At 73.9% G+C, this 55946-nt stretch carries 52 protein-coding genes; 19 read left to right on the top strand and 33 right to left on the bottom strand.

The window, feature by feature from the left end:
• Window positions 1-1305: an FAD-binding protein gene (locus tag AB0J72_RS50620; RefSeq protein ID WP_363413642.1), complete on the bottom strand. Its 1305-nt coding sequence runs from the start codon at window positions 1303-1305 to the stop codon at window positions 1-3.
• Between the two features lie 56 nt (window positions 1306-1361).
• Between AB0J72_RS50620 and AB0J72_RS50615 the strand changes: the two genes are divergently transcribed.
• Window positions 1362-2288: a LysR family transcriptional regulator gene (locus AB0J72_RS50615; protein ID WP_363413639.1), complete on the top strand. Its 927-nt coding sequence runs from the start codon at window positions 1362-1364 to the stop codon at window positions 2286-2288.
• Between the two features lie 34 nt (window positions 2289-2322).
• Here AB0J72_RS50615 and AB0J72_RS50610 read toward each other — a convergent pair whose 3' ends face one another.
• On the bottom strand, window positions 2323-2931 hold the full coding sequence (locus AB0J72_RS50610) for a class I SAM-dependent methyltransferase (protein ID WP_363413636.1): 609 nt from the start codon (window positions 2929-2931) through the stop codon (window positions 2323-2325).
• 69 nt (window positions 2932-3000) lie between these two features.
• Between AB0J72_RS50610 and AB0J72_RS50605 the strand changes: the two genes are divergently transcribed.
• The 3 genes from AB0J72_RS50605 to AB0J72_RS50595 are packed head-to-tail and all read left to right on the top strand — an operon-like array spanning window position 3001 to window position 6192.
• Complete coding sequence (locus AB0J72_RS50605; RefSeq protein WP_363413633.1) at window positions 3001-4215, top strand: MFS transporter; 1215 nt, start codon at window positions 3001-3003, stop codon at window positions 4213-4215.
• Window positions 4216-4247: 32 nt separating this feature from the next.
• Window positions 4248-4721, top strand: coding sequence for an ArsR family transcriptional regulator (locus AB0J72_RS50600; protein WP_363413632.1), 474 nt, complete (start codon window positions 4248-4250; stop codon window positions 4719-4721).
• Between the two features lie 28 nt (window positions 4722-4749).
• Entirely contained in the window at window positions 4750-6192 is a 1443-nt protein-coding gene (locus AB0J72_RS50595) for a serine hydrolase domain-containing protein (RefSeq protein WP_363413630.1), read from the top strand.
• Window positions 6193-6249: 57 nt separating this feature from the next.
• Here the strand turns inward: AB0J72_RS50595 and AB0J72_RS50590 are convergent, their stop codons facing one another.
• Genes AB0J72_RS50590 through AB0J72_RS50555 form a run of 8 tightly spaced genes read right to left on the bottom strand, consistent with a single transcriptional unit; the run spans window position 6250 to window position 14559 of the window.
• Entirely contained in the window at window positions 6250-7665 is a 1416-nt protein-coding gene (locus tag AB0J72_RS50590; protein ID WP_363413627.1) for an RICIN domain-containing protein, read from the bottom strand.
• Window positions 7662-8522 (bottom strand): family 43 glycosylhydrolase, encoded by an 861-nt coding sequence (locus tag AB0J72_RS50585; RefSeq protein WP_363413624.1) that lies wholly within the window; start codon window positions 8520-8522, stop codon window positions 7662-7664. The genes AB0J72_RS50590 and AB0J72_RS50585 overlap by 4 nt, the downstream gene beginning before the upstream one ends.
• Before the next feature lie 2 nt (window positions 8523-8524).
• Window positions 8525-9916, bottom strand: coding sequence for a ricin-type beta-trefoil lectin domain protein (locus tag AB0J72_RS50580; RefSeq protein WP_363413621.1), 1392 nt, complete (start codon window positions 9914-9916; stop codon window positions 8525-8527).
• Window positions 9917-9976: 60 nt separating this feature from the next.
• On the bottom strand, window positions 9977-10573 hold the full coding sequence (locus AB0J72_RS50575; protein ID WP_363413618.1) for a hypothetical protein: 597 nt from the start codon (window positions 10571-10573) through the stop codon (window positions 9977-9979).
• Complete coding sequence (locus tag AB0J72_RS50570; protein ID WP_363413615.1) at window positions 10573-11379, bottom strand: carbohydrate ABC transporter permease; 807 nt, start codon at window positions 11377-11379, stop codon at window positions 10573-10575. The genes AB0J72_RS50575 and AB0J72_RS50570 overlap by 1 nt, the downstream gene beginning before the upstream one ends.
• Window positions 11376-12260 carry a sugar ABC transporter permease gene (locus AB0J72_RS50565; RefSeq protein WP_363413612.1) on the bottom strand — a complete coding sequence of 295 codons (885 nt, stop codon included), beginning with the start codon at window positions 12258-12260 and terminating at the stop codon, window positions 11376-11378. The genes AB0J72_RS50570 and AB0J72_RS50565 overlap by 4 nt, the downstream gene beginning before the upstream one ends.
• A gap of 2 nt (window positions 12261-12262) precedes the next feature.
• On the bottom strand, window positions 12263-13513 hold the full coding sequence (locus AB0J72_RS50560; protein ID WP_363413609.1) for an extracellular solute-binding protein: 1251 nt from the start codon (window positions 13511-13513) through the stop codon (window positions 12263-12265).
• A gap of 26 nt (window positions 13514-13539) precedes the next feature.
• A complete protein-coding gene (locus tag AB0J72_RS50555) occupies window positions 13540-14559 on the bottom strand; it encodes a hydroxyacid dehydrogenase (RefSeq protein ID WP_363413606.1) in 1020 nt (339 codons plus the stop codon).
• Between the two features lie 123 nt (window positions 14560-14682).
• Between AB0J72_RS50555 and AB0J72_RS50550 the strand changes: the two genes are divergently transcribed.
• A complete protein-coding gene (locus AB0J72_RS50550) occupies window positions 14683-15762 on the top strand; it encodes a substrate-binding domain-containing protein (protein WP_363413603.1) in 1080 nt (359 codons plus the stop codon).
• Here the strand turns inward: AB0J72_RS50550 and AB0J72_RS50545 are convergent.
• Genes AB0J72_RS50545 through AB0J72_RS50510 form a run of 8 tightly spaced genes read right to left on the bottom strand, consistent with a single transcriptional unit; the run spans window position 15725 to window position 25580 of the window.
• Window positions 15725-17566 carry a DUF2264 domain-containing protein gene (locus AB0J72_RS50545; protein WP_363413600.1) on the bottom strand — a complete coding sequence of 614 codons (1842 nt, stop codon included), beginning with the start codon at window positions 17564-17566 and terminating at the stop codon, window positions 15725-15727. The two genes, AB0J72_RS50550 and AB0J72_RS50545, sit on opposite strands and share 38 nt — an antisense overlap.
• Window positions 17566-19341 carry a heparinase II/III family protein gene (locus tag AB0J72_RS50540; RefSeq protein ID WP_363413598.1) on the bottom strand — a complete coding sequence of 592 codons (1776 nt, stop codon included), beginning with the start codon at window positions 19339-19341 and terminating at the stop codon, window positions 17566-17568. Before AB0J72_RS50540 ends, AB0J72_RS50545 begins: the two co-directional genes overlap by 1 nt.
• Window positions 19338-20084: a TIM barrel protein gene (locus AB0J72_RS50535; protein ID WP_363413595.1), complete on the bottom strand. Its 747-nt coding sequence runs from the start codon at window positions 20082-20084 to the stop codon at window positions 19338-19340. Before AB0J72_RS50535 ends, AB0J72_RS50540 begins: the two co-directional genes overlap by 4 nt.
• Window positions 20081-20464 carry a DeoR family transcriptional regulator gene (locus AB0J72_RS50530; RefSeq protein ID WP_363413592.1) on the bottom strand — a complete coding sequence of 128 codons (384 nt, stop codon included), beginning with the start codon at window positions 20462-20464 and terminating at the stop codon, window positions 20081-20083. Before AB0J72_RS50530 ends, AB0J72_RS50535 begins: the two co-directional genes overlap by 4 nt.
• Window positions 20465-20474: 10 nt before the next feature.
• A complete protein-coding gene (locus AB0J72_RS50525; protein WP_363413589.1) occupies window positions 20475-22463 on the bottom strand; it encodes a beta-galactosidase in 1989 nt (662 codons plus the stop codon).
• Window positions 22464-22473: 10 nt separating this feature from the next.
• Window positions 22474-23808: an extracellular solute-binding protein gene (locus tag AB0J72_RS50520; protein ID WP_363413587.1), complete on the bottom strand. Its 1335-nt coding sequence runs from the start codon at window positions 23806-23808 to the stop codon at window positions 22474-22476.
• Between the two features lie 30 nt (window positions 23809-23838).
• Entirely contained in the window at window positions 23839-24684 is an 846-nt protein-coding gene (locus tag AB0J72_RS50515) for a carbohydrate ABC transporter permease (RefSeq protein WP_363413584.1), read from the bottom strand.
• Entirely contained in the window at window positions 24681-25580 is a 900-nt protein-coding gene (locus AB0J72_RS50510; RefSeq protein ID WP_363413581.1) for a sugar ABC transporter permease, read from the bottom strand. Before AB0J72_RS50510 ends, AB0J72_RS50515 begins: the two co-directional genes overlap by 4 nt.
• A gap of 76 nt (window positions 25581-25656) precedes the next feature.
• On the opposite strand from AB0J72_RS50510, the gene AB0J72_RS50505 reads away from it, so the two are divergent.
• Window positions 25657-26739, top strand: coding sequence for a LacI family DNA-binding transcriptional regulator (locus tag AB0J72_RS50505; RefSeq protein WP_363413578.1), 1083 nt, complete (start codon window positions 25657-25659; stop codon window positions 26737-26739).
• Window positions 26740-26796: 57 nt separating this feature from the next.
• Window positions 26797-27690, top strand: a complete 894-nt coding sequence (locus AB0J72_RS50500; RefSeq protein ID WP_363413575.1) for a hypothetical protein — start codon at window positions 26797-26799, stop codon at window positions 27688-27690.
• 8 nt (window positions 27691-27698) lie between these two features.
• Here AB0J72_RS50500 and AB0J72_RS50495 read toward each other — a convergent pair whose 3' ends face one another.
• Complete coding sequence (locus AB0J72_RS50495; protein WP_344514372.1) at window positions 27699-28052, bottom strand: helix-turn-helix domain-containing protein; 354 nt, start codon at window positions 28050-28052, stop codon at window positions 27699-27701.
• 48 nt (window positions 28053-28100) lie between these two features.
• On the opposite strand from AB0J72_RS50495, the gene AB0J72_RS50490 reads away from it, so the two are divergent.
• Together AB0J72_RS50490 and AB0J72_RS50485 are read left to right on the top strand one after the other, a co-directional pair.
• Entirely contained in the window at window positions 28101-28766 is a 666-nt protein-coding gene (locus AB0J72_RS50490; RefSeq protein WP_363413572.1) for an NAD(P)H-binding protein, read from the top strand.
• Window positions 28767-28867: 101 nt separating this feature from the next.
• On the top strand, window positions 28868-30127 hold the full coding sequence (locus AB0J72_RS50485) for an alpha/beta hydrolase (RefSeq protein WP_363413569.1): 1260 nt from the start codon (window positions 28868-28870) through the stop codon (window positions 30125-30127).
• 667 nt (window positions 30128-30794) lie between these two features.
• Here the strand turns inward: AB0J72_RS50485 and AB0J72_RS50480 are convergent.
• Window positions 30795-31418, bottom strand: coding sequence for a TetR/AcrR family transcriptional regulator C-terminal ligand-binding domain-containing protein (locus AB0J72_RS50480; RefSeq protein WP_363413566.1), 624 nt, complete (start codon window positions 31416-31418; stop codon window positions 30795-30797).
• Window positions 31419-31504: 86 nt separating this feature from the next.
• Between AB0J72_RS50480 and AB0J72_RS50475 the strand changes: the two genes are divergently transcribed.
• The 3 genes from AB0J72_RS50475 to AB0J72_RS50465 are packed head-to-tail and all read left to right on the top strand — an operon-like array spanning window position 31505 to window position 36301.
• The gene (locus AB0J72_RS50475; protein ID WP_363413563.1) at window positions 31505-32539 is read left to right on the top strand and encodes an aldo/keto reductase; all 1035 of its coding nucleotides are present in this window, start codon (window positions 31505-31507) and stop codon (window positions 32537-32539) included.
• A 41-nt stretch (window positions 32540-32580) separates the two neighbouring features.
• On the top strand, window positions 32581-33537 hold the full coding sequence (locus AB0J72_RS50470) for a TIGR03885 family FMN-dependent LLM class oxidoreductase (protein WP_363413560.1): 957 nt from the start codon (window positions 32581-32583) through the stop codon (window positions 33535-33537).
• Window positions 33538-33577: 40 nt separating this feature from the next.
• A complete protein-coding gene (locus AB0J72_RS50465) occupies window positions 33578-36301 on the top strand; it encodes an ATP-binding protein (RefSeq protein WP_363413557.1) in 2724 nt (907 codons plus the stop codon).
• A gap of 10 nt (window positions 36302-36311) precedes the next feature.
• On the opposite strand, the gene AB0J72_RS50460 is transcribed toward AB0J72_RS50465, so the two are convergent.
• The 6 genes from AB0J72_RS50460 to AB0J72_RS50435 all read right to left on the bottom strand — a co-directional run bounded on the left by AB0J72_RS50460 (window position 36312) and on the right by AB0J72_RS50435 (window position 43378).
• A complete protein-coding gene (locus AB0J72_RS50460; RefSeq protein ID WP_363413554.1) occupies window positions 36312-37469 on the bottom strand; it encodes a HAMP domain-containing sensor histidine kinase in 1158 nt (385 codons plus the stop codon).
• Between the two features lie 43 nt (window positions 37470-37512).
• The gene (locus tag AB0J72_RS50455) at window positions 37513-39114 is read right to left on the bottom strand and encodes a CHASE3 domain-containing protein (RefSeq protein ID WP_363413551.1); all 1602 of its coding nucleotides are present in this window, start codon (window positions 39112-39114) and stop codon (window positions 37513-37515) included.
• Between the two features lie 37 nt (window positions 39115-39151).
• Window positions 39152-39979: a J domain-containing protein gene (locus tag AB0J72_RS50450; RefSeq protein ID WP_363413548.1), complete on the bottom strand. Its 828-nt coding sequence runs from the start codon at window positions 39977-39979 to the stop codon at window positions 39152-39154.
• Window positions 39972-40445 carry a nucleotide exchange factor GrpE gene (locus AB0J72_RS50445; RefSeq protein ID WP_363413546.1) on the bottom strand — a complete coding sequence of 158 codons (474 nt, stop codon included), beginning with the start codon at window positions 40443-40445 and terminating at the stop codon, window positions 39972-39974. The genes AB0J72_RS50450 and AB0J72_RS50445 overlap by 8 nt, the downstream gene beginning before the upstream one ends.
• 58 nt (window positions 40446-40503) lie before the next feature.
• Complete coding sequence (gene dnaK, locus AB0J72_RS50440; protein WP_363413543.1) at window positions 40504-42372, bottom strand: molecular chaperone DnaK; 1869 nt, start codon at window positions 42370-42372, stop codon at window positions 40504-40506.
• 70 nt (window positions 42373-42442) lie between these two features.
• Window positions 42443-43378: an acetamidase/formamidase family protein gene (locus tag AB0J72_RS50435; RefSeq protein ID WP_363413540.1), complete on the bottom strand. Its 936-nt coding sequence runs from the start codon at window positions 43376-43378 to the stop codon at window positions 42443-42445.
• 140 nt (window positions 43379-43518) lie between these two features.
• Between AB0J72_RS50435 and AB0J72_RS50430 the strand changes: the two genes are divergently transcribed.
• Window positions 43519-43848 carry an STAS domain-containing protein gene (locus AB0J72_RS50430; RefSeq protein WP_363413537.1) on the top strand — a complete coding sequence of 110 codons (330 nt, stop codon included), beginning with the start codon at window positions 43519-43521 and terminating at the stop codon, window positions 43846-43848.
• Window positions 43845-44216 (top strand): ATP-binding protein, encoded by a 372-nt coding sequence (locus AB0J72_RS50425; protein WP_363413534.1) that lies wholly within the window; start codon window positions 43845-43847, stop codon window positions 44214-44216. Before AB0J72_RS50430 ends, AB0J72_RS50425 begins: the two co-directional genes overlap by 4 nt.
• Before the next feature lie 44 nt (window positions 44217-44260).
• Here AB0J72_RS50425 and AB0J72_RS50420 read toward each other — a convergent pair whose 3' ends face one another.
• Window positions 44261-45811, bottom strand: a complete 1551-nt coding sequence (locus AB0J72_RS50420) for a SpoIIE family protein phosphatase (protein ID WP_363413531.1) — start codon at window positions 45809-45811, stop codon at window positions 44261-44263.
• Window positions 45812-45929: 118 nt separating this feature from the next.
• On the opposite strand from AB0J72_RS50420, the gene AB0J72_RS50415 reads away from it, so the two are divergent.
• The gene (locus AB0J72_RS50415) at window positions 45930-46877 is read left to right on the top strand and encodes a DUF1861 family protein (RefSeq protein ID WP_363413528.1); all 948 of its coding nucleotides are present in this window, start codon (window positions 45930-45932) and stop codon (window positions 46875-46877) included.
• 64 nt (window positions 46878-46941) lie between these two features.
• On the opposite strand, the gene AB0J72_RS50410 is transcribed toward AB0J72_RS50415, so the two are convergent.
• Genes AB0J72_RS50410 through AB0J72_RS50400 form a run of 3 tightly spaced genes read right to left on the bottom strand, consistent with a single transcriptional unit; the run spans window position 46942 to window position 49925 of the window.
• Window positions 46942-47553: a TetR family transcriptional regulator gene (locus AB0J72_RS50410; protein ID WP_363413525.1), complete on the bottom strand. Its 612-nt coding sequence runs from the start codon at window positions 47551-47553 to the stop codon at window positions 46942-46944.
• Window positions 47554-47574: 21 nt separating this feature from the next.
• Window positions 47575-48375, bottom strand: a complete 801-nt coding sequence (locus tag AB0J72_RS50405) for a fatty acid desaturase (protein ID WP_363413522.1) — start codon at window positions 48373-48375, stop codon at window positions 47575-47577.
• Window positions 48372-49925 (bottom strand): NAD(P)/FAD-dependent oxidoreductase, encoded by a 1554-nt coding sequence (locus AB0J72_RS50400; RefSeq protein ID WP_363413519.1) that lies wholly within the window; start codon window positions 49923-49925, stop codon window positions 48372-48374. Before AB0J72_RS50400 ends, AB0J72_RS50405 begins: the two co-directional genes overlap by 4 nt.
• Window positions 49926-50037: 112 nt before the next feature.
• On the opposite strand from AB0J72_RS50400, the gene AB0J72_RS50395 reads away from it, so the two are divergent.
• A complete protein-coding gene (locus AB0J72_RS50395) occupies window positions 50038-50802 on the top strand; it encodes a hypothetical protein (RefSeq protein ID WP_363413516.1) in 765 nt (254 codons plus the stop codon).
• Here the strand turns inward: AB0J72_RS50395 and AB0J72_RS50390 are convergent.
• Complete coding sequence (locus AB0J72_RS50390) at window positions 50793-51047, bottom strand: hypothetical protein (protein WP_363413513.1); 255 nt, start codon at window positions 51045-51047, stop codon at window positions 50793-50795. The two genes, AB0J72_RS50395 and AB0J72_RS50390, sit on opposite strands and share 10 nt — an antisense overlap.
• Window positions 51048-51161: 114 nt before the next feature.
• On the opposite strand from AB0J72_RS50390, the gene AB0J72_RS50385 reads away from it, so the two are divergent.
• Complete coding sequence (locus tag AB0J72_RS50385; protein WP_363413510.1) at window positions 51162-52358, top strand: trans-2-enoyl-CoA reductase family protein; 1197 nt, start codon at window positions 51162-51164, stop codon at window positions 52356-52358.
• A gap of 8 nt (window positions 52359-52366) precedes the next feature.
• Here AB0J72_RS50385 and AB0J72_RS50380 read toward each other — a convergent pair whose 3' ends face one another.
• Window positions 52367-52822, bottom strand: a complete 456-nt coding sequence (locus AB0J72_RS50380) for a DUF4345 domain-containing protein (RefSeq protein WP_363413507.1) — start codon at window positions 52820-52822, stop codon at window positions 52367-52369.
• Window positions 52819-53619, bottom strand: coding sequence for an NAD(P)H-binding protein (locus tag AB0J72_RS50375; RefSeq protein WP_363413504.1), 801 nt, complete (start codon window positions 53617-53619; stop codon window positions 52819-52821). The genes AB0J72_RS50380 and AB0J72_RS50375 overlap by 4 nt, the downstream gene beginning before the upstream one ends.
• 76 nt (window positions 53620-53695) lie before the next feature.
• Here AB0J72_RS50375 and AB0J72_RS50370 point away from each other — a divergent pair, with 76 nt between their 5' ends.
• Window positions 53696-54673: an AraC family transcriptional regulator gene (locus tag AB0J72_RS50370; protein ID WP_363413501.1), complete on the top strand. Its 978-nt coding sequence runs from the start codon at window positions 53696-53698 to the stop codon at window positions 54671-54673.
• A gap of 210 nt (window positions 54674-54883) precedes the next feature.
• Window positions 54884-55946 (top strand): serine/threonine-protein kinase (locus tag AB0J72_RS50365; RefSeq protein ID WP_363413498.1); only part of this gene is annotated, 1063 nt, incomplete at its 3' end.

Genomic DNA, 55946 nt, shown 5'->3' with positions numbered 1-55946 from the left:
TCACGCGACCGGGTAGTTGCTCCGCAGCACCCCGGCCGGGTCGCGGCGCCGCTTCACCTCGCGTAGCCGGGCGAGGACGCCGGGCGCGAACGCGTCCCCGACGGACTCGCCGCCGCCGAGCGCGGTCAGTGGCTTGCGACCGGCGACGGCCGGGCCGAGCGCGGCGACGATCTCGCGCTGCCGCTCCCGGATCGCCGCCGCGCGCTCCGGCGTGGCCGGGATCCCCAGCGTGTACAGCGAGTACGGCTCCGTCAGCGGGCCGAACGGGCTGTCCGACGGGCCGGCGAACGCGCCGCCGAGCTGCCGCACCTGGATGGCGAGCAGCGGGTCGACGGGCCGGTCCAGCAGCGCGCCGGCCAGGCCGTCGAGGTCGTGCAGCAGCGCGCTGAACGACAGGCCCGGCGACGGGTCGACCGGCTCGGCCGTGATCGAGCCGAGGTCGGCGACCGGCAGCACGGCGCGGCTGTCGCTCATCGGCGGGCCGGCCTCGGCGAACGGTTTGGTCAGGGCCGCGCCGGTCGCCGCGTCGCCGAGGTACGTGACGTCGACGGCGACGAGCGGCGGCCCGCCCGGGAACTGCATCAGCTCGAACCACAGGGTCAGCTCGCGGGGCGCCTCCCAGGCGACGGACCGGAACGCGGCGAGGACCCGCGGCGCCCGGTCCGCCGGCCACAGCATCCGGCCGCCGTACAGGACCGGGGCGGGGTGCAGGCGGAACTCGACGGCCGTGACGACCGCGAGGTCGCCGCCACCGCCGCGCAGCGCCCAGAAGAGCTCGGCGTCGCTGTCCGCGGTGACCTTCGCCGGTACACCGGCGGCATCGACGACGTCGAAGGATGTGACGCTGTCGGCGGCCCATCCGAACGCACGGCCGAACCAGCTCATCCCGCCGCCGAGCGTGTACCCGGTGACGCCGACGACCGGTGAGCTGCCGGCCAGGCCGGTGAGCCCGCGCGGGCCGGCGGCCGCCTGGACCGCGCCCCAGGTCGCGCCCGCGCCGACCCGTGCGGTGCGCGCCGCGGCGTCGACGTGGACCTCGTCGAGCCGGCCGGTCCGCAGCAGGATCGCGTCGCCGGTGTTGCCGGTGGCGCCGTGCCCGGTCGGCTGCGGCGCCACGGCCAGCCCCGCCGCCGCCGCGAACCGCACGACGGCGGCCACGTCCGCGGCGTGAGCGGCCTCGACGACGGCGGCGGCCGGCTGGTCGACCGCGAGGTTCCACGGACGGCGGGCGGCGTCGAACCCGTCGTCGCCGGGCAGCAGGACGCGGCCCTCGACGGCTGTACGCAGTGCGGTGAGCTTCGGCATGCGCTCCAGTCTCGGCCGGACCCGCACGATGATCAACGCACGTTTGTGGCACGATCATGAAGCGGGACTTCACGATCGGGGGCGGCATGCTGGAGCGGCACGAGCTGGACGCCTTCATCGTCCTCGCCGAGGAGCTGCACTTCGGACGGACCGCCGAACGGCTCGGCGTCTCGACGACCCGGGTCAGCCAGACGATCCGGAAGCTGGAGCGGCGGGTCGGGGTGCCGCTGTTCCACCGCACCAGCCGACGGGTGGAGCTGACCGACGCCGGGCGGCGGCTGCACGACGACGTCCAGCCCGCGTGGGCGCAGATCGGGGCGGCGGTGCGGCAGGCCGTCGCCGCCGGGCGGGGCATGACCGGCGAGCTCGTCGTGGGCTTCGTCGGCGCGGCCGCCGGACAGCTGGTCATCCGGGTCGCGGACGGGTTCCGGCGCCGGCACCCCGGCTGCGAGGTGCGGATCCGGGAGGCGCAGATCGCGGAGGTCGTCCCGTGGCTGCACGACGGGTCGGTGGACGTGGCGCTCACCGGGCTCCCCGTGGACGACCCGCTCCTGGACACCGGCCGCGCCCTGGTGCGGGAGGCGCGCATGCTCGCGGTGTCGTCGCAGCACCCGCTCGCCCGCCGCGACACCGTGTCCGTGGAGGACCTCGCCGGCGTGCCGATGCTCCAGCTGCCGCCGACCCTGCCCGCGTCGACCCTGCGCGACCGCAACCCCGGCAGCACCCCGGCGGGCCGCCCGATCCCGACCGGCCCGCCGGCCGCCACGTTCCAGGAGGCGCTGATGCTCGCCGGCTCCGGGCGGGGCGTCCTGCCGGTCGGCGCGCACGTGCGGCGCTACTACGTGCGCCCCGACGTCGCCTACGTGCCCTTCCGCGACGCGCCGCCGGTCGAGTGGGGCCTGGCCTGGCACCGCGACCGGGCCACCGCCAAGGTCCTGGCCTTCGCCCGCGCCGCCGACGACCTGACCACCCACGACCCGTGACCCGCGACGCAGCACTGCGGCGGACCGGCCGGCGCTACCCAGCCGGGCGCAGGACGGCGACGAGGAAGTCGGAGTCCGGCGTGAAGGGGCGGAGGTCCCAGGTGGCCAGCAGCAGGTCCGGGGCCAGGCCGGCGGCGTCGGCGTCGGCGAGGAAGTCCTCGAACCCGTAGCCGCGGCCGGCGCCGAAGCCGATGACGACCCGGCCGGCGCCCCGCAGGTGGGCCCGCATCCGGCGCAGGATCTCGCGGCGGGTGTCCCGCGCGACGAACGTCATCACGTTGCCGGCGCAGACGATGGCGTCGAAGCCGTCGGGGACCTCGCGGGCCGGCAGGTCGAGCTCCGACAGGTCGCCGACGAGCCAGGTCGCGGACGGGTAGGAGTCCCGGGCGGCCGCGATCAGCACCGGGTCGAGGTCGACGCCGATCACGTCGTGGCCCATCCGGGCGAGGTGGCCACCCACCCGGCCCTGGCCGCAGCCCGCGTCGAGGATCCGGGCGCAGCGGGGCAGCATCGCGTCGACGAGGCGAGCCTCGCCGACGAGGTCGGCACCCGCCTCGGCCATCGACCGGAACCGTTCGATGTAGCGCTGCGAGTGCTCCGGGTCGGCCTCGATGAGCTCCCGCCAGGCGTTGCGGTCCGACATCCGCTGTTCCTTTCACTTTCGAAAAACCGAACCGGCGATCCGGCGTCGATGGTTCGGCATGATGAGCCGGTGTCAGCGTCTCATCCGCGCGCCGTGGCGCCGATCGTGTTCGCCTACGCCACCTTCGTCCTCGCCGGCCTGAGCGCCGGGGTCGGCGGTGTGCTGCTGCCCGCGCAGCTGCTGGACTACCGCCTCGACAAGGCGACGATAGGCGTCACGTTCTTCGCGTTCTCGGCCGGGTTCCTGCTCGCCGGGGCGACCGCCGGGACGCTCATCCACCGGCTCGGGGCCAGGACGGCGCTGACCGCGGGCGGCGCCGCGTTCATCGCCGCGGGGCTCTGCACGGCGACCCGCCCGGCGTTCGCGGTGCTCGTCGGGGTGCAGGTCGTCGCCGGGTACGGCACCGGCGTCCTCGAGTCGGTGCTCAACGCGTACCTCGCCGCCCTGCCCGGCTCCACCACGCTGCTCAACTGGCTGCACGCGTTCTTCGGCGTCGGGGCGCTGATCGGCCCGCCCCTCGCCACCTGGATGCTGGGCTTCACCGCGTGGACCTCGGTGTGGCTGGTCCTCGCCCTGGCGTGCGTGCCGCTCGTCGCCGGCTTCCAGCTCACGCTGCGCGCCACCGCGGGCAGCGCCCCGGCCGGCGCTCCGACCGCCGTTCCAGACCCGCCGCCCGCCCGCGGTCTGGTCCGCGCGGCCGGCCGGCGGCCGGCGGTGCTGCTCGGTGCGGTGTTCCTCGCGGTGTACGTGGGGCTGGAGATCAGCGTCGGCAACTGGGGCTTCAGCTACCTCGTCGCCGAACGCGGCCACGGCGACCTCCTCGCCGGCTACACGGTCAGCGGCTACTGGCTCGGCCTGACCGCCGGCCGCTTCGTGCTCAGCCCGGCCGCGGCCCGTCTCGGCTGGACCGCGAACCGGCTCATGACCGCCTGCCTGATCGGCGTCACCCTGGCGGCGGCGCTGCTGTGGCTCGTGCCCGCGACGGCGGTGGCGGCCCTCGCGCTCCTCGGCTTCTGGCTCGGCCCCGTCTTCCCAACCACGATGGCGATCGCGCCCGCCCTCGCCCCGGGCGACCTCGCCCCCACCGCGATCGGCCTGCTCAACGGCGTGTCGGTGCTCGGCGGCGCGCTCTTCCCCTTCCTGGCCGGCGCCATCGCGGACCGGTCCGGGCTGTGGACCCTCGCCCCGTTCGCGCTCGCGCTGGCCGTCGCGGAGCTGCTCATCTGGTGGCCCACCGTCCGGCACATGACCACCGCCGCGCCCGTACAGCCGGGGCGGGTTTGAACGCTCCTACGTAATTACGTAGAATCGTCCTCATGGCGTCGCTGGAGGAGCGGGTGGCCGCGCTCGAGGCCCGAGTGTTCGGCGAGCCGTCCCAGGTGGACGGGTCGGCGTTCTGGGCGCTGGAGCGGCTGCGGGAGCTGGCGCCGGACGAGGGGGCGGTGCTCTTCACCGGCACCGTCGACCTGCCGACCGGCGAGCACTACGACTGGCAGCTCGGCACGCCGGTCGGGCAGCTGCTCGACGAGGACTGGCAGGAGTTCGCGGCGGCGCTGGCGGCGCTCGCGCATCCGATGCGGCTGCGGCTGCTGCGGGAGATCCTCGGCGGCGTGCGGGCGAGCACCGACCTCGCCGGCACCGAGGGCCTCGGCACCAGCGGCCAGCTCTACCACCACCTGCGCCAGCTGACCGCCGCGGGCTGGCTGCGGACCGCCGGCCGCGGGCACTACAGCGTGCCGCCGGAGCGGGTCGTGCCGCTGCTGACCATCCTGGCGGCCGCGCGCCGCTGAAGAAGTCTGTGCCGGAAGGAGCCGGACCATGCCGCACCGTGTCGTCGTGACCGTCGCGACCGCCCTGCTCACCGGGGCGCTCGCCGCGCTCCTGGCCACGCCCCGGCCACCGCACCCGGACCGGGGCACCACCGGGGACGCCGCCCTCGCCGCCGACCTCAGAGCGGCCGCCGGTGACCCCGACGGCTACCGCGGGCTCGCCGTCGCGCTGATCGGGCCGGGCGGGGTCCGGACGGCCGGCATCGGCGACCGCGGCGACGGGACGCCGGTCACCGCGGACACCCCGTTCGAGATCGGCTCCATCGTCAAGACGTTCACCGGCATGCTGCTCGCGGACTCCGGCGTCGGGCCGGACGAGCGGCTGCGGGCGCTCGTGCCGTCGATCGGCGGCCCCGCCGGCGACGTGACCGTCGCGGAGCTCGCCAGCCACCGGGCCGGCCTGCGCAGCGTGCCGATCGGGTCGGCGGGTCAGGCCGCCCGCCTGTGGTCCGCCAGGGTGAGCGGCGCCGACCCGTACCGGCGACAACACCGCGAATGGCTGCTGCACACCGCCGCGGGGCAGCGCCCCGGCGACACGGGCACCATGCACTACTCCAACTTCGGGGTCGCCGTCCTCGGCCAGGCGCTCGCCGAGCGGGCCGGCGTGCCGTATCAGGAGCTGCTGCGCAGCCGGCTGCTCGACCCGCTCGGGATGGCGGCGACGACGGTCAACCCCGACGGCACCGCGCTGCCGGCCGGGCGCGCGACCGGCGGGACCGCGGCCGGGCGGCGGGTGGATCCGTGGCGGGGCGAGGGCTGGGCGCCGGCCGGCATCGGCGTCTGGTCGACCGCCGCCGACCTCGCCCGGCTGGTGACCGCCGTGCAGGCCGGCACCGCGCCCGGCATCGACGCGCTGACCCCGCGGTTCGACACGGGCGAGGGCGGCGAGCGGGTCGGCTACGGGTGGTTCACCACCCGCTACGGCGGCACCGCACTGACGTGGCACAACGGGGGCACCGGCGGGTTCCGCTCGTTCCTGGCCGTGGACCGCGCCACCGGCCGCGGTGTCGTCGTGCTCGGCAACACCGACCGCGACGTCGACCCCGTCGGCCGGCGCCTGCTCGGCGTCACCCCGTCCGGTGCCACCGGCCCGGAGCGGACGCCGCTCGCGGTGCTGCTCGCCGTGGGCCTGAGCTTCCTCGGCGCGGCCGGCCTGCTCATCACGGCCAGAAGCCGCACCGACCGCGTCAGGCTCGCCACGTCGATGGTGTGGGCGGTGGTGATGCCGCTGCTCGCGTACCGGGCCGGCGACTGGCTCGCGGTCCCCGGCCTCGTGTGGGCGCTCGGCGTGGCCGCGACCGCCGCCGTGCTCTGTGTGGCCGTCCCCCGCTGGCGCGACCTGCCGCTCGTCGCGGGCCGCCCGTGGTGGCGCTGGACCGCCGCCGCCTTCTCCGGGGCCGCGGCGGTCGCCGCGGTGCTGCTGGTGATGTGACCTGACCGTGCCGCCGCGTTCCCAGCCGCGGCGGCACGGCTTCGGCCGGTGGAGCCCTTACGCCGCCACGCGTCGGGTCCACTGCTGGTTGGTGCCCGATCCGCAGGTCCACTGGATGCCGCCGGCGCCGTCGGCCGTCGAGGCGCCGTTGATGTCCAGGCACTTGCCGCTGTGCCGCGCGACGAACCGGACGTAGCCACCGCCCGCGTCCTGGACCTGCCACTGCTGGTTGGTGCCGCCGCCGCAGGTGTACTGCACGACGGTCGCACCGTCGGACGTCGAGGCGCTGGTGACGTCCAGGCACTTGCCGCTGTGCCGCGCGACGAGCCGCACGTAGCCGGTGCCCAGGTCCTGCACGGTGAAGCGCTGGTTCAGGCCGCTTCCGCAGATGTACTGGAGGGTCCGGGCGCTGTCCGCGGCGGAGCCGGAGGCCACGTCGAGGCACTTGCCGCTGTGCCGGGCGACCAGCTGCTCGGCGGGCCCGGCGGTGCCCTGCACCACCCCGGTCGCGGTGTCGATGCTGACCGCCGGGGACCAGCTCAGCGACAGGCTGGTGCTCGTCGGGAACTGCAGCGGCAGCCACACGTACTGCGAGTCGTTGACCCGCCCGCTCCACGCCCCGGCCCAGCGGTCGCCGAGGTACAGGTAGGACGTGGTCGTGCTGCCCTGCACCGGCAGGACGTACGCGGTCTGCGAGCCGAACGCCGTGTTGTCGCCGGCGTTCTGCAGCGCGGTCCACGTCCCCGCGACCGAGGTGGCGGTCGCGTACTTCTGCTGGTTCGGCGCCCAGCCGGTCGCGCCGGAGGTGAGCAGGAAGTAGACGCCGTTGCGCTTGAACATCGCGGGCGCCTCGCGCCACGAGCCCTGCCACAGCCGGTGCAGCAGGGTGCCGACGCCGAGGTAGTCGGCGGTCAGCCGGTACACGTGCAGGTCGGCGTTCTCGTTCGCCGCCGAGATCATGTACGCGGTGCCGTCGTCGTCGCGGAACAGGGTGATGTCCCGCGACATGTGCCCGAGCGGGCGGAAGCTGCCCCGGTACGTGTACGCACCGTCCACGGTGGACGAGGTGGCGACGGCGGCGCGGGCCTCCGAGTAGTCGGTGGCGCTCTCCTTGTGCATCCACATCACGAACTGCCCGGTCGAGCTGTTGTAGATCACCTTGGGGCGTTCGATGTTGGCCGACGCCAGCTCCGCGTGCGACGACTGGGTCAGCACGTTGTTGCGGAACTCCCAGGTCCGCAGGTCGGTGGACCGGTAGACGGAGACGCTGCGGAACGTGTTGTCGGCGTTGCGGTTCTCGCCGAACCAGTAGTAGTACTGGCCGACCTTGAGCACACCGCCGCCGTGCGCGTGCACGACGTTGCCGGCGGTGTCGCGGAACTGGCCGCCGCTGGCGACGGTCACGGTGGCGGCCCGCGCGGGCGTCGCCACGCACAGGAGCGCGAGCACGGCAAGAGCGAGGAGTCGTCTCATCGGGGGATCGCCGTCCCGTGCCGGCAGCCGGAGCAGCCGACGGCGCTGAGGCCGGTCCACGTGTCGATGTCGGTGCTGGTCGCCGTCCAGATGCCACCGTTGGTGTACTTGTCGACGTAGATCCGCCAGGAGCCGTTGTCCAGGCGCACCAGCGACGGGCCCTCGTAGCCGGAGCTCCACAGGTTGCCCTTGTTGACCCACCCTTCGGTGAGGTTCTTCGTGGTGGTCCAGTGCTCGATGTATTTCGTGGTCTCGTTCTTCGTGAACGCGTGCCACGTGCTGCCGGACTTCACGACGAACGTGTCGATGTGGTTGGTGCCGAGGCCCCACATCTGCGCCGGCCCGCTCCAGGACGTGAGCGCGGTGTTCTGCGCGGTGTACACGTACGGGCGGAAACAGGCCGAGCAGGTGGTGGCGGCGACGCTGGCGATGATCCGCACCGTGCTGCCCTCGACGTAGAACTCCGGTGCCCAGGTGAACTTCGTGTTGGCGATGCCGGAGTTGACGGTGGCGATGTTCGTCCACGTCGTGAGGTTGGTGCTGCTGGCGATGGCGAAGTACGTGGAGTTCGTGGTCCACGACTGGACGGTGTAGGCGATGTAGTACTTCCCGTTGTATTTCAGGATGCCCGGGTCGCGCAGGACGCCGGTCGGGCCGCGGAAGTTGGTGTCGGACAGCACGCTGTAGCTGGTGCCGCCGTTGGTGGACTGGTAGATCCACAGCTCCTCGTCGGCGGCGGCGTCGCCCTTGAACGTCGCGTAGACGAGCGTGGTGGCCGCGGCCGCGGGAGCCGGCGCCACCATGACCCCGGCCAGCAGCGCGATGCCGGCGGTAATCCACCGGATGATGGATTGCATCGTCAGCCTCCCAGGGTCCAGCGCTGGTTGGCGCCGTTGTTGCAGCTGTAGATGGTCACCTGGGTGCCGTCGGCGCTGTTGGACGCCGGGACGTCGAGGCAGGTGCCGGACTTGCCGTTGCGCAGCTGGTTGCCGACGAGGATCCACTGCTGGTTCGCCGCGCCGCTGCACGCGTACGTGATGATGCGAGTGCCGTCGGCGGTCGCCCCGCCGGTCGCGTCGGCGCAGCGGCCGCCGGACTTCAGCGCCCCGCCGTCGAGCGTCCAGCTCTGGCTCGCGCCGCCGGTGCAGGTGGCGATGACGACCTTCGGGCTGGCGGTGCCGTTGGCCACGGTGTCGAGGCACTTGCCGGCGAGCCCCTTGACGGTGCCGGTCCGCGCGGCGCTGACACCCCAGCTGGCCAGCAGCAGGTGCCGGCCGGAGGAGTTGGTGTTGAGCAGTGTCGTGTTCGGGTAGGTGCCGACGAGCGTCTCCATCGAGTAGGGGTCGCCGTTGCGCAGCCCGGGCCAGTAGACGGTGCCCATCGCGTTCTCCCGCGCGAAGTCCGACGACGCCTGCAGGTAGGTGACGAACGGGTTGGTGCTGCCGGCCGCGTGGTAGTTGGTGCCGTCGGTCATCGGCGCGCCCCACTCGTCGAGGATGGTGCGGCTCGCGTAGGCGCCGACCTCGTTGGCGAGCTGCGCCTTGAACTGGGCGTAGGTGGTGTTGCTGGAGAAGAACTTGTACAGGTGGACCGACAGCAGCGTGCCGGTGAAGCGGCCGTCGGCGCCGAGCTGCTTGACGTCCTGGTTGTAGCCGGTCCCCGACAGGATCACCCGCCCCCTGGGCACGGACGCGTAGTTGGCCAGCCAGGTGGCGCAGATGGCGCTCCAGTCGGTGAAGCTGTAGCCGTGCGGCTCGTTCATCGGCTCGAAGTAGACGCGGGCGTTGCCGGCGTACTTGCCGACCGCGGTCTGCCACATCGACCAGAACGCGGTCGCGTTGTCGACCTTGCCGTCGCGGGACGAGTCGCCTTCCCAGTAGCTGAGGATGACGTTCATCCCGCGCTCGGTGGCGGCGTCGATCGCGCCGGTGTACGAGTTCCACCAGGCGGTCCCGACGCTGGCGGCGTTGACGGGCAGCCGGACGGTGTTGGCGCCGAGGTCGGTGCGGAAGCCGTCGAGGATCCGGCCGGCCTTGGCCTTCGTGGTGGCGTAGCTGTCGGCGGTGGACAGTCCGCTGGGGACGACGGCGTCGTCGGTGAAGTTGTCCCGCGGGTCGGCCCAGTTGACGCCGTGGAAGCCCGAGGTCGCCGCGTGGCCGGTGGCGGCCGGCAGCACGGCGGCGACGGTGCTGGCGGCGAGGACGGCGGCGGTGAGGACCAGCCGGCGCCATCGTGGATGGGGTGCGGACATCGGCACTCCTTGTGGGGTGTGGGAGGGGTTGGCGGCCCCGCCCCTGACGGAATGGGTGCGTCAGGTCGTGAGCGCGACCCGACTGTTGTGCCAGGCGACGAGCAGGGCGCAGCCGGGCACGGTCGCGAGACCGGCCACGGGCGCCTGGTTGACGGCGGCCGCGGCGGCGGCCAGGACGGTGAGGCTGAGCAGGCTGAGCGGCCACCGCCGCACCGCGACCCACAGCGCCCCGCGGGCGCCGCCGGGATGGTGCAGCGGCAGCATCGCCAGCCAGAGGACCCCGGCGGCGAGCAGCAGCACGGCGAGGACGGCGAGCATCGGCACGAGCAGCGCGCCCGGGTCGGCGTCGTGCAGCGCGACGACGTCGGCGGCGAGCACGCCGAGCCCGGCGACGACCACCGACCAGCGCAGCGCGGCCCCGGCGAAGTGGCGGCGGTAGGACCGCACGAACGGGTCGCCGTGCAGGTGCGCGAACGCGGCCGCCAGGGACGGGCCGAGGCCGAGCGACAGCACGGCGAAGAACACCGGGGAGCGCCAGGGCCGGTCCACCACGGACAGCGCGAGCAGCAGCGGCAGGTTGGTGACGGCGATGCCCAGATTCACGACGAGGACCCGGGCGGTCCACGACCAGATCAGGTCCCAGGTGCGGGCGGACATCACTTCATCCCGGTGGTGGCGACGCCCTGCACGAAGTACCGCTGGCCGAGCAGGAACACGGCGAGGATCGGCAGGACGGAGATGACGGAGCCGGTCATGATCATGGCGTACTCCGAGTCGTAGACCCCGACGAACGAGCGCAGGCCGATCTGCACGGTCCACAGGTCGTTGCTCGTCAGGTAGATGAACGGGCCCATGTAGTCGTTCCAGGTGTTGACGAACGTGAGCAGCGCGAGGCTGGCGAGGGCCGGCTTGGACAGCGGCAGCGCGACCCGCGCCCAGATGCCGAACTCGGTGAGCCCGTCGAGCCGCGCCGCCTCGATCAGCTCGTCGGGGATGCTGAGGTAGAACTGCCGCATCAGGAAGACGCCGAACGCGCCGAACGCCTGCAGCAGGATCAGCGCCGTGCGGGTGTTCACCAGCCCGGCCTTCTCCATGAGGATGTACTGCGGCACCATGTACGCCTGCCACGGCACCGCGATGGTGGCGACGTAGGCGAGGAAGAGCGCGTCCCGGCCGGGCCAGCGCACCTTCGCGAAGCCGTAGGCGGCGAAGCTGCCGGTGAGCACCTGCAGGACGGTGATGCTGACCGCGAGGATCAGCGAGTTGCCCAGGTACGTGCCGAGCGGGATCTCCTGCCAGATCCGGGCGTAGTTGCCCCACTGGAGCTCCTCGGGGATCCACTGGATCGGCACGGTGAACACCTCGTTGTCGCGCTTCAGCGACGAGACGAGCATCCACAGGAACGGGATCAGCACGGCGGCGCCGAGGCCGGCCAGCAGGGCGTGGAGCGCGATCCGTCTCACCGCTCGCTCCTGCGCTGGAGCCGGAACTGCACGACGGTGACGGTCAGCACGACGACGAACAGCACCATCGCGATCGCCGAGGAGTAGCCGAAGCGGCCCTCGGTGATGCCTTCGCGGAAGATGAGCTGCGACAGCACCAGCGTGGAGCGGCCGGGCCCGCCCTCGGTCATGACCTGCACCAGGTCGAAGACCTTGAAGCTGGCGATGGTGAGCATGATGACCACGAAGAACGTGGTCGGGCGCAGCGCCGGCACCGTGATGTGGCGGAAGCGCTGCCACGGGCCGGCGCCGTCCATCTCGGCCGCCTCGTACAGGTACGCCGGGATCCCCTGCAGCCCGGCCAGGTAGATGATCATGTAGTAGCCCATGTCCCGCCAGACGCTGGTCAGGATCACCGCCGGCATCGCCCAGGTGGTCGACGTCGTCCAGCCCGGCGGGCCGTCGACGCCGACCGCCCGCAGCAGCTGGTTCACCGGCCCGAACTCGGGGCTGAACAGCATGTTCCAGACGACCGCCACGGCGACCAGCGACGTGATGTAGGGGAAGAAGAGCACGGTGCGGAAGAACCGCACCCCGCGCAGCTTCCGGTTGAGCAGGACCGCGAACCCGAGCGACGCGGCCAGGGTGAGCGGGATGTGGCCCGCCGCGTAGTACGTGGTGTTGGTCAGCGCGGTCCAGAACGTGTCGCTGCCGGCCATGCGGCGGAAGTTGTCCAGCCCGGCCCACTCGGGGTCGGAGTAGGAGTCCCACCGCATGAACGACAGCGCGAGGGCGATCACCACCGGCACCAGCGTGAGCGCGGCGAACCCGAGGAAGTTGGGCAGGATGAACGCCCAGCCGACGAGCGTCCGGCTGCGGCGCCTCGCGGCGTGGGTCGTCATGCTCAGTGGACCTCGGACTTGACCCGCTTGCCCATCTCGGCGATGCCGGCGCTCACCGTCTTGCTGCCGGTCATGATGAGCTGGTGCTCCTCGGTGAGGATCGCGTCGACGTCGGAGGACTTGTCGCTGACCGGCATCTCCAGCACCACCTTGTCGGGCTGGAACGCCTTCTTGGCGAGGGCGTCGCCCGGCATGCCGGCGACCGCGAAGTACGCGTCGGTGATGGCGGCGCTGTGGTAGGCCGGGGTGACGCCGATCTTCGCGATCGTGGCCGCGCCCTTCTCACCGGACGCCCACAGCACGAACCGCTTCGCCGCGTCCGCGTGCTTGGCCTTCTTGTTGACGGCGAACGCGGTCGGCGAGCCGAAGGTGGTCACCGTGCCGCCGCTCACCTGCGGCAGCGGCGCGATGCCCCAGTCCACATCGGACTTCTTGTCGGCCTTGGCCTGCAGCAGCGCCGCCGCGTACCAGGTGCCCATCGGCAGCATCGCGGCCTTGCCGGTGGAGAACATCGTGTTGTAGGAGACCTTCTGCGTGGAGGCGGTGCCCCACGGCAGGGTCGCCCCGGCTTTCTCCAGATCCAGCGCCATCGTGTACTGGGCGCTCATGAAGCCGTAGTCGCCGCCGAGCAGGTCGCCGCCGGTCTGCGCGGCCGCGACGGCCTGCACCACGGACCGCCACACGTGCTGGTAGGTGCCGTAGACCTTGTCGGCGCCGCTGCCGGTCGTGGACGCCTTCGCCAGCTGCGCGTAGTCCTGCCAGGTCAGCTTCGCCAGGTCGGCGTCCTTCACCAGCTTCTTGTTGTAGTACAGGACCCAGAAGTCCGAGCGGTAGGGCAGCGCGAAGTACTTCCCGTCGAGGTTGAACGGCTCCAGGCCCAGGTAGGCGCTCTTGTCGAGCTTGTTCGCCTCGTCGGTCAGCGGGGCGAGCTGGCCGCGGGTGCCGTAGCGGGCGTAGTCGGTGACGTTCTTCATCGTGATGACGTCGGTGGTGTCGCCGCCGGCCAGCATGGTCGTGACCTTCTTGGCGTAGTCGTCGGCGAGGATGTCGACCGGCTGCACGTCGATGTCCGGGTGCTCGGCCTCGAAGCCTTCGACGAGCGCCTTGAACTCCGGGGTGCTGGCGTAGTTCCACAGCGACACGGTCAGCACGGTCTTGCCGCCGGCCGTGCCGGGGTCGTCGCCGCTGCCGCAGCCGGTGAGCGTCAACGCGAGGGCGACTGCGGCGGCTATACCGAACCGGGAACGGTGCATGGCGGTCTCCTTGATGGGGGGTGTGGTCAGGCGTTGAGGGCGAACGCCTGCGGGGTGATCTCGGCGCGCAGCGGCTCGCCCGCGATCCAGCGGGCGAGCTCGTCGAGGGTGTGGTCGGTCAGGCGGAGGATCTCGGTGCCGAGCGAGCCGGCCAGGTGCGGGGTGATCAGGACGTTCGGCGTCGAACGGAGCGGGTCGCCGGGCGGCAGCGGCTCGGGCTCGGTGACGTCGAGGATCGCGAAGAGCCGCCCCGACCGGCACTCGGCGGCGAGGGCCGCGGAGTCGATGAGGCTGCCCCGCGCGGTGTTGACGACCGTGGCGTGGTCGGGCAGGAGCGCGAGCTCGGCCGCGCCGATCATGTGGTGGGTGCTGGGCAGCGCCGGCGCGTGCAGCGTCAGAGTCTCGCTGCGGGCCAGCAGCTCCGGCAGGTCGACCAGGACGCCGCCGGCCGCGGCGACCTCGGCCGGGTCGGCGTGCGGGTCGGCGACGAGGCACACCGTGGCGTCGAGCTGGTCGAGCAGGCCGACGACCCGCCGCCCGATCCGGGAGAAGCCGACGACGCCGACGGTGCGCCGGTAGTTGGACAGGTTGCCGTAGCCGCCGAGGTGGCTCCAGCCCCGGTAGGCCGCCTCGGGGTCGGCGGCGATGAACGGCACCTTCTTGCCGGCGAAGATGATCGCGGCGAGGGTGTATTCGGCGACCGGGATCGCGTTGGCGTCCGCGGCGCTCGTCATGCGGATGCCGCGCCGCCACACCTCGCTCGTGACGAGGGGCCGGACGCTGCCCGCGCCGTGGAACACCGCCCGCAGCGCCGGCGCGTCCCGCAGCCGCTCCGCGGTGAGTGCCGGGGCGCCCCACGACGTCAGCAGCACGTCGGCGCCGCGGAGGCGGTGGCGGGCGGCCGGCGAGTCGAGCTCGTGCAGGCACACCGGGCCACCGTCGGCGCCGAGGTCGGCGAGCGCGGCCAGGCGGGCGGTGCGTGCGTCGTCGAAGTGGGCCCGGAACGACTCCGGATTCATCACCACCAACGCCTTCGGCTTCGGCAACGCGGCTCCTGTTGTTTCCGTTGAAATTCGTGTAGGAACAGGGATAGCCGCGTTCGAACATGTCCGGAAGAGCGCGATCTCGTTTGATCCGAAACGAACAGAGTCGAACAACCAGGAGCGCGGATGTTCAACGTGCAGCGCCAGGAGCGGCTCATGGACGAGCTGCGCCGGCTCGGCGCGGTGCGGGTCAAGGACCTCGCGCCGGTGCTCGGCGTCAGCGAGCTGACCGTGCGCCGCGACATAGCCGCGCTCGCCGAGCGCAACCTGCTGACGAAGGTCCACGGCGGCGCCACCCTGCCGACCCAGCTGCTGCCCTCGCCACGCCGCCCGCGGCCGCCGAAGACCCGGTTCACGGTCGGCATGGTGGTGCCGTCGCTGGACTACTACTGGCCGCCGATCGTCACCGGCGCCCGCGCCGCCGCGGCCGCCCTGGGGGTGCACATCCAGCTGCGCGGCTCCAGCTACGACCCGGAGGAGGACCGCCGCCAGATCGGCCGGCTCGTCGACGCCCAGCAGGTGCAGGGCCTGCTGCTCGCCCCGAGCCTGGACGGCGGCGGGGTGGCGGAGATGGTCGACTGGATCAGCGGGCTGCCGGTGCCGACGATCCTCGTCGAGCGGCAGGCGCCGCGCTGGACGCCGACGCGCCGGCAGCTGGAGTGGGTCCGCAGCGACCACTCGCTCGGCCTGGAGATGGCGGTGCGGCACCTGCATCAGCACGGCCACCGCCGGATCGGCCTCGTGCTGTCGCGGGGGTCACCGACGTCGGCGCACCTCGCCGTCGGCTGGGGCCTCGCCTGCGCGGACCTCGGCATCCCCGACGACCTGGTGGTGCGGGAGTCGGTGGGCCTGGACGTGCCGGGCCACCGCGACATCATCGCCGGGATCATGCGCCGCTGCCGGGAGTCGGGCACGACGGCGCTGATCGTGCACGGCGACCCCGACGCGATCTCGATCGCGCAGTTCTGCATCGAGCTGGGTGTGTCCATTCCCGACGACCTCGCGCTGGTGTCCTACGACGATGAGGTGGCCCACCTGACCGAGCCGGCGATGACGGCGGTGCGGCCGCCGAAGGGGCACGTCGGCCGGGTCGCGGTCGAGCTGATGGTGGCCCGGCTGACGGAGCCGCGCCGGCCGGTGCAGCGTGTCCTCGTCACCCCGGAGCTGGTCATCCGGGACTCCTCCGTGCCACGGCAGGGAGGGTGACCGTCCCCGTGGAGCCGTCCGGCCAGTGGACCGTGACCGTCCCCGCGGCGGCGGTCACGGTCGGCAGCCCGCCGGACGGGGCCCGGCTGAGCCTCACCGCGACCGCGTAGACCCGCCCCGCGCGCGGGGGCTCGGCGGCCCGCAGCACCGGCACCCGCACCTCGTCGCCGAGCGGTGACGCGACAGTGCGCTCCGACAGCGCCGCGCCCTCGAACCCGTGCAGCGGCACGAGCAGCGACGTGAGCCCGCGGGTGATGGGCCAGCCGCTGAACTCGAGCACCGTGCCGGGGGCCAGATCCTCGTCGTCGACCTCATCGTCGATCCGGGCGACCCGCACCTCGACGGCGCCGCGGATCAGCGACGCCATCGTCATGTGCGGACCCCACGTGACGGTGCCGGTGCGGCCGGAGCCGTGGTCGGGTGCCGCCGTGTCGGGCGTGCCGACCCAGTGCAGCCGGGCGACGCTGACCGCGCCGTCCGTGGTGCACTCCACGGTCCGGAACCCGCTGCGGTGGCTGGGCTCGCCGTCGCGGACCACCGCGATCGCGTTGTCGTCGCCGGCCGGGAACGTCGCCGTGGAGTAGCCGAGCCGCGCGTACAGCGGCGCGTCGGTGCCGCCGTCGCCCTCCAGGGCGTGGTCGGTGCCGTGGTTGGCGACGCGGACCACACCGTCGGCGCGGGTGCCCGCGGCCAGCCAGCCCGGCGGGCCGATCGCCCGGGTGAAGTCGGACCGCTCGACCGGCAGCGGCTCCTCGACGTCCGTCCACACGGGATGCTCCGCCGGCAGCAGCAGGCCGAGCATGCCTTTCACTGCCCAGTACGGCGAGCCGGGCCCCGAGTAGGACTGCGCCATCGCCGGCCACTCCCGGTGCCAGCCGAGCGTCAGCAGCCCGCGCCGGCCGGGCACGCCGTGCTGGTGGAAGTGGCGGAGGATGCCGCTGCACGCCCGACGGGTGGCGCCCGGGGACAGCGGCGTCGCGCCGGTGACGGCGCCCATCCAGAACGGCGCCGCGGCACCGAACCGGTAGATGAGGCTGCGGCCCTGCAGCAGCGGGGAGCCGTCGGCGCCGACGAGGTGCACGGCGTCGCCGAGGAACCGCCGCAACCGGTCGCGCCACGCCTGCCGCAGGCGCTCCGGGCACAGGTCGCCGGCGAGGTCCGCCCACAGCAGCGGGAACGTGTGCAGCGCCCACCCGTTGTAGTGGTCGTAGGAGCGTTCGGGGCCGTCGGCGTACCAGCCGTCGCCGCGGTACAGCGACTCGTGCACCGCCAGTCCACTGTGGATGTCCGCTTCGGACCAGTCGCCGCCGGCCCCGCGGAGGAACGCCTCGACGGTGAGCTGGAACCAGACCCAGTTGATCGGCGGGTACGCCTGGCCGACGACGGTGCCGAGCCAGCCGGCGATCCGCTCCCGGCCGGCGTCGTCGAGGCGGTCCCAGATCCAGGGCCGGCTCAGGTGCAGCCCGAGCGCGATCGAGGCGGCCTCGACCTTCGCCTGGTCGAGCCGGTCGGGCCGCGGCCACACGTCCGGGCCGGCGCGCAGCCCGTCGGCGTACCAGCCGGCGAGCCCGTGCGGGTCGGCGCCGCCCTCGCCGCGCAGCCGGATCGCGGCGAGCAGGAAGGTGCGGGCGAACCCTTCGAGCGCGTCGCTGTCCCGCCCGTACCTGCTGGTGCGGCCGGGCAGGTCGATGCGTGCGTGGTCGGGCGACGCGTACGGGCGCACCGCGGCGAGCAGGCGGTCGGCGGCGGCCGTCCAGTGTTCGCGGGTGTAGCCGGTGTACGGGGAGCGCTCGGCAGCGTCCATCAGGGGTCTCCACTGGTGACGGTCAGTTCGAAGGTGGCGGTGGCGGCGATGACGAGGCGGTGGACGGCGTCGCCCCACACGCCGCGCAGGAGCGGGTCGTCGACCGGGCGCCGCTCCAGGTGGCCGGCGCCGAGGGCGGGGTCCCACGACAGGCGTACGGGCGAGCGGAACCGCATGACGAGCTCGCCCGCGCGGTGCGTCACGGGCTCGCCGGACAGGACGTGGTGCAGCACGGCCGGCACCGCGGGGTCCCACGTGTCCGACACGACGACGGCGCCGCGCGCCCGGTCGAGGCGCGCCGTGCGCCGCCACAACCGGCAGCCGGCCTCCGGCGGGTAGGCGCGGCTCAGGTCCAGGTGTAGCGCGTCGCCGTCGGCGCGGACGTCCGTGGCCCGGAACGCGCGGCCGGGCTCCTGGCCGGCGCCGCCGATCACCGGGAGGTTGTGCCACTCGCTGCGGGTCACCCACTGCTCGTAGCGGCGCTGCGTGAAGGAGATCGCGGTGTACGTCGGCTGCCCGAGGTCGATGACGGCCGGGACACCGCCGACGGCGACGAGGTAGGAGCCGGCGTCGTTGTGGTTGTGGTTCTCGTCGTTGTGGCCGCCCTTGACGGCGAGCGCGATCCCGGGCGCGCGGCAGACGAGCAGCTGCACGTCCGGCAGCCAGGACCGCTCCGGCAGCGGCGCGGGCGCGGGGACGGCCGCCCGCCAGGCGGGGTCGTGCAGCTCGACCAGCGCCCGGCCGAGCCCCGCGCCGCCCGGCCGGCCCTTGCGTGCGACCGCGTAGGCGACCACGTCGGCCGCGCCGCAGGCGGCGCCCCAGCGGTGCAGCACGTGCCACGGCTGCGCCGGATCGGGGCGGGCGGGGCCGTCGCCGACGCTGACCGCCCATCCGCCGCCGAGGTCGGTGCGCTGCGGGTACCGCGACATCTCCGCCAGCGGAGCGATCGTCCACGGGTCGAGGCGGCCGCCGGTGGCCCAGTCGAGCAGCTGCAGCGCCTCGGCGAGCCGGGCCGGCCCGTTCCACCAGTACCCGTACCCCTCGTCGCAGCCGCCGTCCGCGGGCTGGGCGGCCAGGTACCGGTCGAGGCCGTCCACGACCAGGTCCACCGCCGCCGGGTCGGGGTCCAGGAACAGCGTGGCGGCGAGCACATGCCCGTGGATCCACGGGTTCCAGTTGTGCTGGCGGCCGTCGAGGCCGAGCCAGTGCCACTCCCGCTCCTCGCCGAACGGCCGCAGGACCCGCCGCCGCACCTCCCACCTGATCCGTTCCCGTAGTCCGGGCACGCGCCGGTCGAGTGCGGGCGCGAGGGCCAGGTCGGCCCACGCGAGCAGGCCGGCGGTCTCGGCGGCGCCGAGGTCGAGGTACGGGCGGTCGGGGTCCGGCACCACGTGCCCGCGCGCCGCGGCGAAGGTCTCGTGCGCGGCCCAGCACCAGGTGCTCTGCTCGCACAGCAGCTGCAGCCCGTCCGCGGCGACGTCCAGGTCGCGGGCGTCGCCGGTGACCGCGGCGGCGAGGACGGCCGTCGCGGCACGGTCGCGCAGCGCGGCGGCCGGGCCCTCGTAGCCGGTGCGGTTGCCGTCCCGCCAGTACCGCCCGTACTGCGACAGCAGCGGCTGCGGCCACGGCGCGGCGCGGTCGACCGGCGGCGCGGGCAGCCCCGCCCACGCGTCCCGCACGTCGATCGGCGGCACGGGCACCCGCTCCCGGGCGAGGCTCACGGCGTCGGCGCGGACCCCGGCCGGCAGCGCGGCCCACCGCTCGCGGAGGCTCATGCGCCGGCCAGATCGCGCAGGGTCGCGGCCTCGGTGGCGACCGCGGCCGGGTCGTCGCCGGGGACGAACTCGAGCAGCGCGTCGAGGTCGCGACCGCGCAGCAGCGTGAAAGTCTCACGCCACAGCGCCTCCCGGGCGGTCAGCGGGAGCCGTTCGGTGCGCGGCCACCACGAGAAGACGTGCACGGCCGCGAGACGGTCCAGCACCGCCGCGAGCCCGGCGAGCGCCTCGGCATCCGGGGCGCCGACCGGCGGCTGCCAGTACGTGGCGGCGCCGGGGACCTCGTCGAGCAGGGCGAGCGTCGAGGCGACGGTGTCGGTGAGCGTGCCCCCGTGGAACTCGAACGCGACCAGGATCCCGGCGCCGGCGGCGCGCCCGACGGCGGCCCGGGCGCCCGCGACCACCGCCCGGCGCTCGCCGGCGGAGACCTCTGATGACCCCGCCGCGCCGGCCCAGATCCGCACCCGAGGCGCGCCGAGAGCGACCGCCGCCGCCAGTACAGGGGCGAAATCCGCGACGTCGTCGACGCCGGCCCGGAAGTAGGAGCCGTATGCGGCGACCGCCACGCCCAGGTCGAGCCCGCGCTGCCGCAGCGCCGCGGCGGCCCGCGGGTCGCCGGGCGGGACGTGCCGGTCGGCGCCCCACTCGACGCACGCCAGCCCGGCGGCCGCCGCCACGTCGAGCACCCGGCCCGCCGACAGGTGCCGCAATGTGACCGAGCACATGCCGGTTCGTAACGTCATGAAGCCTCCTTCCGTGGCGGTCGAATGTTATCGCTCACATGGCGATCCCGCAGCTGCCGGCAGGTGGTGAGCGCCTGATGCAGCGCGCCCTCGACCGCGGCCAGGTCGTGCCGCTCGGCGGCCCGCCGGGCCTGCACCAGGCAGGCCACCAGGACGCGTTCCTGACCCGACGGCCCGGCCGGCGGCGGGGCCGCCCTGGTCGCGCCGCCGCGGATGCGGGTCAGCGCACCCGCGGCGGCGAGCACCGACAGGTCCCGGTTCGCGGTGGCGGCCGACGCGCCGGTCGCCGCCCGGACCTCGGTGACGGTGACGAACTCCCGCGCCGCGAGCAGCGCCAGGATCCGCCGGTGCCGCACCGCGGCGAGCACCTCCGTGCTCATGTGCCCCTCCTCAGCGAGACCTCAGTACTACGTGGACCCCGTGCGGCTCCAGGGTCGAGGGCATCCCGGTGACGGCGCTGATGTCGACGGGCGCGCCGGTCCGGTTGATGAGGAACCAGTGCCCGCCCCGGACCGCGAGCTCCACGCGCCCGCGCAGCGGCTCCGGCAGCTCGCTGGTGACGCCGGCCCGCCCGGCCAGGTCGGCGAGGACCGTGGCCAGGCCCGCCGGGCCGAGGCGGGTGGACACATAGGCGGCGGAGCCGGCGCCGGCCTGCCGCCGGGTGACCGCCGCCCGGCCCGCCTGGTCCCCGGTCTTGTACCAGGCGAGCACCTCCGTCGCCGGGTCGGTCACGTCGATCCGGTCGGTCCACAGCGTGCCGGTCGTGCCGTTGTCGAGCTCGACGCGCTGCTCGTCGAGCAGCGGCGCGAACTCCTCGATGCGGATGCCGAGCAGGTCCCGCAGCGCGCCCGGGTAGCCGCCGAGCCACACCCGGTCGTGCTCGTCGACGATGCCGGAGAAGTAGGTGGTGACGAGGTGCCCGCCGCCGGCGACGTACCGGCGCAGGCGCGCGGCGAGCCCGGCGGGGACGACGTGCAGGATCGGCGCGACCAGCAGGTCGTAGCGTTCCAGCGGCGCGCCGGTCGGCACGACGTCGGCGCGGATGCCGAGGTCCAGCAGCGCCGTGTACCAGTCGAGCGCCTCCTGCCGGTAGCGGAGCCGGTCGGTGGGGTGCGAGTCGAGCTCCGCCGCCCACCACGACTCCCAGTCGAAGACGACGGCGGCGCGGGCCGGGGTGCGGCGGCTGCCGGCGACCCCGTCGAGCGCCCGCAGCCGAGTGCCGAGGTCGACGACGGCCCGGAAGACGGCGCTGTCCTCGCCGGCGTGCGGCACCATCGCCGAGTGGTACTTCTCGGCGCCCGCCGCCGACTGCCGCCACTGGAAGAAGCAGACGGCGTCGGCGCCGTGCGCGACGTGCGTGAGGGAGTCGCGGGCCAGCTCACCGGGGGCCTTCGCGACGTTGACCGGCTGCCAGTTCACCGCGCTGGTCGAGTGTTCCATGAGGTACCACGCCCGCCCGCCGGCCAGGTTGCCGGTGAGGTTCGCGGAGAACGACAGCTCGTCGCGGGACTGCGGGCCGGGCAGCGTGTAGTGGTCGTTGGCGACGAAGTCGACCTCCGCCGCCCAGTCGGCGTAGTTCATGCCCTTGGTCTCGCCCATGAGCAGGAAGTTGGTGGTGACCGGCACCCCGGGGGTCAGCTCGCGCAGCACCGCCCGCTCGGCCCGCAGGTGCTCCTTGAGCGCGTCGGAGGAGAAACGCTTGAAGTCCAGCTGCTGCGCGGGGTTCGGGTGCGACGTCACGATCCGCGGCGGGATGATCTGCTCCCAGTCGCTGTAGCCCTGCGACCAGAACGTGGTCGCCCAGGCCTCGTTCAGCGCCTCCAGGGTGGTGTACCGGTCGCGCAGCCATCGCCGGAACGCCGCCGCCGCGTCGTCGGAGTAGTCGTAGACGTTGTGGCAGCCGAGCTCGTTGCTGACGTGCCACGCGGCGAGCCCGGGGTGCCCGCCGTAACGGGTGGCGAGGGCGCGGGTCAGCCGCAGGGCGTGCTCCCGGAAGACCGGTGACGTGGGCCGCCAGTGCTGCCGCGCCCCGGGCCAGACGGTGCGCCCCTCGCGGTCCACCGGCAGGATCTGCGGGTGCAGGGTGGTCAGCCACGGCGGCGGCGACGCCGTCGCCGTGGCCAGATCGACCGCGATGCCGTTGCTGTGCAACAGGTCCATGGCCTCGTCGAGCCAGGCGAAGTCCCACCTGTCCTCGGCCGGCTGGATCCTGGCCCAGGAGAAGATGGCGAGGGACACGATGTTCACCCCGGCGGTGCGCATCGCGCGCATGTCCTCGTCCCACACGTGCCGGGGCCACTGCTCGGGGTTGTAGTCGGCCCCGAACCCGAGGCGGGCCCGCGTGGGATCCGTCGGCCAGCGCAGCCAGTCGTTGTGCACGGCAACTCCCTTACTGGATGGTGAAGCCCTGTTCCTTGCCGTACTTCACCGACGAGTCCTGCCACGCCTTGAGGCCGTTCTGCAGGGTGCCGCCGCCGAGGTACGCCTTGCCGGCGGTGTCGTTGAAGACGCTGTTGGCGTAGACCTGGAACGGCAGGTAGGTCCAGCCGGGCACGACCTGGCCGGCGGCCTGGGCGAGGACCTCGTTGACCTTCTGCCCGCCGAAGTACGCGAACTCCTTGTTCTTGAACGCCGCCGCGTCCAGCTGCGCGGTGGTGGCGGGGAAGGCGCCGTTGTCGGCCCGGGACTGCGCGCCGTCGCCGACCGTGGCGTACCTGCTGAACGCGTAGGCGAGGGTCTTGTTGCCGCCGGCGGCGGGCAGCGCGAGGGAGCTGCCGCCGTTCTCCGCCGTGGCCTTCCCGCCGGCCTCCCACTGCGGCATCGGCGCGACCCGCCACTTGCCGGCGGCGGCCTTCACCCCCGACTCCAGGTTCGCGGGCATCCACGCGCCGATGACGAGCGAGGCGATGGTGCCGTCGCCGAGGCCCTTGTACCAGGCGTCGCTCCAGCCGTTCACCGGCGACAGCAGCTTGCCGTCGATGAGCTTCTGCCACATGGCGGTGAACTTCTGCGTGCCCGCGTCGGCGAAGTTCACGCCGACCTTCGTGCCGTCCACTGTGTACGGTCTGCCGCCGGCCTGCCAGATCATGCTGGTGGTGAAGCCGGCGTCGCCGGTGTCGCTGGTGATGTACACGCTCGGATCGGCGGTGTGCAGTTTCTGGGCGGCGGCGACGTACTCGTCCCAGGTGGCGGGGACCGCGACGCCGTGCTTGTCGAAGACCTCCTTGTTGTAGAACAGCGCCATCGGGCCGGAGTCCATCGGCAGCCCGTACGCGGCGGCCCCGGCGTGCACGGAGCTCCACGGGCCGGGCGTGAACGTGCTCTGCAGCGCGCCGAAACCGTAGGGGTTGAGGTCGGTCAGCGACTTCGCGAGGGCGAACTGCGGCAGCGCGTAGTACTCGACCTGCGCGACGTCCGGGACGCCGGAGCCGGCCTTGATGGCGTTCTGCAGCGCCGTGTACTGGTCGTTGCCGGTGCCCGCGTTGACCAGGTTAACCTTCACCTTCGGGTACTTCGTCTGGAAGTCGGCGACGACCTTCTTCAGCGTCGGCTCCCAGGCCCAGACGGTGAGCTCGCCGCCCTTGTCGAGGGCGGCCGTGAGGTCGGCGTCGGACACGTTGCCTTGGGCTTGTTCAGCGGTGTCGTCGCCGGTACAGCCGGAGGTGAGCAGCGACGCGGTCAGCGCCGCTGCGCCGAGCAGGAGTGTGCGGCGGGATGCCGGCATGGCGGATTCCCTTCTCATTGGGGTGGGGTGTCATTCCTTGACGCCTCCGGCGTTGAGGCCCGACTGCCAGAACCGTTGCAGCAGCAGGAACGCGGCGATGAGCGGCACGATGGTGAGCAGCGAGCCGGTGATGACGAGGTTGAAGACGGCCTCGCCGCCGGCGGTCGTCGCCTGCTGGTTCCAGGACTTGAGCCCGAGGGTGAGCGGATACCAGTCAGGGTCTTTCAGCATGATCAGCGGCAGGAAGTAGTTGTTCCAGGTCGCGACGACGTTGAACAGCAGGACGGTGACGGCGCCGGGCGCCATGAGCGGGCACCCGATGGAGAAGAACGTGCGCAGCTCCCCCGCGCCGTCGACGCGGGCCGACTCGAGCAGCTCGTCGGGCACCGAGTCGCCGGCGAAGTTCCACATCAGGTACAGGCCGAACGGGGAGACCAGCGACGGCACGATGATCGCCCACGGGGTGTCGGTGAGGCCGAGCTTGGAGAACATCAGGAACGTCGGCACGGCGAGGGCGGTGCCCGGCACCGCGACGGCGCCGATGACGACCGCGAACACGGCCTTGCGCCCGGGGAAGTCGAACTTCGCCAGCCCGTAGCCGGCCAGGGCCGCGAGCAGGGTGGCGCCGCCCGCGCCGGCGACCACGTAGAGCAGGGTGTTGAGCAGCCAGCGGGTGAAGATGCCGCCGTCGTAGGTGAACGTGTCGGCGACGTTGCCGAAGAAGGCGAAGTCGTCGGCGAACCACAGGCCGAACGAGCTGAGCAGCCCCTCCTGCGTCTTCGTCGCGTTGATGAGCAGCCACACCAGCGGGAGCAGGCTGTAGACGAGCATCAGGGAGCTGACGGCGGTCAGCGTGACGCTGCGGCGGCGCCTCACGACGCCCTCCGCAGGCCGCGCAGCTGCACCAGGTAGGCGACGACCATCGTGATGACGCCCATGACGACGGCGATCGTGGCGGAGTAGTTGTACTGCTGCCCGGAGAACGACAGCGAGTAGGCGTACAGGTTGGGCGTGTAGAACGTGCTGATCGAGTTGGGCGCCAGGGTCTTGAGGATGCTCGGCTCGTTGAACAGCTGGAAGCTGCCGATGATCGAGAAGATGGTCGCGATGAGCAGCGGCCCGCGCAGCGCGGGCAGTTTGATCACCCGCACGATCCGGATCTGCCCGGCGCCGTCGATCTCCGCCGCCTCGTACAGCGACGGGTTCACCACCCGCAGCGCCGAGTACAGGATCAGCATGTTGTAGCCGACGAACTCCCAGGTCACGATGTTGCCGATGGACGCGAGGACGACGTCGGGCGAGAGCAGGTCGGGCAGGGTGACGTGCAGGGCCCGTTCGAGGTTGCCGACCAGGCCGAAGCGGTCGCCGTACATGAAGCCCCACATGAGCGCGGCGACGACCGCCGGCACCGCGTAGGGCAGGAACACCGAGATCCGGAAGAACGCGGCGCCGTGCAGCCGGCCGCTGTCGATGGCCAGCGCGAGCAGCAGCGCCAGGAACAGCATGACCGGCACCTGGACGGCGAGGAACAGCGCCACCCGGCCGAACGAGGACCAGAACTGCGGGTCGCTGAGCGCCTTGGCGTAGTTGGCGGCGCCGGCGAACGTGGTGCCGCCGATCAGCTTGGTGTCGTACAGGCTCAGGTAGACGCCGTAGCCGATCGGGGCGAGGAACACGAGCGCGAAGACCGCCAGGAACGGGGCCGTGAACAGCCAGCCGACCCGCGCCACGATGACCTCCTCTACCTTGGTGTTTACGTAAACATCGAGCACCGCGGTGGACGATGTTTACGTAAACGTGGGTGCCGGTATAGTGGCACCCCTCACCAGGACCGTCAAGGAGCAAGCGATGGACGTCGACGCGATCCGCCCGGCCGCAGGGGTGCAGCGCGGCGGCTCGGACGTGCCCGGCGGCCGCCGCAAGCAGCGCGTCTCGATGGCCGACGTCGCCGCCCTCGCCGGCGTGTCGTCGCAGACCGTCTCGCGCGTCTCCAACGGCCACCCGGGCGTCATCGAGGCGACCCGCGAGCAGGTCCTCGCCGCGATGCGGGAGCTCGGCTACCGGCCCAACAGCGCGGCCCGCTCGCTGCGCTACGGGCAGTTCAACACCATCGGCGTCATCCTGTTCGGGCTCTCCTCTACCGGCAACAGCCGCACCGTGGAGGCGATCGCCACCCACGCCGCCGCCGAGGGCTACGCCATCACGCTGATCCCCGTCGACATGCCGACCCAGGACAACGTGCTGGGCGCGTTCACGCGCATGGGCGAGCTCGCCGTCGACGGCGTCATCGTCATCCTCGAGATCCACCTGCTCGACGCCAGCACCGTCTCCCTCCCGCCCGGCGTCCACGTGGTCGTCGTCGACTCCGACGCCGGCGACCGCTACCCGGTCGTGGACACCGACCAGGCCGACGGCGCCCGCCAGGCCGTCCGGCACCTCCTCGATCTGGGCCACCGCACCGTCTGGCACGTCGCCGGCCCGGCCGAGTCCTTCGCCAGCGACCGCCGCGCGAAGGCCTGGCGCGCCGAGCTGGAGGCGGCCGGCCGCCCCGTGCCGCCGGTCGAGCGCGGCGACTGGTCCGCCGAGTCCGGCTACCGGGCCGGCCTGCGGCTCGCCGCCCGCCCCGACTGCACCGCCGTCTTCGCCGCCAACGACCAGATGGCCCTCGGCGTCCTGCGCGCCCTGCACGAGCGCGGCCGCCCGGTCCCCGGGCACGTCAGCGTCGTCGGCTTCGACGACATCGCCGACGCCTCGTCCTACCTGCCGCCGCTGACCACCGTGCACCAGGACTTCGCCGAGGTCGGCCGCCGCTGCGTCCAGGCCCTGCTCCGCCAGCTCCGCAACGAGCCCGCCGACCCCGGCACCGACCTCGTCCCCACCCGCCTCATCCCCCGCGCCAGCACCGCCCCGCCGCCGGACATCGGCCGTTGACGGGCTGACCGAACGGCTGTAGGCCGCGGGGGCGTCTCGCCCGTAGGGTCGCTTGCTGTGACTGTCGATGTCCAGCGGCCGGCGCGGCCGGCGCAGGTGACCGTGGCGTTCTGGTTGCAGCTGGCCGCCGCGGTGGTGTTGCTGACCGTGGTGGGGATGGTCGTCGCGTACGCGGTGCACTACGACGCGGAGATCTCGCGGGCGGCCGGGATGGTGCCGGGCGTGGACCCGCGGGAGGTCGACACCGAACGCTCCGGAAACCTGTTCTCCGCGCTGTTCGTGGGGGTGCCCGCCCTGGTCCTGGCGCTGTGGCTCGGGATCACGGCGCTGCCGGTGCTGCGCGGCAGCAACGTCGCCCGGATCTTCGTCTTCGTCGCCGCCGGCGGCCAGTTGCTGCTGATCACGCTGCAGATGTGCGGCGGGATCCTGATGCTGCCGCTGCTCGCCACCGCCGACTGGGACTCCGACGTGGTCGTCGACGACGGGGCGTCGTGGGACTCGCCGGAGTCGTCGCAGTTCCAGTCGATCCTCTGGGACCGGGTCGAGGACTTCTCCGACCTCGCGTTCCTGGGCGGCGCCCTCGGCCTGTTCGTCGTCGTGACGCTCAGCGTGGCGGTCGTCCTGCTGATCGCGCTGCCGCCGGCGCACCGCTACTTCGTGCCGCGGGCCGCCGTGCCGGTGCCGCCCGCGTGGCCGGCCTACCCCGGCCCGTACTTCATCTGCCCGGACCCGTCCGCGCACGTCGCACCCGCCGCACAGCTCGCGTACGCCGCACCGGCCGTGCCGGTCGCGCACGCCGCACCGGCCGGGTCGTCGGCGCAGGTCGTACAGCCGCCGCAACCGCCTCAGGAGCAGCCGGCGGCACAGGAGCGGCCCGCATCGCAGGAGCAGCCCGCACCGGTCGAGCCGGCGGCGCCAGCCGTACAGACGCCGCAACCGCCACAGGAGTAGCTGGGGCGTCAGGAGTTGGCAGCGCGGGCGGCCAGCAGCGCGGGAAGGTGCTCGGCGCTCCAGGCCCGCACCGCCTCGATGAGCGTCAGCAGCGTGCGGCCGAGATCGGTCAGCGCATATTCAACGCGCGGTGGATTTTCCGCGTACGCGGTGCGCACCACGAGCCCGTCGCGCTCCATCGCCCGCAGCGTCTCGGTGAGCACCTTCGGCGTCACGGCGCGCAGCGGGACCCGCAGCTCGGTGAAGCGGCGCGGGCCGTGTTCCAGGCACAGCACCACCATGGCCGTCCACTTGTCGCCGATCTGGAACGGCAGCGCGCCGGACGGGCACACCGGGTCGAACATCCGCGGGTCCAGGTCCATCCCGGTATGTTTGCAGTAACCGGGGCCGGCGCGGTTACCGTCCGGCCCATGAGCGGCATCGTCATCTTCGGAGCGGGCGGCAGGGCCGGGCGGGCGGTCACCGCCGAGGCGCGCGCCCGCGGTCATCAGGTCACCGCGGTGGTCCGCGACCCGTCCAGGCACCCGGACATCGCGGCAGAAGGCGTGCACGTGGTGCGGGGCGACGTGCGCGACGGGCCGGCGACGGCGTCGATCGCGCGCGGGCACTCGGCCGCGGTCAGCGTGGTCACCCCGGCGTCGGGCCCGGAGGCGCTCGCCGCGCTCGGCCCGCTCGACGCCGGGTTCTTCGCCGACGCCGCCGACGCCCTCCTCGACGGGCTGCCGCGGGCCGGGGTGCGGCGGCTCGTGGTCATCGGCCTGTTCGCGAACCTGCTGGGTGCCGGCGGGCGGCCGGTCCACGACGACCCGGCGGCGTTCCCCGCGCACCTGCGACCGTTCGCGCTGTCGCACGCCGCGGGCCTGGATCGCCTGCGCACGGCCGGCGCCGGCATCGACTGGCTGATGCTCACCCCGCCAGCCGGGCTGGACCCGGCGGGACCGCGGCTCGGCCGGTACCGGATCGGCGGCGAGCACCTGCCCGCGTCGGGGCTGTCCTACGCGGACCTGGCCGTCGCCGTGCTCGACGAGGTCGAGACGCCGACCCTGCACCGCCGCCGGGTGTCGGTCTTCCACTGAACTGAAGGCGTGCCCCGGCCGTAGACACGCACCGCTCCGGGATAGATACTGCACAAGCAGTGCACAATTATGCTTGCCTATCTCGTCGAGGGGACGCCAGCATGATCCGCCGGACTTTCGCGCTTCTCGTCGTCGCGGTGCTGGTCGCCGCCGCGGCGAGCCCGGCCGCGGCGCACACCGGGCACCGCCACCGGCCGGTCGTCTTCGTGCACGGCTCGGCCGGGTCGGCGCAGCAGTACCAGCTGCAGGCCAAGCGCTTCGCGAGCAACGGCTACCCGGCGGCACTGGTCGAGGCGCACGAATACGACTCCACGTTCGCGGGCAACACGCTCGACCAGGTCTGGGCCGGCCTCGACGAGCGCATCGAGCGGCTGCTGCGCGCCTCGGGCGCCGACCGCGTCGACCTGGTCGCGCACTCGCTTGGCACGTTCGTCGTGCAGGGGTACCTCAACAGCGGCCCCGCCCGCGCCGCCCGCGTCGCGCACTACGTCAACCTCGACGGGCGCACCGCCACCGCCCCGCCCGGCGGCGTGCCGACCCTGGCCATCTGGGGCGAGGGCGACCCGGCCCGCACCATCGCCGGCGCGACCAACGTGTCGCTGCCGGAGCAGTCCCACACGCAGACCGTCACGTCGGTGGAGAGCTTCGGTCACGTGTACCGCTTCCTCACCGGCCGCGAGCCGTGGACCACCCGGGTGGTGCCGCAGCGGCGGATCACGCTGTCCGGCCGGGCCGTGCTGTTCCCGGTCAACGCCGGCGTGCCGGCGGGCAACCTGCGGGTCTACGCCCTCGACCGGCTCGGCAACCGCACCCGGCTCGTCGCCACCGCCGCGCTGTCGGGCGACGGCGCGTTCGGGCCGATCGAGGCGGACGGCGGCAGCCGGTACGAGTTCGCGGTGCTGCGGGAGGGCGCCGCGACGCACCACTTCTACTTCACGCCGTTCCAGCGCACCGACCGGCTCGTCCGCCTGCTCACCAGCACGCCCGGCGAAGGGCTCGGCGCGCTGGTCGAGGCGGGCGACCGGCACGCGGCGATCGTCGTCAACCGCAACAAGGAGTGGTGGGCGGGCAGCGACCGCCTGCGCATCAACGGCCTGGACGTGCTCAACGAGGCCAACAGCCCGCGGGTGAAGCGGGTCATCGGCATCTTCGCGTTCGACAAGGGCAGCGACGGCGTCACCGACCTGTCGGCGCCGCTGCCGGAGTTCTACGCGCAGACGTTCATCACCGGCATGGACGTCTACATCCCGGCCCGCGGCCACACCGTCGTCACCATCGTCGAACGCGGCACCGGCACCGTCACCGTCCTGCCGATCCCGGCCTGGCCGTCCACCGGCCACCGCAGCACCGTGAACCTCTGAGCAGCTGCCGGTGAGCCGTCCACGCGCGTGCGTCTTTGGACGCAGACCGGGCGGCCGCACCGGCGGGGCGTCCCGCAGGGCCGTCACGTGCACGGGCTGCTGCCGCAGGGGCCGCGGGTCGTGGAGGAGCTGCTCCTCCTCGGCGACGCGGCCTGCGCGTTCAACCCGGGTCTACGGCCAGGGCATGTCCGTCGCCGCCGTGCGCGCCACCGCCCTGCGCACGGAGGCCGAGCCGCGGACGTTCTTCGCGATGCAGGCCCGGCCGCTGGACGCACCGTGGACCCTCGCGGCCGGCGCCGACTCGCCGCAGCCGTCGGAGCCGCTGCGGCGCCTGCAAACTGGCCGCCGTCCACGACCCCGACCTGGCCGCGGCGTTCATCCGGGTGACCGCCCTGGTCGACCCGCCGTCGGCCCTGTTCGCCCCGGTGGATCGCCGAGCGCCTCGCCTCCGCCGCCTAGGACCTGTTCCATAAGGGATGGCCGGGCCGCGACGGGCCCAGAGCCTCGCCCAGGCCGGGCCGGCGGGCTGCGCCGGACCGGCTCAGCCCGGGCGCTGGAACCACGCCGGTCACACCCGGATACAAGACCGGTGTCCGGGCGCGCCCGTCGCGGCCCCAGATCGACGCCTGAACCTCGCCTCGCCTCGACCCCCTTCATGAAACGGGCCCTAGCCTCCCGCGACACCGTGCACCTGCGCGGTGCGGACGAAGACGCCGACGCGGGCGGCCGCGGCAGCCGCCCCGGCGGCCCGGTCGGCGGCGGCCTCGTCGAGCGGGTCGCCGCTGGCCAGCAGCCGGTAGTACAGCGGCGCCGACACCGCACGGATCACCTCGTGCGCGTCGGTGCCCGGGGGGACCTCGCCGCGCCGCACCGCGAGGTCCACGCACGGCGCCCACTCGCGGATCCGAGTGTCGTAGAAGCCGTGCAGCGCCGCGGCGGTCCGCGGGTCCGAGGTGGCCGCGGCGATGACGGCCTTGAAGAGCGGACCCTGCCGCGGGTCGGCCAGCGTGCGCTGGACCAGCCTGGCGTTGGCGCGCAGGTCGCCCTCGAGCGTGCCGGTGTCCGAGCGGGGCAGCGACTGCTCCGCCATGTCCAGCAGCAGGTCGGCGACGAGCCCGGTGACGGTGCCCCAGCGGCGGTACACGGTCGTCTTGCCCACCTCCGCCCGACGGGCCACGTCGGCCAGGTCGAGGCCGGCCAGGCCGCGCTCGGCGAGGGCGTCGCCGGCGGCCCCCAGCACCGCGGCCCGCACCCTCGCGGTGCGCCCGCCGGGCCGCGTGTTGCTCGTCATAACGGTGCTCCAGTTCCGTTTAGCCAACCCCGGTGCTAGCGTAGCGGAAGCATTAACGGAACCACAGACCCGTTAGGAGTACCGTCATGGAGTACCGCAGGCTGGGTGCGTCAGGGCTGCAGGTGCCCGCGCTGAGCTTCGGGGCCGGGACGTTCGGCGGCAGCGGGCCACTCTTCGGCGCGTGGGGCAGCACCGACGCCCGCGAGGCCCGCCGGCTCGTCGACATCTGCCTCGACGCCGGCGTCACGATGTTCGACACCGCCGACGTCTATTCCGGTGGCGCTTCGGAGGAGGTGCTCGGGCAGGCCGTGAAGGGCCGCCGCGACCGGGTCCTGCTGTCGACGAAGACCAGCCTGCCGACCGGCGACGGTCCCGGCGACGCCGGCTCGTCGCGGTCCCGGCTGATCCGTGCCTGCGACGCGGCGCTGCGCCGCCTCGGCACCGACCACATCGACCTGTTCCAGCTGCACGCGTTCGACGCCGGCACGCCGGTCGAGGAGGTGCTGTCGACGCTGGACGGCCTGGTCCGCGCGGGCAAGGTCCGCTACCTCGGCGTGTCCAACTTCGCCGGCTGGCAGATCATGAAGTCCCTGGCGGCCGCCGACCGGCACGGCCACCCGCGCTACGTCGCCCACCAGGTCTACTACTCGCTGGTCGGCCGGGACTACGAGTGGGACCTGCTCCCGCTCGCCCTCGACCAGGGCCTCGGCGCCGTCGTGTGGAGCCCGCTCGGCTGGGGCCGCCTCACCGGCCGGATCCGGCGCGGCACCCCGCCACCGGCCGGCAGCCGCCTGCACGAGACCGCCGCCTTCGGCCCGCCCGTCGACGACGAGCACCTCTACACCGTGGTCGACGCCCTCGACGAGGTCGCCGCCGAGACCGGCAAGGCGGTGCCGCAGATCGCCATCAACTGGCTGTTGCACCGCCCGACCGTCGCCACCGTCGTCGTCGGCGCCCGCGACGAGACTCAGCTGCGGCAGAACCTGGGCGCCGTGGGCTGGTCGCTCACGCCGGAGCAGGTGGCCCGCCTCGACGCCGCGAGCGCCCGCACCGCGCCGTACCCGCACTTTCCGTACCAGCGCCAGGAGGCCTTCGCCCGGCTCAACCCCGCACCCGTCTGACCGTGCATGGGGACCGGGCCCGGGTGGGTAAGAGGGCCGGCATGACGGTCTTCGGGTTGCACAACTCGCACGAGCAGGTCCACCCCTCCGAGCTGCTGGCGGCGGTCCAGAAGGCCGAGGCCGCCGGCTTCGGGGCGGCCATGTGCTCCGACCACTTCTCGCCGTGGAGCGCCCGGCAGGGGCAGTCGGCGTTCGCGTGGTCGTGGCTCGGCGCGGCGCTGCAGGCGACGTCGCTGCCGTTCGGGATCGTCAACGCGCCCGGCCAGCGGTACCACCCGGCGATCATCGCGCAGGCGATCGGGACGCTCGCGGCGATGTACCCGGGAAGGTTCTGGGCGGCGCTCGGCACCGGCGAGGCCAGCAACGAGCACATCACCGGCGACGGCTGGCCGCGCAAGGACGTCCGCGCCGCGCGGCTGCGGGAGTGCGTCGACGTGATCCGGGCGCTGCTCGCCGGCGAGGAGGTCAGCCACGACGGGCTCGTCACCGTGGACCGGGCGCGGCTGTGGACGCGCCCCGACGAGCCGGTCAGGCTGGTCGGCGCGGCCGTCAGCGTGGAGACCGCCGGCTGGGCCGGGGCGTGGGCCGACGGCCTGATCACCGTGAACCAGCCGGTCGAGCACCTGCGCCGCATGATCGACGCGTACCGGGCCGCGGGCGGGCGCGGTGACCTCTGCCTCCAGGTGCACCTGAGCTGGGCGCCGACGGACGAGGAGGCCCTCGCCGTCGCGCACGAGCAGTGGCGCAGCAACGTTTTCGCGCCGCCCGTCTGCTGGGACCTGGAGACCGCCGGGCACTTCGACGTGGTGTCCGAGCACGTGACCCCGGAGCAGGTCGCCGGCACCGTGCACGTCGGCGCCGACCTGGGCCGGCACGCCGAGATCCTGCACGGGTACGCCGAGCTCGGCTTCGACCAGATCTACCTGCACCACGTCGGGCAGCGGCAGGACGAGTTCATCGACGCGTTCGGTGCGAAGGTCCTGCCACAACTGCGGTAGAAAGTCCGAAGGTCGGGGCGGCGCGCTCCGATAACCGGGTGTGTGGTCCGTCCTGCGGCGGGCCGGGCGGGCGATGTCGCGCGCCGGGGCCCTCGCCAGCCTCGTCGCGGTCCTCACCGCGGCGATGGCGGTCAGCGCCGGGGTGGTGCTGGACCGCGCGCAGCACCGGGCGATGACGCAGGCCCTGGACCGCAAGGTCGGCTCGGTCGCGGCGGCCGTCGCCCACGAGACCGGCCGGTACGTCGACACCCTGCGCACCGTGGCGGCCGCGACCGGCGCGTTCGAGCCGCTGACCGCGGCGAAGTTCGCCCGGGCCGTCGACCCGCTGCGGCACATGGGGCTCGCGGGCGCCACGTCGATCGCGTTCATGGTGCCCGCCGACGACGGCGAGATCGGCCGCGTGCAGGCGCTGTGGCGCGAGCGCGGGGTGCCGGGCCTGACGCTCACGCCGGTCGGGTCGGGGGCCGGCCACATCTTCTCCATCTTCAGCGAGCCGTTCGACGGCTCCACGGCCGGCGGGCTGGGCGTCGACGTCACGCAGGCGGCGGCGCCGACGCGGGCCCTCGCCGAGGCCCGGCGGTCCGGCCGGATCACGGTGTCCGACACGTACCTGCTGATCCGCGACCGGAACCTGCCGGAGCAGCAGCGGCAGAAGTCATTCGTGCTGACGGCCCCGGTCTACGGCACACCCGGCCCGCCGGCGGCGTCGGGCGCCGCCGGGGAGCAACCGTTCCTCGGCTGGGTGCTGATGGGGCTGCGGGGGCAGGACTTCATGGCCGCCGCGGTGCGGCGCAGCGCCCAGAACAGCGCGGACGTGACGCTGACGGCGCGCGACGCCGACGGCACCGAGGGCACCGTGGCCGCGGTCCGCGCCGAGTCCGACCGGCACCGGACCGAGCACCGGACCGTCGACGTCGCGGTGGCGCAGGCCCGGTGGCGGCTGCGGATCAGCGCCGTCGCCGCGGACCTGCCGGGCGCGGGCCCGTTCCCGGTGGCGATGACGGCCGCGGGTCTCGGCCTCGGCGGCCTGCTGGCCGTGTTGACGTTCGTGCTCGGCACCGGGCGGGCCAGGGCGGACGCCCGGGTCGCGGCCGCGACGGCGCGGCTGCGCCGCACCGAGGCGGATGCCCGCGACCACGCGGCCCTGCTCACCGCCGTGGTCGACAGCGTCAGCGACGGGGTCGGGGTGGTCGACGAGCACGGCCGGTTCCTGCTGCACAACCCGGCCGCCAAGGCGCTGCTCGGGGTGGCGGAGGACAGCCAGGACGGCGCGGACACGTGGCAGGCGCACTACGGGATCTTCCGGCCCGACGGCGTCACCCCGTTCCCCACCGGGGAGCTGCCGCTCGCCCGGGCCCTGGCCGGGGAGGCCAGCGACCAGGTGCCGATGGTGATCCGCAACGACGGCAACCGGGACGGGGTCGTCATCACCGTGTCGGCGCGGCCGCTGCACGGCAGCGCCGGCCGGCCGGGCGCGGTCGCGGTGTTCCACGACGTCACGGCGCGCGCCGCCGCGGACCGGGCGATCGCCGAGGCGAACACCGCGATGCGCGAGGAGCTGGCGCTGCGGGAGGCGGCGGAGGCCGGGCTGCGCGCCGCGCGGGACGAGCTCGCCACCGAGCGGGCGTACCTGCGGCAGGTCCTCGACGCGCTGGACGTCACCGTCATCACCTGCGACGCCGACGGCATGCTGGTGCACACCAACCGCGCGGCGCGGGTCGCGATCCCGGGCCTCAACGCCGGCGCCGACGCCGGCGGGCCGCTGCCGGCGGTCGAGAGCAGCCGCCGGGTCCGGATGGCGCACCCGGACGGCACCCCGTTCGCCGAGCACGACCTGCCGCTGCTCGTGGCGCTGCACGGCCGGCGGGTCGACGGGGTCGAGGCGCACGTGACCCAGGCCGACGGGCACCAGCAGGTGGTGATGATGCACGCCCGGCCGCTGCGGGACCGGGAGGGGCGGATCATGGGGGCGGTCGCGTCGTCGTACACGATCACCGCGCTGCGGCAGCGGGAGGCCGAGCTGACCGCGTTCGCCGGCATCGTCGCCCACGACCTGCGCAGCCCGCTGACGGCGATCGGCGGGTTCACCGAGTTCGTCCGCGACTCGCTCGGCGATGGGCTGTGCGGGCAGGAGCACCGCGAGGAGCGGGCGGTGCTGGACCGGGCCCTGGCGACGACGGCCCGGATGCGCCGGCTCATCGACGACCTGCTCGGCTACGCCGCGGCCCGCGACGCCGTGCTGGACGCGCGGGACCTCGACCTGCGCGCCGTCGTCGACGACGTGGTCACCGAGCGGCTCGCGGCGCAGGCCGCCGACCCGACCAGCCCGCCGCCGCAGATCTTCGTCGGCGCCATGCCGTCGGTACACGCGGATCCGGCGCTGCTGCGGCAACTGCTCGACAACCTGATCGGCAACGCGCTGAAGTACACGCCGCCGGGGCAGCCCGCGCGGGTCGACGTCTGCGCGACGCCGCACGGCACCGGGTGGGTCCGGGTCGACGTCGCCGACCGCGGCATCGGCATCCCGGAGGGCGAGCACGACGCGATCTTCACCGGTTTCCACCGCGCGCACCGCACCGCGAACTACGCCGGCACCGGCCTCGGGCTCGCCATCTGCCAGCGGGTCGTGGAGCGGCACGGCGGCACGATCACCGCGAACGACAACCCGGGCGGCGGGGCCAGGCTGTCCTTCACACTGCCGGTCGCGCAGTCCGCCCGCTTCACGGCGCGGTCCCGCGTCCCCTCCGACCAGACGTTCGGCTGAAACGAGCCGCTCACGGCCGGACGGGCAGGGTGATGACGAAGCACGCGCCCGGGTGGGCGGGCTCGTAGGTGAGGTCGCCGCCGTGCGCCCGGGCCAGCTCGCGCACGATCCACAGACCGAGGCCGACGGAATGAGGCGCGGCTCCCCCGCCGTACCGGCTGAACAACGCGCTCACGGCGTCCCGCGGCACCCCGGGGCCGTGGTCGCGGACGGCGATCGTCGTGGTCCCGCCGGATGCCGACGCGCTCACGCAGATCGGGGCGGCGCCGTGCCGCATGGCGTTGCCGATCAGGTTGACCAGCATCTGCTCCAGGCGGTCGGGGTCCGCGACCACCGTCAGGCCGGGTTCGACATCGACGACGGCGTCCGCCTGCGGGGTGAGCAGGACCGCGTCCGCGACCGCCGCACGCACCGGGACGGGGCGCAGGTCCAGCTTGAGCCTGCCGTCCTCGACCCGGCCGACGTCGAGCAGCCCGCTGGCCAGCCGCGCGATCCGGGCGACCTGGCGCAGCGCGGCGGCGGTCAGCCGGGCCCGGCGCTCCGGCGGCAGGTCCGCGTCCTCGTCGAGCAGCTCCAGGGCACCCTGCACGGCGGTCAGCGGCGACCGTACGTCGTGCGCCAGGGTCAGCATCAGCGACGCCCGCCACCGCTCGGCCGCGGCGACCTCGTCCTGGGCCCGCCGCCACTGCCGGACCCACCCCGCGATGAGCACCGCGACGGCGGTCACGACCGGCACGAACACCACGGCGCTGCCGACGATCTCGGGCGGCTGGCGCGTGGCGACCAGCGGCGCGATGTAGGCGGCGGTCAGCGGCGACAGCGCGTACGCGATCCAGGCCGGGTGGTGCAGCCCTACCCACGCGAACAGCAGGACGAAGAACGGCCCGGTGCCGGCGGCGGTCCCGCCGAACGCCCACGTCGAGAACGCCAGCACCAGCAGCCCCGCGAGCGCGAGCGCCACGGTCGCTCTCGGGTGCAGCCGCTGCCACGGCGTCCACCACGCGGCCGCCGCGATGCAGAAGTCGGCGACGGCGACGACGAGCAGGTCGCGGCCGCGGCTGTGCGGCTGGGCGACGCCGAGAACGGCGAGCACGCCGGCGAGCAGGAACAGGCCGGCGGCGGCACGGGCCGCTCCGACGCTCCCGTCAACACCGATTCTCCGCCACATTACGCAACGATTGTATGGCGCTACACTCCGTGCCCGTCCCGCATCAGTGCACGGCCAGCGCCTCCGGTTCGCCCGCGGCGTCCAGGTCGTCGGCGGCCGCCGACTCGCGGGGCAGCGTGAACACGAAGCGGGCACCGTCGCGGTACGTGTCGTCGAGGCGGATCTCGCCGCCGTGGAACTCGACCACCTTCTTGCACACCGCCAGCCCGATCCCCGTGCCGGTGTAGGTCTCCCGCGAGTGCAGCCGCTGGAAGATGACGAAGATCTTGTCCGCGTACTTCGGGTCGATGCCGATGCCGTTGTCCTCGACGCTGAACTGCCACAGGTCGCCGGCCTCGCCGACCGCCACCCGCACCACCGGGTCCCGGTCCGGGTGGCGGAACTTGATGGCGTTGCTGATGAGGTTCTGCCACAGCATCGTCAGCAGGGTCACGTCGCCCGGCACGGTCGGCAGCGGCGGCCGCTCGATCCGGGCGCCGCGGTCCGCGATCGCGCCCGCGAGGTTCGCCTCCGCCTGCGCGACCACGTCGTCGAGGTCGACGGAGCGGCTGTCGTCGTACACCCGGCCGATGCGCGAGAAGGTCAGCAGGTCCGTGATCAGCCGCTGCATCCGGGTCGCGCCGTCGACGGCGAAGGCGATGTACTGCCGGGCCTTGTCGTCGAGCTGGTCGCTGTAGCGGCGCTGCAGCATCTGGCAGAACGAGGCGACCTTGCGCAGCGGCTCCTGCAGGTCGTGCGAGGCGACGTAGGCGAACTGCTCCAGGTCGGCGTTGGAGCGGTGCAGCTCGAGCTGCTGCTGCTCCAGCTTCGCCCGGGCCCGCTGGCTGTCCACGAGCGCGTCGACGACCCGCTGGCGCATCGTCTCGACGTCGCCCGTCAGCCGGGCCAGGTCCGCCGGACCGGCCGCGGCGAGCCGGTGGTCGAAGTCGCCGCCGGCGACCCGCCGCACCCCGGCGCTGAGCCTGTCGAGGGGCCGCAGCACCACCACCCGCAGCAGCACCGCGATCGCGACGATGAACAGCAGCAGGAACCCGATCATCCCGATGAACACGCCGTCGCGCAGCCGGCGGGCCGCGTCGAGGTCCGCGCGCGCCTGCTCCCGGATGGCGGCGAGGTCCCTGTCGAGGATCGCGACCCGGCCCCGGACCTCGTCGAAGGCGGCCTTGCCGGCGAGCACGGTGTCGACCGCGGCCGCCGGGTCGCTGCCGCGGCGGCGGGTCTCGATCGCCGGGTCCGCGACGGTGGTCCGCCACTCGCGGGCCTGCGTCTCGGCGCGGTCGAGGTCGGCGAGGGCGACGGGCTCACCGGCGAGCAGCTGCCGGATGCGGGTCAGCAGGATCCGCTCGCCGGCGACGCCCCGCGCGTACGGCTCCAGGAACCGCTCGTCGCCGCTGAGCAGGAAGCCGCGGACCCCGGTCTCCTGGTCGACGAGAGCGGCGGTCAACTCGACGACCGCGGTGCGGGCCGGGGAGATCCGGTCGCTGAGCCGGTTGGACACCCCCGCGGTGTGACTCAGCACCCCCGCGCCGACGGCCGCGCCGCACATGACGAGCACCACCATCGCGATCAGCACCGACGCGAACCACCGGGTGCTGCTCCACCGGTCCCACACCCTGGTGGCCGGGTATCCATCCGAGCCGATCACAGCAGCACGGTACGCGATCCGGTGCGGCGGCGCCTGTTCAGCGACCCCGCGGGTCGTACGCCGACACCTTCCCGAGCTCCTCGAACAGGTGACGCTCCCGCGTGCTCAGCGTCGCCGGCACCATGATCCGCACCTCGGCGTACAGGTCACCGGGGCGGCCGCGCGGGTTGGGCAGCCCCTGCCCGCGCAGCCGCAGCCGCCGCCCGGACGACGTGCCGGCCGGCACGTCCACCCGCACCGGACCGCCGGGGGCGTCCAGCGGCACCCGCGCGCCGAGGGCCGCCTCCCACGGCGCGACCGGCAGGTCGAGCACCACGTCCCGGCCCTGGACCCGGAACCGGGGGTGCGGCGCGAGCGAGACGACGAGGTACAGGTCCCCAGGCGGGCCACCGGCGACGCCGGGGGCGCCCTGACCGGCGAGCCGGATCCGCTGGCCGTCGACGACGCCGGCGGGGATGTTCACGTCGTAGCGGCGGGGGCGGCCGTCGGCGTCCGGCAGGGTCACCGTGCGGCGCCCTCCGCGGAACGCATCCTCGACGCCCACCGTGATGTGCGCCTCGGTGTCGGTGCCCGTGCCGTACCTCCCGCCGAACATGCTGCTGAAGAGGTCGTCGATGTCGACGGTCTGCACCCCCCGCGGGCGCGCCCGCTCCCGCCCTGCCTTGTCGTGGCGGGCGCGGCGCTCCGGGTCGGACAGCACGTGGTACGCCTCGTTGATCTCCTTGAAGCGGTCCTCGGCGCCCGGATCCTTGTTGATGTCGGGGTGCTGCCGGCGGGCCAGGGTCCGGTACGCGCGCTGGATCTCCTCCGGTGTCGCGGTCCTGGCCACGCCGAGCACCTGGTACGGGTCGCGCCGCTCACTCACCGTCGGGCCCGTTCTCCCTGCCGCCCAGCTGGACCGGCGCGCTCACCGCGACGACCGCCGGGCGCAGGAGCCGCTCGCTGTCCCCGTACCCCGGCCGCAGCACCCGCACGACCGTCCCGGGCGGCGCGTCGCTGTCGCGCACGACCTCGGCCGCCTCGTGCCGCACCGGGTCGAACGGCTCGCCGACCTCGCCGAACGGCGTGAACCCGAAGCCGGCGAGCACGGCGAGGGCCTGCTCGCGGACGCCTTCCACGCCTTCGACGATCGTGCGGGGGTCGGCGTCGCCGTGCCGCAGCGCCAGGTCGAGGTTGTCCAGGACGGGCAGCCACGCGGTGGAGATCGCGATCCGCTCCTCCTGCCGCTGCCGCGCCGACTGCCGCTCGGCCCACTTGCGGGTGTTCTCCACGTCCGCCGCGGCCCGCTGCCACCGTTCGGTGAGCTCCGCGACCTCGTGCTCCTGGGTCATGACCCGACCTCCGCCGCGCTCCGGCGCCGCCCTGACCTGGAGCTCCGCGCCGGCCCGCTCATGACCCGGTGTTGAAGTCGGCGTCGATGACGTCGTCGGCGTCCTGTGGTGCCGCGGCGCCGGCCTGGGACGGCCTGGCGGCGCGGCTGCCCAGCGCCAGGGTCATCTGCCGCAGGTCCTCGGTGAGCTGCCGCATGCGGGGCGCCGGCGCCTGCTCCTCCACCGCCCGGCGGGCGTCCGCAACGAGCATCGTGGCGCGGGCCCGCTCGTGCTCCGGCACGTCGCCGTGCTCCTGCAGGGCGCGTTCCAGCTGGTACGCCACGCTGTCGAGCTCGTTGGAGGCGTCGATCCGCTCCCGGACCTGCCGGTCCTCGGCCCGGTGCTCCTCGGCCTCGCGGACCATCCGCTCGACCTCGGCGGTGTCGAGGGTCCCGCTCTCGGTGATGGTGATCTTCTGCTCGGCGCCGGTGTCCTTGTCCTTCGCCGACACGTTGAGGATGCCGTTGGCGTCGACGTCGAACGTGACCTCGATCTGCGGGGTGCCGCGCGGCGCGGGCCGGATGTTCTCCAGCCGCATCCGGCCGAGGACCCGGTTGTCGGCGGCGCGTTCCCGCTCGCCCTGCAGCGCGACCACGTCGACGGCCGGCTGGTTGTCGTCGGCGGTGGAGAACGTCTCGGCGCGCCGGGCCGGGATCGTCGTGTTGCGCTCGATGACCCTCGTCATGAGCCCGCCGAGGGTCTCCACGCCCAGCGACAGCGGCGTCACGTCGAGCAGGACCACGTCCTGCACCTCGCCCTTGAGCACGCCCGCCTGGATGGCGGCGCCGAGGGCGACGACCTCGTCCGGGTTCACGGACATGTTGGGGTCCTTGCCGCCGGTGAGCCGGCGGACGAGGGCCTGCACGGCCGGCATGCGGGTCGCCCCGCCGACGAGGATCACCTCGTCGAGGTCGCCGGCGCCCGCCTTCGCGTCCTGCATCGCCTGCCGGACCGGCTCCATGGTGCGTTCGAGCAGGTCGTGGGTCAGCTCCTCGAACGTGGCCCGGGTGAGCGTCATCGTCAGGTGCTTCGGGCCGGTCGCGTCGGCGGTGATGAACGGCAGGTTCACCTGGGTCTGCGTCACCGACGACAGCTCGATCTTCGCGCGCTCGGCGGCCTCGGTGAGCCGTTGCAGCGCCTGCGGGTCGGTGCGCACGTCGATGCCCTGTTCCCGCTGGAACTGGTCGGCGATGTGCTCGACGAGCCGGTGGTCGAAGTTGTCGCCGCCGAGGTGCGTGTCGCCGGACGTCGCCCGGACCTCCACGACGCCGTCGCCGACGTCGAGGATGCTGACGTCGAACGTGCCGCCGCCGAGGTCGAACACGAGGACCGTCTCGTGGCCCTGCTTGTCCAGCCCGTACGCGAGCGCGGCCGCCGTCGGCTCGTTGATGATCCGCAGCACGTTCAGCCCGGCGATCTTCCCCGCGTCCTTGGTGGCCTGCCGCTGCGCGTCGTTGAAGTACGCCGGGACCGTGACGACCGCCTCGGTCACCTTCTCGCCGAGGTGCTTGGCGGCGTCGTCGGCGAGCTTGCGCAGGATCTGCGCGGACACCTCCTCGGGCGACAGCTGCTTGTCGCGCACGTCGAAGCGCACCATGCCGTCGGGGCCCTGCACCACGTCGTAGGTGACGCTGCGCGCCTCCTCGCTGACCTCGTCGAAGCGGCGGCCGATGAAGCGTTTCGCGGAGTAGATCGTGCCCTTGGGGTTGAGCACCGCCTGCCGGCGGGCGAGCTGCCCGACGAGTCGCTCGCCGGTGCCGGTGTACGCGACGACGGACGGCGTCGTCCTGCTGCCCTCCTCGCTGGGCAGGACGGTGGGGCGGCCACCCTCGAACGCGGCGATCACGGAGTTGGTCGTGCCGAGGTCGATTCCCACAGCGCGTGCCATGTGTGCATCCCTCCTGAGCCTCCGGCTGCTGCAGCCGATTCAAGGCTCGCCGGGGTGCACATGCCGCGTCTCACCCACCGGTGGTGAGCGCCCCGTCGCGCAGGACGGCGTGCGCGCCGACGACCTGGTTGACGATCTGCGTCACCCGCAGGTCGACCGCGACGCTGGCCAGCGCGACGGCGTCGGCGCGCCGCACCCCGTGCAGCCGCTCCAGCAGCGCGAACATCGCGTCCAGCGCGGCGTAGGCGGCGTCGTCCAGGGTGTCGCCGAGGCCCATCGTCAGCCATGCGTCGCCGGTACGGGCGACGGGGCCCGACACGGGGAAGTCGTCGCGCAGCCCGAACGTGAGCGTCACCCGGTCCATCGGGCACTCGATCGCGGTGCCGCTGACCTCGCCGTCGCCCTGCGCGGCGTGCCCGTCGCCGATGGAGAACAGTGCGCCGCCGACGGAGACCGGCAGCAGCAGTGTGGTGCCGGCGACGAGCTCCTTGCAGTCGATGTTGCCGCCGTGCGCCCGCGGTGGGATCGTCGAGTGCTCCCCCGGCTCGGCCGGCGGCATACCCATCACGCCCATGAACGGGCGCAGCGGCACGGTGTGGCCGTGCTGGTTGCGGCCGGTCATCGCGACCGGGTCGAGGTCCCAGGCGTGCACGACGCCGTCGTGTTCCAGGTGGTACCGGCGGTTCGGGCCGCTCGGCCAGCCGCCGGCGACGGTGGTGCCCCACGCCGCCGGCACCACCTCGTCGATGCGGACCTCGAGGGTCTGCCCGGGCGTGGCGCCTTCGATCTCGACCGGCCCGGTGAGCGCGTGCCCGTACCCGTCGCGGTACTGCGGCACCCGCGGCCGGTCCGGCACCGGTTCGCCGGCGTAGCGGCCGGCGGACCACCAGCAGTCCAGGGTCCGGAAGGTCACGGTGTCGCCGGGCCGCACGGTCAGCGCCGGTGGGCGGTCCCGCGAGAAGTAGCCGTGCAGCGTCCGGTCGTCGGGGTCCAGCACGTGTTCCACGGATACGAGTGAAGCAGGCCCGGTCACGTCGCGGCGCCCCCGCTTCCTCTCGGCGGGTCGGGCGGTCGGCTGATGCCCTGCCGGCCGGTCTCGGGTGCCATGATGGTTGCCGGGTCGGTGGCGAGGGGGTGCTGAGGTCGATGGCACAGTTCGATGCGACGACGTCCGTGGTGGACGGCCGGGCCGTCGTGGCCCTGGCCGGTGAGTGCGACCTGGCCTGCCGCGAGGAGCTCACGGCGGCGCTGCTGGCGGCCGTCGACCTCGCGCCGGTCGTCGTCGTCGACCTGGCCGCCCTGCGGTTCATCGACTCCAGCGGCATACACGCGCTGGTCGCCGGCCATCACGCCGCCCAGCGGCAGGGCCGCAGGCTGGAGGTGGTCAACGCCGCCGGCGTGGTCGCCCACGTCCTGGACATGACCGGCGTCGGCGACCTGCTGGCCCCGCCCACGGAGACGGACATGGCGGCATGAGCGCCCCGTCGGTCGGCTACAGCGTGCCCGGCGACCTCGGGGCGGTGCGGTCGTTCGTGCGGACCCAGGCCCTCGCGTCGGGCATGTCGCCGACCCGCACGGAGCTGCTGATGCTCGCCGTCAACGAGCTGGCGACCAACACGCTGCAGCACACGACCGGCGGCGGCCGGGTCAGCCTCTGGGCCGACGACGGGCAGATCGTCTGCGACGTCGTGGATCAGGGTCCGCCGCGCGCGTTCCCGCGGCCGATGCCGGCGGTGGACGCGGTCCGCGGCCGGGGGCTGGCGATCGTCGAGCGGATCTGCGACCAGGTCGAGACGGTCAGCGGGCCCGACGGCACCACGGTCCGCCTCCGCCTGCACCTGTAGCGGGCCTGTAGAGCGGGCCTGTGGCGGGCCTGTAGCGGGCACCGTCAGGGTTGTACGCACACCGCCAGGGTGCAGGTGTCGTCGTCGGGGCTGGCGTAGTGGAGCAGGCCGCGGAGCCGGGTCAGCTGCTCGGGCCCCGCCTCGGCGGAGACGGCCGACAGGGTCTGCTTGACGCGGCCGAGCATCACGTCGCTGTCGGTGGACCGGCGCTCGATCAGGCCGTCGGTGTAGAAGAGCACGAGGTCGTCGTCGCGCAGTGCCGCCGTGACGACCGGATAGGCGGAGTCGCCGGCGGCGCCGAGCAGCAGGCCCGCGGGCCGGTCCAGCTCCGTGGTCACCCCGGCCCGGGCCAGCAGCGGCGGCATGTGCCCGGCCCGCGCCCACGCCAGGGTGCGGGTGGCGGGGTCGTACACCCCGATCGCCGCCGTGCCGGTGATGCCGAGCTGCAGGGACAGCTGGTTCATGTGGGCGAGCAGCGTGCCGGGGTCACGGATGCCGATGGACAGCCACGCCACCAGCGAGAACCGCAGGTGCGCCATGCCGTTGGCGGCGTCCAGCCCGTGCCCGGCGACGTCGCCGACCGCGAGCACCACGCGCCCGTCCGGCAGGGTCTGCGCGTGGTACCAGTCGCCGCCGACCTGCACGGCGCTCTCCGCGGGCAGGTAGCTGACCACGGCCCGCAGCCCGGCCAGGGGGAACGGCTCCGGCGGCACCGGCTGGATCAGGTTCTGCAGCTGCGCGGCGAGCCGGTGCTCGGCGAGCGCCGTCATCTCCCGGGAGCGCAGCTGGTCGCTGAGCCGCTCCATCGCGGTGCGGGCGTCCTCGCGGGCGGTGACGTCCTGCACGACGGCGTAGATCTTCAGCGGTCTGCCGTCGGCGTCGCGGGCGACGTCGGACAGGATCCGCAGGTACTTCACCGTGTCCGCGGTCCGGAACCGGACGGTCACGTCGGACGCGGCGCCGCTGTCCAGGGTCTGCCAGGCGGTCTCGCTCACCCCACGGTCGTCGGGCAGCAGCGCCGCGGCCTGCTCCGACCGTGTCATCGGCCCCAGCGCCGGATCCCGCCCGAAGATCCGGAACATCCCCGGCGACCAGTCGCTGCACCCGGTGACCAGGTCGTGCTCGGCCCAGCCGAGGCTGCCGAGCTGCTCGGTGCGCTCCAGCCGGCGGCGGGCCTCGTCGGTGCGCTGCCACCACACCAGCAGCCCGCCGAGGACCGGCTGGACGCTCACCTCGAACAGCGAGTCGGCCACGATCCCGGCCCGCTGCTCGGCATACCGGAAGGCGGGCAGCTCGGCGGGCACCCCGTCGGCGAGCACCCGCAGGTACAGGTCCCACAACGGTCCGCCGACCATGCTCGGGTACAGGTCGCCGACCCGCTCCCCGACCCGCTCGAGACCGCGGCCGTAGATGTCCGCGCCCTGGCCGCTCACCGCGGCGACGAGGAAGTCGGCGACCTCGCCGTCCTCGCCGGTCAGCGGCAGCAGCCACGTGCACCCGACCGGCACCGCCGCCAGCAGCGCCCGCACGACGGAGGGCACGGTGCCGCCCGCCGTGGCCGGCGGGGTCCCACGCCGCGCACCGTCGTGTGCCATCACCGAAGCTTAGTGCCGGGCACGTACCGTGGCCGCCCGACGCGGCGGGTGCCGCCGCTTCCGACGTTCACCCCGGTTTCCCGCCTTCCGCACCCGGTCACGGCGTTACGGTGCTTGTGTGACGCTGCCTCCCGCCGGGTACCGCGACCTCGTCGCCGACCACCTGCGCCGCCCCGGCCGCCCGGCCGGGGTCGCCGAGCCGATCCGGGGCGTCGGCGACCGCCTCGCGTACAACCCCTGCCTGATCCGGCAGGGCGGCCGGGCGCTGCTCGCGGTGCGGGTCGAGTCGCCCGGCAGCTACTGGCGCGACCGGTCGTCGTGGGATCCCGAGGTCCGCTTCTACGAGCGCACCGGTGACGGCTGGCAGGAGGCGCCCGGCACGCCGGCGTTCACGGCGGCGGAGGACCCTTTCGCCGCCTGGGTCCTGGGCCCCGACGGCTCGCCGGTCCTGGTCCTCGGCGTGGTCTCGCTGGACTTCGGCACCGACCCGCCGGGCGTCGTCACCCGCTTCTACGCCGCACCCGACGTCGAGCGGCTCGACCCGGCCCGGCCGTTCGCCGAGGTGCCGGGCATGAAGGACATCCGGCTGCTGCAGCGCCGCGACGGCCTCGCCGTGTGCGGCCGGCCGCAGGGCGGCACCGCCGGGCGCGGCCGGGTGAGCCTCATCCTCACCGACGACTACACGCAACTGTCCGCGGAGCTCATCGCCAAGGCGCACATCTTCCACGACCAGGTCGCCGAGGACACCAAGCTCGGCGTCAACGAGCTGTACGACCTCGGCGACCGCATCGGCGTCCTCGGTCACGTCGCCGTCGGCGAGGAGGGCGGCCCGCAGGAGTACGCCGGCGCCTGGTGGACCATCGACCCCGCCGCCTGCACCACGACCGCGCCGGCGGTCATCGCGATGCGCGCCGACTTCCCGCCCGCGCCGCCGAAGCGCGCCGACCTCACCGACGTCGTCTTCCCCGGCTCGATGGAGGTCCTCGACGGCGGCGCCGTCCGCCTGTACTGCGGCCTCAGCGACGCCTCCATCGGCTCGATCGTCGTGCCGTCGCCGCTGCCGTAGCCCGCACGCGTGGGGTGGCGGTCGATGGTCCCCGGGCCTGCGGCACAGCGCGGCCGCGGGAGCGTCAGCCATGCTCGTCGCCCCCGGTGAGGCCGGTCAGGGCGTCGAGCATGTCGGCGAGGCCGGCGGCCGCGGCGAACAGGGTGTCGCTGCGGCTGCGGTCGCCGTCGAGGTGGGTCAGCATCTCCAGGCCCAGGTAGAAGGCCAGCGCCGCCATGGCGGCCTCGCGGCCGGGGATGAGGGCGGCGAGGGGGCTGTCGCCGAGCAGTCGGCCGATCAGCGCCTCGGTGAAGTCCTCCCAGCGCCGGATCTCGGCGCGGACCCCTTCGGCAAGGCGGGTGGCGCCGACCGCCCCGGCGACCAGCTGCTGCACCGCGGCGATGTGACCGGTGGCGACGTCCTCCTCGTACAGCTCCCGCAGCACCGGCAGCAGCTCCCGGGCACCGCGGACGCCGTTCGTGCGGGCGGTGTAGCGCTCCATCCGGCTGTCGCTGCTGTGCCGCATCGCCGCGAGCAGCAGGTCCTCGAGGTCCTCGAAGTGGTAGTAGATGACGCCGGGCGCGAAGCCGCCGGTGGCCGCGATGGCCCTCGCGGTGCTGGTCGAGAAGCCCTGGGTGGCGAGGGTGTCGACGGCGGCGCGCAGGATGCGCTCGCGGGTCTCGGTTCGGCGCGGCATCACCGGCAACGGTAGGCGATGTCAGATCACCCGGTGCGGCCGGACTCCGGACGCGGCGAGGAACGGGTCGAGCCGCCGCCCCAGCTCCGCGAGCCGGTGGCTGGGCACCTGCGGGTACAGGTGGTGCTCCAGGTGGTAGGTCAGCTCCAGGAACACGGCCGGGATCACCCGCCCGCGCAGGGTCCGGGTCTGCGTCAGGGGCGTGTCCCCGAAGTCGTGATGCGGCAGGTACACCGTCAGCACCGGATAGACCCAGCTGCCGACGACCGCCATCACCGCATACCAGAGCAGCATCGGCGTGACCGGCAGCAGGGCGACCCCGCCGGCGATGACGAGGACCGGCGCGGCGGCCTCCGCGACCAGCCACCCGCGGTCCCGGCGGCTGCGACGGTACGCCCACCGCCACAACCGCACCAGAAACACCGGCCCGTAGCAGGCGGCGCCGAGCAGGCTGATGTGCGCCGGGTAGCCCTCCGGATCGCGGTCCGGGTCGTCGTCCGGCGCGGGGAACGCCCGGTGGTGCTGCAGGTGGGTCGCCCGGTAGGCGTGCCCGCTCTCCAGCAGGACGAGGCCGCACAGGAACAGCGCCCACTCGGTCGCCCGCGGCCCGAGCCCGATCGACCGGTGCACCACGTCGTGGGTGACGGTGACGACCGCGACGAAGATCCCGAACATGACGACGGGGGTCACCCACCACCATCCGAGGGCCGCGACCACCACGTAGACGGCGACGCCGAGCGCCGGTCGGGCGAGGGCCAGCCGCCGCTGCCCCGGCCGGGTGGCGAGCAGGTCCGTGCCGAGGTCGTCCAGCGCCGGTTTCATGCCCGCACCAGGCCGTCCGTGACGGGCACGCCGCGCTCCGCGCCGGGGCCCGCGCTGGGACCACGGAGCACGCCTTCGGCGACGATGCGGCTGCCCAGGACACAGGCGACGGTGCCGAGGCCGGGCCAGGTGGAGTCGCCGACGAGCCAGAGGCCGGGCACGGCCGAGCGGTGCGGGACGGCGTGCTGGTTGGCGTTGGAGGTGCGCTGCCGGACGCCGCCGACGGCGCCGAGGGGGCGGGACGTGAACCGCGCATAGGTCCGCGGCGTGCCCACCTCCCGCACCACGGCCCGCTCGCCGAGCCGCGGGAAGACCCGCTGGGCCTCGGCCACGAGCCGGTCGCCGAGGGCGGCGCGGCGGCGGGCGTGCCCGGCGTCGTCCAGGTCCTCCCAGCCGGCGAGGCCGGTGTGGGTGGACAGCATCACGGCGCGGTGCCCCGGCGGGGCGCTGTCGTGGTCGCCGGGCGCCGACACGGAGACGAACATGTTGTTGCCGTCGCCGAGCGGCTCGGCGTAGGAGCGCAGCAGCTGGTGGTGGGTGAACTCCTGCCCGGCCACCTCCTCCTCGGGCACGCCGAGGCACACCATGGCCGCGCCGCCGAGGTCGCCGGCGTCGCGGCGCAGGAAGCGCTCCAGGGCGGGCCGGGCGGCGGGGGCGAGCGACGCGGTCGTGGCCACCGGCACCGCACTGACGACCTGCGCCGCCCGAACGGTGCCGCGCGGCCCGTCGACGGTGAAGTGCGGGGCGGCGCCGGTCACGCCGGTGACCCGCCAGCCGCAGCGCAGGTCGCCGCCGAGCGACCGGTAGTGCGCCACGGCGGCCCGCCAGAAGCCGCGCATGCCGCCGGTCGCGCGGGTCAGCCCGGCGCCGCGGATGGTGATGCCGAGTGCCGCGTTGACCAGCGGGGCGTCGTCGACGGTGCTGTGCACGGTGTCCTCGACGAGCATCGACAGCAAGCCGACCAGGGCGGCGTCGTCGCGCAGCCCGTGCCGCCGCAGCGCCCCGCCGAGCGTGCCGGTGACGTGCCGGGCCAGGTGCAGGTCGGTGAGGCGCATCGCCCGCGCGTTGTGCACCAGGTCGGCCGGGCCGCGCACGGGCATCCTCGCGCCCGCGCGGCTGGCCTGCCAGAACGCGTCGGCGAGCCGGTCGAGCAGCGCCCAAAACCGGCGGTGCCGGTCGGTGTCGCCGAGCGCCCGCAGTCGCTCCCGGTGCCAGGCGCCGGCGTCGCGGTGCAGCACGACGGTGCGGTCGGGCAGCCACGCCACATACCCGGGCAGCGCCTCACCGGGCAGCGGCGGCATGCCGACGGCGTCGAACAGCTCGGCGCCCACGCCGCCGGGCTCGAAATCGACGAGCGTGGTGGCGCCGACGTCGAAGGAGAAGCCGCGACGGCGGTAGTAGCCGGCGCAGCCGCCCGCGTGGCCGTGCGCCTCGAGCACCACCGTCGTGCGGCCGGCCGCCTGCAGCCGCAGCGCCGTGGCCAGGCCCGCCAGCCCCGCCCCGACCACCGCGACGTCGAACCAATCGTCCTGAACAGAAGTTCTGAACATACGTTCAACGTAGGACCGCCCCACCGCCGTGTCAACAGCGGTCGATATCTGGCGGCGCGGATCGCCCGCCTTCGCTACGGTGGCTGCCGCACCACCACACATGGGGGACCACATGATCCGACGCATCGTCACGAGCGCGGCCGTCGTGGCCGCGACGCTGCTCACGGGTGGCTGCCTGGGCCTGCCGGACGCCGAGCCGGAGCCCGCCACCGCCACCACCACGAAGGCGGCGAGCCCGTCGCCGACCGGGACACCGGCGCAGGCCCTGCTGGTCGAGGCGCTGCGGCGCGTCCAGCAGGTGGCGTACCGCTTCTCGGTGCAGGGGGACCTCCCCGACGACGGCGGCACCATCACCGCCAACGGCGCCTACGACCCGGCGGCGAAGCTGTTCGAGTCGACCATCCAGACCGCGGCGACCAAGGGCCCCGTGCACCGCATCGTCGTCGGCACCGACAACTACCTGCAGCAGCCCGGCGGCGGCAAGTGGGTGCACCTGGACCTGAAGCGGGTGAAGACCGACAGCCTCGTGTACTTCGACATGACCGACCCGACCGGCCTGGTGCAGTTCACCACGAAGGTCGGGCAGGCGACGCTGAAGAGCGCGGGCACCTACACGGGCACGTTCAACGCCAGCGGCGCCAAGCCCGAGTTCCTGCCCGTCGGCGCGCCGAGCATCTGGTCGATCGGCGGGGAGAACAGCCCGTTCACCATCAGCGTCGACGAGCAGGGCTGGGTCACGTCGATCGCGGTCGAGCTGACCGGCAAGGACAAGACGCTGAAGCTGGTCACGACGCTGAGCGGGCACAACACGCCGACGCAGATCAAGGCCCCGGCGAAGAAGAGCGTCGTCGAGGCCGACGACATGTACTACGGCTGAGCCCGGTTGCGGACCTCGACGACGGCACCCGAGTCGAGGTCCACCCGGAAGCTGCGGCCGGGCGGCAGCGGCTGGTCCAGCGCGCGGACCCGCAGGCGCATGCCCTCCGGGGCGACGGCACGGGCGGCGGTGAGGGCGGGGATCCGCACCACGTGCTCGCCGATGACGTACGCCTGGCACGCCGGCGTCACCGAGTGGTCGAGGATGTTGTCCGCGCTGGCATCGACGCCGGCGATGAGGTCCATGGCGGCCAAGGTAGGCAGTGGCGGGCGTCGATCACAGCGACGCTGCCGGAAACTGGACACCGCCGGGGGCATGACAGGATGTGAACGCACCGCCGGATGATCGAGGGAGCAGTCGTGGCCGCACGTGTCGTCAGTCCCACCGGGCGAGGGTTCCTGCTGCTCGACGCGCACCCCGCCGGCTGCTTCCGCAACGTCACCGACATGGTCGCGCAGATCCCGGCGCCGCGGCGGCAGCCGTCGAAGCTCACCGCGCTCATCATCGGCTCCAGCGCGGGCTACGGCCTCGCCGCCACCCTGGCGGGCCTGGTCCGGCACGGCGTGCAGGGCGTCGGCGTCGCGTTCGAGCGCCCGCCGGGCCGGCGCACCGCGACCGCCGGCTGGTATCGCACGATCGCCACCGACGCGGTCGCCGCGGAGGTGGGCAGCGACTTCACCTTCGTCAACGCCGACGCGTTCGCCGACACCACCAAGGACGAGGTCCTCGACCTGCTGCAGAAGCGGTTCGGTCAGGTGGATGTCCTGGTGTACAGCGTCGCCGCGCCGCGACGGACGGACCCGCGGACCGGCACCACGTTCCAGTCGGTCATCAAGCCGCTCGGCGAGGCGCACACGACGCGGACGCTCGAGTTCGACGCCGACGGCACGCCGGCCCTGCGGGACGTGACCGCCGCCCCCGCCGGCGAGCAGGAGGCGGCCGACACGGTCCAGGTGATGGGCGGCGAGGACTGGTCCCGCTGGGTCACCGCGCTGCAGGACCGGGGGATGCTGCGCGACGGGTTCCGCACGGTCGCCCTGTCCTACATCGGATCCGGCCTCACCTCGGCGATCTACCGCGACGGCACGATCGGCGCGGCGAAGCTGCACCTGGAGCGGACCGCCAAGGAGCTCGACGAGCGGCTCGCCGGGCACGGCGGCCGGGCGCTGACGTCGGTCAACGGCGCGGCCGTCACGCAGGCGTCGACCGCGATCCCGGGCATCGCCCTGTACGTCAGCGTCCTGCGCGCCGTGCTCGGCGACGCGCTCCAGTCGCCGGTCGAGCAGTCGGTGCAGCTGTGGGACCAGCTGACCGGCGCGGCCCCGCTCGACCTGGACGAGCAGGGCCGGCTGCGGCTGGACCGGTGGGAGCTGGACCCCGCCGTGCAGGCCGCGGTCGCGGAGCGCTGGCACGCGATCACCCCGGAGACGATCGCCGAGGTCGCCGACGTCGACTGGTTCCGCGCCCAGTTCCGCGGCCTGTACGGCTTCGACGTCCCCGGCGTCGACTACACGACGCCCGTCGACCCCGACCTGGAGTGGCCCGCGCCCAGGTGAGCGCCCGGCTACCCCCGCCCGGAGCGGGCCGCGCCCAGGTGAGCGCCCGGCTGCCCCCGCCCGGAGCGGGCCGCGCCCGGGTAAGAGCCCGGCGCCGGGCGGGTGGCGGCGAACCAGCACGCCACCCCGAGGGCCAGCTCGACGACCCCGCCGACGACTAGGCCGCTCGCCGGCGCCCCGTCCAGCGCCGCCGACAGCGCGCGCGACACCGCGTACGCCAGGTAGAACACGGCACCGGCGACCGCCGCCGGGAACGCCAGCCGCGCCACGAACGCGCCGGCCAGCAGCAGCACCCCGACGGCGAGCACCGCCCCACCGGCCGACCTGGTCTCGCTGAGGAGGTTGGGGTCGGCGCCGATGCTGATGCCGTACTGGCGGCGGAAGGCCACGGGCGCGAACAGGCTGGCGCCCCCGACCGCGACGGCCACGACCCCCGAGACGAGCAGCAGGATCCGCCGGATCACCGCCAGGCCCCAGCCGCCGCGGCGGCGCGGCAGTAGTCGGCGAAGTCCCGCGGCGGCCGGCCGAGGGCGTCCTGGACGCCGGTGCCGAGGCCGGCGTTGCGCCCGTCGAACACCTCGCCGCACAGGTCGGCGAACAGGTCGCCCTGCGGGTGCCCGGCGAGCGCCGCCCGCAGCTCCTCGACGCTGACCGGCACGTACGTGACCGGCCGGCCGGCCGCCAGCGCGATCTCCGCGGCCGCCTCGGCGAAGGTGAGCAGGCGGGGGCCGGTGACCTCGTACACGCGGCCGTCGTGCCGCTCGTCGAGCAGCGCCGCGACCGCCACGTCGGCGATGTCCTCGACGTCCACGAACGGCTCGGCGACGTCCCCGGCGGCCAGGACGACGGCGCCGTCCATGACCCCCTGCCGCAGCTCGCCCTCGCCGAAGTTCTGCGCGAACCACGAGGCCCGCACGAGCGTGTAGCCGAGCCCGGACTCCCGGACGATGTCCTCGCAGCTCTCGGCGTGGTGCTCGCCGCGGCCGGACAGCAGCACGAGCCGCCGGACGCCGGCCGCCGCGGCCGCCTTCGTGAACGCCTCCACGGCGGCGGGCGCCTCGGGGGCCGCGAGGTCGGAGTAGTAGGAGACGTACGCGGCGTCGACGCCGTCCAGGACGGCCGGCCAGGTCTCCCTCCGTTCCCAGTCGAACGGCGGGTCGCTGCGGCGGGAGGCACCGCGCACGGGGTGCCCCAGGTCGGTGAGGCGGCGGAGGATCCGGCGGCCGGTCTTGCCGGTCGAGCCGATGACAAGGTTGCTCATGTGGTCAAGCTTCGCCGGTACCGGCGAGATCCTGAATCACAGGGACACCGGAAGTCTTTGCAGATCGTCCAGCATCATGGACGATGATGAGGTGACGACGACGATCCTCCCGCCGGCCGCGGACCCGCTCGGTGAGGCGCTGCACCTCCTGCGGCTCACCGGCACGCTGTACTGCCGCTCGGAGCTGACCGCGCCGTGGGACATCGCCGTGCCCGCGCTGGACGGGCTCATGGCGCTGCTCGTCGTCACCGCCGGCGAGGCCGTCCTCGAGGTCGACGGCGAGCCGCCGCGGACGCTGCGGCCGCGCGGGCTGACCCTGATCCCGCACGGCACCCCGCACCGCGTCCACAGTGGACACGGTGGGTCCCGCGCCACGCCGCTGTTCGACATCCCGGTCGAGCGGGTCAGCGAGCGGTATGAGCTGCTGCGCCACGGCGGCGGCGGAGCGCTGACCCGGGTCACCTACTGCGTGCTGCGCTGCGACCACGTCCCGGCCCGGCGGCTGGTCGCACAGCTGCCGCCGGTGCTGCACGTCGACGGGTGGGACGACGACGGCGGCTGGCTGCACAGCACCCTGCAGCTCATCGCCGCCGAGGCGACCGCGCTGCGGCCCGGCGGCGAGACGGTGCTGACCCGCCTCGCCGATGTCCTGGTGGTGCAGGCGATCCGCGGCTGGCTCGACACCGCGCCCGAGGCGCACCAGGGTTGGCTCGCGGCGCTGCGCGACGAGCACCTCGGCCGGGCACTCGCCGCGATGCACCGGGCCCCGCAGGCGCCGTGGAGCGTGGAGTCCCTGGCCCGCGAGGCGGCGATGTCCCGTTCGGCGTTCTCCGCCCGGTTCACGGCGCTGCTCGGCGAGCCCGTCATGCAGTACGTGACCCAGTGGCGGATGCAACTCGCCCACACCCACCTGCAGCAGTCGCCGGAGCCGCTCTCGCAGGTGGCGCACCGCTTCGGCTACGCGTCGGAGGCCGCCTTCTCCCGGGCCTTCAGCCGGACCTTCGGCGTGTCGCCGGGCGCGGTCCGCGCCGCCACGGGCACCACCGGTCGCTGACCAGCTCCCGATCGCCGCATTTCGGGCCGGACCGGGCGGCTGGCCTGCGTTCGAGGCTTTCTGACCTGGCTCCGGACGAACTGACCAAGGGGCGACTGGCGTCGCGAGGGGTGCTCACGGCAGGATACGCCCTGCACGGTGGGCATCGATGCGTGGAGGCAGCCAGACGCCCGCCGGAGGACGGCTACCGGATCGGAGGGACGGCGCGAGGTGCAGGGGCGGGTGCTGGGCGGTCGCTACCGTCTGGAGGAGCAGCTCGGCAGCGGCGGGATGGCGGTGGTGTGGGCGGCGACCGACGAGGTGCTGGGGCGGGCGGTCGCGGTCAAGATGCTCAACGGGGCACACATCACGAAGCCCGACTCGCTGCGGCGGATACGTGCCGAGGCCAGGGCCGCGGCGAACCTGTCGCACCCCAACATCGCCCAGGTCCACGACTACGGTGAGGCGACCGACGACGGCGAGCTCGTCCCGTACGTCGTGATGGAGCTGGTCCCGGGCCCGACCCTGGCGCAGCGGATCGCCGCGGGGCCGATCGAGCCGAGGGCCGCCTTCCGCATCTGCGCGGAGATCGCCGCCGCGCTGACCGCCGCGCACGCCGCGTCGCTCGTGCACCGGGACATCAAGCCCGCCAACGTGATCGTGACCCCGGGCGGCGCGAAGGTCGTCGACTTCGGCATCGCGGCCTCCGCCAGCCCCGGCGGCGACGGCGACCTGTCCGGCCAGGTGCTGGGCACGCCGTCGTACCTGGCGCCGGAGCGGCTCACCGACGACGCGATCGAGCCGGCCTCCGACGTCTACGCGCTCGGCGTGATCCTCTACAAGCTGCTCGCCGGGCACCTGCCCTGGACCGTGGACAGCACGACGCAGGTGCTCACCGCGCACGTGTACCTCCCGCCCGCGCCGCTGCCGGAGACGCCGGGGGTCCCGCCGGAGATCGCCGACCTGTGCCAGCGCTGCCTGCGCAAGGACCCGGCGGAGCGCCCCGACGCGCCGGAGGTCGCGGCGGCGCTCGCCGCGGCCGCCGGGCTGCAGGTCGTCCCGTCCACCCCGGCGCTGCTGGCCCTGACGGCCCTGGGGACGGCGGCCGGGCCCTCGGCGGACGGCGAACCGTCGGCGCTGGTCATCCCGCCCACCCCGGCCCGGCGGTCGCGCGCCCGGGTGACGGCGGCGGCGGGCGTGGGCGCTGTGTCGGCCGCCGCGGTCCTGGCCTGGGTGGCGCTGGGCTCCCCGCCGGTCGCCTCCGGCCGGCCCGGCGACGGCGTGTCGTCGTCGT

The organism is Dactylosporangium sp. NPDC049742 (assembly GCF_040674675.1).
GTDB lineage: Bacteria > Actinomycetota > Actinomycetes > Mycobacteriales > Micromonosporaceae > Dactylosporangium > Dactylosporangium maewongense.
This window is presented reverse-complemented; position numbering and strand designations above follow the sequence as displayed.

Excerpts from the sequence above, each read along its gene's own strand:
- AB0J72_RS50620 (WP_363413642.1), bottom strand. The coding sequence starts at position 1,305 with ATGCCGAAGCTCACCGCACTGCGTACAGCCGTCGAGGGCCGCGTCCTG.
- AB0J72_RS50615 (WP_363413639.1), top strand. The coding sequence starts at position 1,362 with ATGAAGCGGGACTTCACGATCGGGGGCGGCATGCTGGAGCGGCACGAG.
- AB0J72_RS50610 (WP_363413636.1), bottom strand. The coding sequence starts at position 2,931 with ATGTCGGACCGCAACGCCTGGCGGGAGCTCATCGAGGCCGACCCGGAG.
- AB0J72_RS50600 (WP_363413632.1), top strand. The coding sequence starts at position 4,248 with ATGGCGTCGCTGGAGGAGCGGGTGGCCGCGCTCGAGGCCCGAGTGTTC.
- AB0J72_RS50595 (WP_363413630.1), top strand. The coding sequence starts at position 4,750 with ATGCCGCACCGTGTCGTCGTGACCGTCGCGACCGCCCTGCTCACCGGG.
- AB0J72_RS50590 (WP_363413627.1), bottom strand. The coding sequence starts at position 7,665 with ATGAGACGACTCCTCGCTCTTGCCGTGCTCGCGCTCCTGTGCGTGGCG.
- AB0J72_RS50585 (WP_363413624.1), bottom strand. The coding sequence starts at position 8,522 with ATGCAATCCATCATCCGGTGGATTACCGCCGGCATCGCGCTGCTGGCC.
- AB0J72_RS50580 (WP_363413621.1), bottom strand. The coding sequence starts at position 9,916 with ATGTCCGCACCCCATCCACGATGGCGCCGGCTGGTCCTCACCGCCGCC.
- AB0J72_RS50575 (WP_363413618.1), bottom strand. The coding sequence starts at position 10,573 with ATGTCCGCCCGCACCTGGGACCTGATCTGGTCGTGGACCGCCCGGGTC.
- AB0J72_RS50565 (WP_363413612.1), bottom strand. The coding sequence starts at position 12,260 with ATGACGACCCACGCCGCGAGGCGCCGCAGCCGGACGCTCGTCGGCTGG.
- AB0J72_RS50560 (WP_363413609.1), bottom strand. The coding sequence starts at position 13,513 with ATGCACCGTTCCCGGTTCGGTATAGCCGCCGCAGTCGCCCTCGCGTTG.
- AB0J72_RS50550 (WP_363413603.1), top strand. The coding sequence starts at position 14,683 with ATGTTCAACGTGCAGCGCCAGGAGCGGCTCATGGACGAGCTGCGCCGG.
- AB0J72_RS50545 (WP_363413600.1), bottom strand. The coding sequence starts at position 17,566 with ATGGACGCTGCCGAGCGCTCCCCGTACACCGGCTACACCCGCGAACAC.
- AB0J72_RS50540 (WP_363413598.1), bottom strand. The coding sequence starts at position 19,341 with ATGAGCCTCCGCGAGCGGTGGGCCGCGCTGCCGGCCGGGGTCCGCGCC.
- AB0J72_RS50535 (WP_363413595.1), bottom strand. The coding sequence starts at position 20,084 with ATGACGTTACGAACCGGCATGTGCTCGGTCACATTGCGGCACCTGTCG.
- AB0J72_RS50530 (WP_363413592.1), bottom strand. The coding sequence starts at position 20,464 with ATGAGCACGGAGGTGCTCGCCGCGGTGCGGCACCGGCGGATCCTGGCG.
- AB0J72_RS50520 (WP_363413587.1), bottom strand. The coding sequence starts at position 23,808 with ATGCCGGCATCCCGCCGCACACTCCTGCTCGGCGCAGCGGCGCTGACC.
- AB0J72_RS50505 (WP_363413578.1), top strand. The coding sequence starts at position 25,657 with ATGGACGTCGACGCGATCCGCCCGGCCGCAGGGGTGCAGCGCGGCGGC.
- AB0J72_RS50495 (WP_344514372.1), bottom strand. The coding sequence starts at position 28,052 with ATGGACCTGGACCCGCGGATGTTCGACCCGGTGTGCCCGTCCGGCGCG.
- AB0J72_RS50490 (WP_363413572.1), top strand. The coding sequence starts at position 28,101 with ATGAGCGGCATCGTCATCTTCGGAGCGGGCGGCAGGGCCGGGCGGGCG.
- AB0J72_RS50485 (WP_363413569.1), top strand. The coding sequence starts at position 28,868 with ATGATCCGCCGGACTTTCGCGCTTCTCGTCGTCGCGGTGCTGGTCGCC.
- AB0J72_RS50480 (WP_363413566.1), bottom strand. The coding sequence starts at position 31,418 with ATGACGAGCAACACGCGGCCCGGCGGGCGCACCGCGAGGGTGCGGGCC.
- AB0J72_RS50475 (WP_363413563.1), top strand. The coding sequence starts at position 31,505 with ATGGAGTACCGCAGGCTGGGTGCGTCAGGGCTGCAGGTGCCCGCGCTG.
- AB0J72_RS50470 (WP_363413560.1), top strand. The coding sequence starts at position 32,581 with ATGACGGTCTTCGGGTTGCACAACTCGCACGAGCAGGTCCACCCCTCC.
- AB0J72_RS50460 (WP_363413554.1), bottom strand. The coding sequence starts at position 37,469 with ATGTGGCGGAGAATCGGTGTTGACGGGAGCGTCGGAGCGGCCCGTGCC.
- AB0J72_RS50445 (WP_363413546.1), bottom strand. The coding sequence starts at position 40,445 with ATGACCCAGGAGCACGAGGTCGCGGAGCTCACCGAACGGTGGCAGCGG.
- dnaK (WP_363413543.1), bottom strand. The coding sequence starts at position 42,372 with ATGGCACGCGCTGTGGGAATCGACCTCGGCACGACCAACTCCGTGATC.
- AB0J72_RS50430 (WP_363413537.1), top strand. The coding sequence starts at position 43,519 with ATGGCACAGTTCGATGCGACGACGTCCGTGGTGGACGGCCGGGCCGTC.
- AB0J72_RS50425 (WP_363413534.1), top strand. The coding sequence starts at position 43,845 with ATGAGCGCCCCGTCGGTCGGCTACAGCGTGCCCGGCGACCTCGGGGCG.
- AB0J72_RS50420 (WP_363413531.1), bottom strand. The coding sequence starts at position 45,811 with ATGGCACACGACGGTGCGCGGCGTGGGACCCCGCCGGCCACGGCGGGC.
- AB0J72_RS50410 (WP_363413525.1), bottom strand. The coding sequence starts at position 47,553 with ATGCCGCGCCGAACCGAGACCCGCGAGCGCATCCTGCGCGCCGCCGTC.
- AB0J72_RS50405 (WP_363413522.1), bottom strand. The coding sequence starts at position 48,375 with ATGAAACCGGCGCTGGACGACCTCGGCACGGACCTGCTCGCCACCCGG.
- AB0J72_RS50400 (WP_363413519.1), bottom strand. The coding sequence starts at position 49,925 with ATGTTCAGAACTTCTGTTCAGGACGATTGGTTCGACGTCGCGGTGGTC.
- AB0J72_RS50395 (WP_363413516.1), top strand. The coding sequence starts at position 50,038 with ATGATCCGACGCATCGTCACGAGCGCGGCCGTCGTGGCCGCGACGCTG.
- AB0J72_RS50390 (WP_363413513.1), bottom strand. The coding sequence starts at position 51,047 with ATGGACCTCATCGCCGGCGTCGATGCCAGCGCGGACAACATCCTCGAC.
- AB0J72_RS50375 (WP_363413504.1), bottom strand. The coding sequence starts at position 53,619 with ATGAGCAACCTTGTCATCGGCTCGACCGGCAAGACCGGCCGCCGGATC.
- AB0J72_RS50370 (WP_363413501.1), top strand. The coding sequence starts at position 53,696 with ATGGACGATGATGAGGTGACGACGACGATCCTCCCGCCGGCCGCGGAC.